Origin of the sequence: Deinococcus piscis, assembly GCF_014653275.1 — a bacterium.
Classification (GTDB): Bacteria; Deinococcota; Deinococci; order Deinococcales; family Deinococcaceae; genus Deinococcus; species Deinococcus piscis.
In genome coordinates, this window is sequence record NZ_BNAL01000002.1 from 1 (window position 1) to 56,118 (window position 56,118).

The window sequence follows — 56,118 nt, forward strand, 5'->3', positions numbered from 1 at the left end:
ACACGGCAGGCGGTGACTCGGCCAGACCCTCTATTTAGATTTGTCCAGTTTTAGGGGAGCACTCCAGTGGCAGGGGCAGTCGGAACGGTGGGCGCAGTGGAAGTCATGGAGTCTCCTCAGAACCAAGAGCGGGAGTGGGTGAGTAGATGTGAAAGCATCAAACGGGAGTCAAGCGGGCCTGCAAGGTGCTGCTCAGTACCCCTGGGTTGATGACCCGGACTCTGAACTCCAGCCGGTAATCCCCGGTGTCTTGGGGCATAGAGATCATGTCGGCGGTGGTCAGTGGCTCTTCGGCGGTGAGGTTGCCCACCACTTCATCCATGGGGAACACCAGCAGCTCTTCGCCCATCTGAGCGACCAAGCCCAGCGGAGCGCTGTGGCGGGGCAGTCCAGCAAGGTGGTAAAGGTCCAGTAGCGGGCGGGCCTGACCACTGGCGACCACCAGGCCTGCCAGTCCTCCCCGGCCACCAGGCAAGGGGGCCACCTGGCCCAGTTCAATCACTTCGCGGCTGAGGTGGGCGGGCAAGCCCAGCACCTCGTCTTTGTAGCGAAACAGCAGCAGTCGCTCAGCCATATCTCACTCTCCCTGAAAGCTCAAAGGTGCCGGCTCAGTACACCCTGCACGTCGGCTGGGGTGTAAGGCTTGATGATGTAGTCGGCGGCACCCTGACGCAGGCCCCACTTGATGTCGGTTTCGCTGCCCTTGGACGACACGAAAATCACTTTGAAGCTGGGCGCAGGGAACTCGCGCTTGATGCCGCGCAGCACCTCGTAGCCGTTGCGCTCAGGCATGACCACGTCCAGCAGGACCAGCTCTGGGCTTTCGCTGGCAATCATCTGCTCAGTGTTGGCCGGGTCGCTGGTGCTGGCCACCGTATGGCCCATGCCACGCAGCACTTCGGTCATGAAGCGGATATCGGCGGGTGAGTCGTCAACGATTAGGATCTTTGCCATGGAACGTTCCTCCAGAGGAATGTGGGTGAAGAGATAGGACGGTGTGGGACTTGTCTCATCGGGCATGGAACATGCCTAAATACCTCTTTAGAATCCGCTCCGCTCCTCACTGGCCTCTTACACACCGCTGCCTTTTTGACCCAAAGTGCGTCTTGGACACTTTCTGAGGCAGCGACCTTAATTCATGGCCCTTCAGGACATCTGCTCTGTTCCAGGACCGGTGGAGCTGGCTGGCGCGCTACCCTAAGGAATATGGGAGAAGCCAAACGCCGCAAACAACTTGGTCTGATGCCTCAGACCCATCCTTTTGAAGTGATTGCTCAGCCGCAGAGTGACGGCTGGCAGTTCGACTGGCTGCGTGTGCCGCAGGGCGACCTGGCCCGTGTGCTCGAAAGCAGCCTGAAAGAAAGCTTGCCTGGCCCTGCCGGGTGGGCAGCTGATTACCGCACCCGCTGGGTGGCAGCAGGCCGGCCCACCGACTACCTGAACAGCGTGGACGATGTGGAAGCCATCCGCGTGCCCGAACGTCTGCGCCTGAGTGGTGAGCTGCTGACCGGCTTTGACCCCCGCTCGCTGAAGGACCGCGACGATGACGCCGCCAGCCGCTTTTTTCTGCTGGGCAGCGCCAGCACAGGCGAAGGCGAGGAAGGCGACCACATGGCGCTGCACCTGCGTGAGCAGCAAGTGGCGTTCGCACAGGGCCGCTGGGAACCGCTGCCCAGCGCGGCTATGGGCGAGCGTGCTCTGAAATTCCTCATGCAGCATCCGATTGCCCGTGAGCGTGGGGCGCTGCAAGCCACCTATCAGGTGACGCACCACCGTGAGGGTCTGGTGACGGTGGACCCCGAGCCGCCCGCCGAGCTGCTGGGCGCGCTGGAGGTGCTGGCGCAGACCCTGCACGGTCAGGGCGAAGACGCCTGGGCCGCCGCGCACCAGCAAATGATCGAGCGTACCGAGTGGGCCGACGAAGCGGGCCGTGAACTGCCGCAGGGAGCGCCCGCAGCGCGCCGCCTGACCTTTGAACTGCGGGAACGCGCTCCCCTCAACACGCCGCTGACGACGCCGGTAGGCGAGTGGGGCGAGCTGGTGATTCTGGTGGGGCAGGGCAGCACCGAGTTCAGTCCTGACGGCACCGTCTGGTATTCCTACGTGGACCCCAGCGCCGAGCCCACCGAGTCGGAGCTGAGCGAATTCTTCAACCAGATTCTGGACCTAGGTACGGTAGAGGTCACCGTGATGGCCGACGGACGTGTGACTTGGGACGAGAGCGAAGTGGCCGCCGAGCACGCAGACCGCCTGCGCCGCGACCTGCTGGACCAAACCGGCGCAGGCGAGCCTGCACGCTGGGCCGAATTTGCCCGCGCCGCCCTGGTCGAAGCCTACGAGGACACCGCACCTTTCCTGGCCGAGGTGCCCGCTGCCGACTTCCCCGTCCCGCAGGGCCTGAAGCTGGACGTGCCGCTGGACGCCATTGAGGACGCTGAGCACCCCAATGAATTGCTGTTCGAGTCGCAGGTGACGTTTGACGGCAAAACCTGGGCGGACATCTACCTGGACGAGCTGCCCGCCGAGCTGCTGGCACTGCGGCCCCAGAACTAGGGAGCTGTGGGTGCCGCGTGCCACGCTGGCCGACTGTGACGCCATCGCGCCGGGCTATGGCTCGCTGAGCTTCCTGGCGCTCAGTGCCCGCGAGGTGGTGCGCTGGGCAGGGCCGCGCTCCGGCGAACACTGGGTGGATGTGGCCACCGGCACCGGCGAAGCAGCCCGCGCCCTGGCCGGAGCAGTGGGGCCGGGCGGTGCCGTGCTGGCGACGGACCTGAGTGCAGCGATGCTGGCCGCCGCCCAACAGCAGCCCACGCCGCCGGGGCTGCGCTACGTTCAGGCCGACGGCGCGCAGCTGCCGGTGCCGGACGCCAGCCAGGACGGGGTGTTGTGCGCGGCGGGGCTGTTTTTCCTGCCGGATATGGGGGCGGCCCTACGCGAGTGGCGGCGGGTGCTGCGGCCTGGGGGGCAGGTGGCTTTCAGTTCGTTTGCCGGGCCGCTGATGGCTCCGCTGCCGGGCCTGTGGGCGGCCCGCTTGGCTGAGCTGGGTCTGAGGCCGCCAGTGCCTCCCGCTGCCCGCCTCGGCACCCTGGCGGCGGCGGAAGAAGTGCTGACGCAAGCGGGCTTTGCCCAGCTGCGCCTGGAGGCTCAAGGCCTGCCCCTGTCCCTCGCCTCGGCCCAGGAGCGCTGGCACCATATCGAACAGGGGCTGGAAGGCTTGCCTCTGCGGGAGTTGCCGCCGCAGGAGGTGGCCCGCTTGCGGGACGAGCATCTGGCTGAGCTGGCTCCCTTTTTTGCCCAGGGACCGGCCACGTTCAGCGTGCCGCTGCTGCTGGCCGCGGGGCGGGTGCCCGTGCGCTGACGCTGGAGCCAGCACCGTACGCTCAGTGTCGCAGGTCCAGCCGGGGCAGCCAGCGCTCCAGCCAGGGCGGCAGCCACCAGTTCCAGCGCCCGGCCAGCCGCAGCACGGCGGGCACCAGCGCCAGCCGGACCAGCGTGGCGTCCAGCAGCACGGCAGTCGCCAGGCCCAGGCCGATGCTCTTGGTCAGTACCACCCGGCCTGCGATAAACGCCGCAAACACAATCAGCATGATGAGTGCCGCCGAGGTGATGATGCGGGCCGTGCGGCTCAGCGCCTGAGCTACCGCTTCGTCGTTGTCCAGGCCAGCTTGCACGCCCTCGTAAACCCGCGAAATCAGAAAAATCTCGTAGTCCATGCTGAGGCCGAACATCACCGTGAACAGCAGCAGCGGGAGCATGGCGTCCATCACGCCGCTGCCGGGGGGAAAGCCCAGGACGGGACCGAGCGGGCCGCTTTGCACGGCGGCCACCACGCACGTCGCGGCGGCCACCGTCAGGCCATTGAGCACGATGCTTTTGACCGGCACCACCAGACTGCGGAAGGCCAGCAGCAGCAGCACGAACGTGGCCGCGAACACGCTGAGCATCACGCTCGGCAGCGTGCCGGTCACGGCGTGGCTGAATTCGCGCTCGCCTACTGGGGCACCGCCCAGCAGTGGTGGACTGCCGAGGCTGGGTGTGGGGCCTGAGGTCAGTGCCGCGCGCAGCTGCGGCTCCAGCAGGTCAATTTCGCTGGCATTGAGGTAGCGGTCCGGAATCACGGTAAAACGCAGGAACTCTCCGCTCTGCGAGAAGCTGCGCCGGTTCAGCTCGATGGCCGTGCCCAGTCCGTCCAGCCCGCCGCCCTGCGCCCCATTTGCCTGCGCAGCGGCTTGCAGATCCGCAGCACTCAGAAAAGGGCTGATGGTGGCCTGCACGCCCGGCACGCCCGCGACGCGCTCCACCGTCTGCCGAAAGGATTCGGCGTCCTGGGCAGGGTCATAGGGGCGGGCCAGCGGCAGAATCACCTCAAACTGCGAGAGTAGCCCGCCCGCTCCCAGCTCGCGGACATCTTCCAGGGCGTCGCGGCTTTCGATGCCGGGCGACAGGCCCCAGGCCCCGCCGTAGCCGGTCTGAATCTGCGTAGCGGGCCAGGCCAGCAGCAGCAGAAACCCTCCCCCGAGCAGGGTCCAGCGCCAGGGCCTGTGCATCACCGCCCAGGCCCAGCGCTGCCAGCCGGGTGAGGGTTCGGCCAGGCGGCCAGGGCGCAGTGCCCAGCGGCGCGGGCTGTTGACCCGCTCTCCCAGCAGCGTGAGCAGCGCAGGAAGCACTGTGACCGAGGCCAGGACCGTCATCAGCACGGTGAGCACGCCGCCCACGCCGATGCTCTGCACAAAAGTAATGGGCGGCACCAGCAGGCCTGCCATCGCAATCATGACCGTGGTGCCGCTCCACACCACCGAGCGTCCCGCCGTCAGCAGGGCCGTGTGCGCCGCGCCCGCGCTGCTTTGCCCGCGCCCCAGCTCCTCTCGGAAACGGCTGACCATCAGCAGGGCGTAGTCAATTCCTGCGCCCAGGCCCAGCATGGTCACCACGCTCTGCGCAAAGGTTGCCACCTCCATCACGCCGGTCAGCAGGTACAGCAGCGCCATGCTGGCCGTGATGCTTACCAGGCCGACCAGGATCGGCAGGCCACTGGCGACCAGGGCCCCGAACACCAGCAGCAGCACTCCGGCAATCAGGGGCAGGGCAGTCATTTCGCTGCGCTTCGTGTCGGTTTCGGCGTAGCGGGTAAAGTCGTCGGCAATGGCCTGACTGCCGGTCACCCCGACCTGTGCGCCCCGCTCCCGCTCGAAGCGGGCGCTGTACTCGCGGATGGTGGCCAGTGCCGTGTCCGCGCCTTCGTACAGCGGAATCTGGGCCACCAGCAGCTCGGCCCCCGGCGCTGTGGCTCCGCTGCTGACGCTTACCTCACGGCTGGACCGCACCGCCGACACGCCCGGCAGGTCCAGCAGGCCAGCGCGGTAATCGGCGGCGGCCTGCTCAGCGGCCTGTGTGCTGACCTGCGGCCCCGGTTTGAAGACCAGCAGCACCGGATTGAGCGCCTGTTCGCCGAATTCACCGCGCAGGAGGGCGGTGACCTGGGTGCTTTCGGCATTGGGCAGCTCCCCGATGCTGGCGCTCAGGCGGCCCGGAGCCTGCCAGGCCAGCGGCGCGGCCAGGGCCAGCAGCACGGCCCAGAGGATCAGAACCTGTTTCGGAGCTTGGGTGACCCAGTCGGCCAATCGGTGCATGGCCGCAGTCTAGGGCGCACGTGGCGGGCAGAAGTGGGGGCCCGAGTTCAGGGTGCGCCGAAGCCGACTGGCCGCAGAAAATCGGGCTGGCCGGGTATCTCTGTCCAGACTTCCACGACTTGCCCGCCCTGCTTGTCCTGTGGGCCACCACGCAGCCGCCCTATCCGGCAGAGTGATTTTTGGTCAGGTAGTGGACAGACCACGTCATGCCACTGCCCATCCAGCGCCTGGACGCGCCCAGTGTGTAGCTGCGGAACCGCAAACAGGTTGGCGCGGAACCACGGCTTCGGCCTCGGCGGGGGTGGGGGCGTGGCCGTACAGGGCCGTCATGGCGGCGAGCGAAGCGTGGTCGCCGCTATAGGGCAGCAGCAGCACTGCCGGGCCGTCCACTTCAGTCAGCACCCGGTCTGCCGCGCGGCAATACTCGGCCTCCTGGCCCCGCGCACAGACCCGTACCCAGCGGCGCAATTCGGCTGGATTTTGCAGGTCAAGGCCGGCGCTGTAGCTGTAGAGCAGCAGCCAGCCCAGATACAGTCCCAGGAGAACCAGCGCCGCCGTCATAGCCCGCGCCGCGCCCCGACCAAGTGTCCTCGTGCTGCTCATGCCACCAGCTTATATGGGCCGCGTAGGCAGCCCAAACGCAAGAAGGCAAGGTCTCCAGCAGGGGGTGGTGGCTGCCGGAGACCTCGGTTGCGGATGGTTATTCGCCCAGGAACACGTAGCGCAGGGCCAGCAGCGCGGCAATGAAGTACAGAATCGGGCTGACCTCGCGGCCCCGCCCACTCAGCAGCTTCAGGCCGCAGTAGCTGATGACGCCAAAGCTGACCCCGTTGGCGATAGAAAAGGTCAGCGGCATAAACAGCAGGGTCAGGAATGCGGGCAGTGCCTCGGTGATGTCGTCCCAGTCGATGTGCTTTAGGCCCTCCAGCATCATGGCGCCCACCAGAATCAGGGCCGGGGCGGTGGCGGCACCGGGAATCGCGGCGGCCAGCGGCCACAGGAAGGTGGCCAGCAAAAACAGCACGGCCACGGTCACGGCGGTCAGGCCGGTGCGCCCGCCCTCTTCGATACCGCTGGCGCTCTCCACATAGGCGGTGGTGGTCGAAGTGCCCATAAAAGCACCGAACATGGCGGCCAGGCCGTCGCTGGCAAACAGGCGGCGGGCACGCGGCATTTCCTGGCCCTCCCGCATGTATCCAGCGCGGTGTGCCAGCCCGGTCAGGGTGCCGGTGGCGTCAAAGAAGTCCACGAAGAAAAAAGTAAAGATGACGCTGAGTGCCCCCAGGCTGAGCGCTCCAGCAATATCCAGCTGGCCGATCAGGTCGCCCGGCCAGACTGGTGCGCCGATGATGCCCGCCACGCTGCCGGTCAGCCCCGGAAAGGACTGGAGGGCCCCGTCTGCGCCGCCCGCGTACACCTGCGCTCCGGTCACGATGGCCAGCAGGGTCGTCGCCAGAATGCCCCACAGCACGGCGGCAGTGACCCGGCGGGCCATCAGTGCGCCCGATACCACCAGACCGAACAGGGCCAGCCACACCGGCGCGGCAGTCAGGTGGCCCAGACCGACCAGGGTGGCGTCATTGGCGACCACGATGCCTGCATTTTTCAGGCCGATAAAGGCCAGGAACGCCCCAATGCCGCCGGTAATCGCCAATTTGAGCGACAGCGGGATGGCCTGCACGATGGCTTGCCGTGCCCCCATCAGGCTGAGCAACACGAACAGCACACCCGAAATAAAGACAGCGCCCAGGGCCGTCTGCCAGGGCAGGCCCATGCCCAGCACCACGCTGTAGGTAAAAAAGGCGTTCAGGCCCATGCCGGGAGCCTGCGCGAAGGGGTAGCGGGCCACCAGACCCATCACTGCTGAGCCGAACGCCGCCGAGATGGCTGTGACCATCAGGAGCTGCACGAAGGCGTTGGGTACGTCAATTGCTGCCGAGAGAATCTGCGGGTTCACGAAGAGGATGTAGCTCATCGTGAGGAAGGTGGTCAGGCCGGCGCGCAGTTCGCGCTGCACGGTGGTGCCGTGCTCGGTCAGGCCGAAGAAGCGGTCCAGCCAGGGGCGCTGGGTAAAAGGAATATTGGTCATGGGTCTCCTTGGAGGGGGGAAGCCAGGCCTCCACTGGCGGGGAGCCGGCGCACAAGGTCACGGTGAGAAGAGCCCCGAAAAGCCCGCGACCTGCCGGTGTAACAAAGGACAACAGTGTCAAACGCTGCGCAGGCAGCGCCCTCAACACAAAAAAGGCCGGGAGTCACCCCACGCGGCCTTCAGCGAACCTCCATGTTTTAGCTCATCTGCCTGCCTGTCTCTAGTGCGTGCCCAGCTGAGGAACAGCCGCACGCCCGCAGTGCGGTTCTCATTTGTTGTTTGCACCAGCGCTGCGGATGGGGGCACATGAGCCTGGGCCTCCAGATCAAGCTTGTATTCATGCCCCGTGGCAGTATGTGGGTCCAGCCGCACCCTACACTGGCGCTATGACCCTTTCTCCTGCCCAGCAAGTGCTGGAGTTCCTGACCCGTGAAGCTCCCAAAGCCCACTCTGCCGACGAACTGACGGCCCTACTGGACATGGACACCGCCACTGTGCAGGCCGCGCTGCAAGAGTTGGAAGCTGCGGGTGCCGTCGCCTCCGAAAGCGTAAGCGGCTACGGCGGCAGCGATACCCTCTGGCGCGTTGCTGAAGGCAACTGACCTGCCCTGGAGCTGCCTGGCTCCATCGGTACGGCTGTAGTGACCAGAACGTTTGCCTTCTCCTTAATGCCGAGGAATGCCGAGGAATGGAGGTGGAGCTGAACCACTTCGCCTCTGGCTCAATCGCCCACTTTGCAGCTTTTGACGCCATGTCAGCGCCGCCAAGCGTTAGGCTGGAGCCATGAGTGCTCCTGACCCCCAGCGCGGGACGGCCCCACTGCCCGTGCAGGATGTGGACAGTCCGGACGACCCTTTTCTGTTTCCGCGTCCGGTGCGGCCTTTTGCCATCGGGGCTGGGCTGCTGCTTACTGTGTTGGGTGTGGCTGGGGCCATTTTGCCGCTGATGCCGGGCACCGGGTTTCTGGTGGCGGCGGCGTGGCTGTTTGCCCGCTCCAGCCCCAGCTTTGAGCGCTGGCTGCTGGGGTTGCCGCTGGTGGGGCAGATGGTCCGCGATTTCCGCGATGGTGTGGGCATGACCGCACAGGCCAAGTGGCTGACCTATCTGTCTATCGCCCTGGCAGTGGGCCTCAGCGTGGGGCGGATTCCGGTGCTGGTTGGACAGGTCGCCTGGGTGCTGATCGGCGTGACTGGCGTGTGGTACATCTCCCAGCGGGTGCCGACCAAGCCTGCGGACCAGCCGTCCAGCTAGCACCGGGTGCAGCATTTACGGCAGTCCTCCGCTGCTCGGACCTGTTTATTCTGTCTTGGCTCCGGCGTGTGACCCGCCGCCCACCGACACGGCCTTGATGTTCACGAATTCCAGAATGCCCTCGCGGCCCAGCTCGCGCCCGAAGCCGCTGGCCTTGACCCCGCCGAATGGCAGGCGTGGGTCCGACACCGACATGGAATTGAGAAAAGTGGCCCCAGCTTCCAGCTCCTCGATAAAGCGCTCCTGCTCGGCGGCGTCCCGCGTCCAGGCGCTGCTGCTCAGTCCGAAGCGGGTGGCGTTCGCCAGGGCGATGGCCTGCTCGATGTTGTCCACTACGTAAAGGCTGGCGACTGGCCCGAAGGTTTCTTCCCACCAGACGTCCATTTCGGCGTTCAGGCCGCCCAGCACGGTGGCGGGATAATGGTAGCCGCTGCCCTGCGGCATCTCGCCGCCCAGCAGCAGCTCAGCCCCTTTGCTGACCGCGTCCTGCACCTGCTCATGCAGCTCGTCACGAATCTGGGCAGTCGCCAGAGGACCGAGGTCGGTCAGAGGGTCCATCGGGTCGCCCAGTTTCAGCTCACGCATGGTCGCCACAAAGCGGTCACGGAACGCTTCATACACGTCCCGGTGCACAATAAAGCGCTTGGCTGCGATGCAGCTCTGGCCGTTGTTGATGGTGCGTGAGGTGACGGCGCTGCTGACCGCCGCGTCCAGGTCAGCGCTGGGCATCACGATAAAGGGGTCCGAGCCGCCCAGCTCCATCAGCGCGGGTTTGAGGGCGTCGCCCGCCACGCTCGACACCGCCCGCCCGGCTCCTTCAGAACCTGTAAGGCTGACGGCTTTGACCCGCTCGTCGCGCAGCACAGCTTCCACATCCCGGCTGCCGATCATCAGGGTCTGAAAAGTGCCCTGCGGCAAGCCCGCATCACGGAAAATCTCCTCAATCGCCAGGGCGCAGCCGGGCACGTTGCTGGCGTGCTTGAGCAGCGCCGTATTGCCGGCCATCAGCGTGGGCGCGGCGAAGCGGAACACCTGCCAAAAGGGGAAATTCCAGGGCATGACCGCCAGCACTGCGCCCAGTGGCAGATAGCGGACTTCGGCCCGCTCGGCGTCTGTCTCGGCAGGCTGCGGGGTCAGGAACTGTTCGGCGTGCTCGGCGTAGTAGCGGCAGACCTTGGCACATTTGAGCACCTCCTGGCGCGAGGCTTCCAGGGTCTTGCCCATCTCGTTGGTCGCCAGCTGCGCGAGGCTCTCGGCCCGCTCTTCAAGCAGCTCGGCGGCGCGGTTCATCCATGCAGCCCGCTCGGCAAACGTGGTGCGGCGGTAGTGGACAAACGTGCCGTGAGCATGGGCCACAGCGGCCTGGGTCTGCTCGGCGCTCAGGGTGGGGTAGTCACGGAGTTTCTCGCCAGTGTGAGGATTAACGGCGGTCATGGTCATGTCTTCATGATAGCCGGGCGGGTCTGGACTCCGGCCCCACCCCTCACCGGCCTGTAAGGTTTCTGTTATTTTTTTGCCATGACCGCTTCGGCCTATCCCCCCGTGAGAATGCAGACCCACATGGGTATTCGCTACTCGGGTGATTTGCTGGAGCGGACCGCTGAGCGCATCACCCTGCGGCTGACCCTGCGGGAATTCAGCTGCTTTCCCAAGCCTGGAGACAGCCTAGCGGTGCGGGTCGGTCAGGATCAGCTGGACGCCGTGATTGTGGAGATGAAGCAGGGCGCTCCTGAAGAAGATTGGGACCCTGCCGTGCAGCTGCGGCTGATCTGCCGCCTGAGCTAGGAGGCACCTTTATCACCTTCCGGCCCCGCTTCACCGGGCAGCCACAGCTCTATGCACAGGCCTCCTTCCGGTACATTCCGCGCCCGAATGTGGCCGCCGTGTGCCTGCACCACCCCCCGGCTGATGCTGAGGCCCAGGCCACTTCCGGCCCCCAGCCCTGCGGCGTGCCGTGAAGGGTCGGCGCGGTACAGCCGCTCGAACAGGTGTGGCAGGTCCTGCGGCGCGACGCCGGGTCCAGCGTCCTGCACCTGCAAGGTCACGCCGCCCGCCTCGGCCCTGGCCCGCAGCGTGACTGGGGTGCCGGGGGCATGGTTCAGCGCGTTGCCGATCAGGTTGTCCAGCACCTGCCTCAGCCGGTCCGGGTCCGCCGTGACCCTCAGGTCAGCGGGGGCGTCCAGCCTCAGTGCCGAGCCGCGCTGCGCGGCCACACCAGCAAAAGCCTGCGCCGCTTCTGTCAGCAGTTCGGCCACCGCGACTGGGCGGGGGTGCAGGGGCAACTCGCCGGAGTCGGTCTGGGCCAAGAGCCGTAGGTCGGCCACCAGCCGCGCCATGCGTCCGGCCTGGTCGTTCAGGCGGGAGAGGCGGGCCGGGGTGGGCTGAAAAGTGCCGTCGAGCATGGCTTCCAGCCCGCCGCGAATCACGGTCAGGGGGGTGTTCAGGTCGTGGGCGATGTCGGCGGTGAGCTGCCGCCCAGCCTGCTGGGTGCGCACCACCTCGGCGTGCATTGCCCGGAAGCTGCCCAGCAGGTCGCTCAGTTCGTCCTGCACGGGGCGCGGGGGTAGTGGCGTGGGTTCTTCGCCCCGGCTGAGCGCCGCAATCCCGCCGCGCAGCTGGGTCAGGGGGCGCAGCAACCGGCGTGCCAGCCAGCCACCGAGCAGGGCCGCCAGCAGGCCGCTGGCCGCCGTGGCCCAGGCGATGGCCTGGGTGGTCCGCCGCAAAAAAGCCGCATTTGCGCCTTCGATGTCGGGACGGCCACGCGGCACCAGGTAGCCGACCTTCTGCCCGCTGACCTCCACCGGCACGGCCTGGGCGCGCTCACTTCCCGTCAGTGGCCGGGTGTCGGGCCCCACGGGGCGAAACTGCGGGTCGGTCAACACGAAAAGGGTCCGCCGCCCTGGCCGGTCTGCGCGGCTTCCCTGCGGCCCGGTCCCGGCTGGCCCTGAGCCCAGGTGTTCTGGCTGCTCGGGTGAAAAAGTCGCCAGTGTGCCGCCCGCTTGCAGGTGAGTGTGCAGCTGCGTCTCGATGCGCTGGCGCTCCTGGTCAGACAGCAGGGTGCGGAACTGGTCACGGGTGAGCGCCGCACTGAGGACCCCCACCGACCCCAGCGCCAGCGTGCTGACCACAAAAAAGGCCAGCGCCAGTTGCCAGGCGAGCGGGATTCTCAGGGGCCGCATCTAGTCCCCCTGAAGGCGGTAGCCCACGCCGAACACGGTCAGAATCAGTTGGGGGCTGGCGGGCTCCTCTTCCAGCTTGGCGCGCAGGTTGCGGATATGCACGTCAATGGTGCGCTCGGACCCCAGGGCATCTTCCTGCACGGCTTCCAGCAGCTCCAGCCGCGTGAACACCCGCCCTGGGGCGCGGACCAGCACCTGCAAGAGGTCGAACTCGGTGCGGGTCAGCTCGGCCCGCTCACCGCGCACGCGCACCGTGCGGGCTTGGGCGTCCAGTTCGAGTGGACCGGCCCGCTGCACCTGGGAGGCGGGCTCTGCGCTGCCGCGCCGCAGCTGCGCCCGCACCCGCGCCAGCAGCTCAGCCATAGAAAAGGGCTTGGTCACGTAGTCGTCCGCCCCCAGCTCCAGGCCCAGCACCTTGTCCAGCTCGGCGTCGCGGGCGGTCAGCACAATCACTGGTGTCTGGAAGTCGGCCCGGAAGGCCCGCAGGAAGTCCAGGCCGTCCATCTCCGGCATCATCAGGTCCAGCAGCACCAGGTCCGGCGCGGCGTGGCGGGCTTCTTGCAGCCCCTGCCGCCCGTTGCTGGCGACCCGCACGGCGTACCCGTGTTCGCTCAGGTACTCGCGCAGCAGGTCGCGGATGTCCAGATTGTCTTCGATCAGCAGCAGCGTTTTCATGGCGGGGCGCTCCTTTGTTCGGCCCTTCAGCGCGGCAAAAGCAGCCTGGCGTTCTGGACCTCTGGGCTGCAGTCTAGAGGCTGTCCAGAAAATCGTGGAGCTGCGTCCGTCGCTGCGGTGTGAGGCGAGCAGGGCAAAGCGACATGCACACCACTCCGCCGCTCACCGTAGGTGCTGAGTGACCTCCAGGCGCTGGGTCTGGTGCGCAGCACGGCAAGGCCCGCCGGATGAGGGCGGGCGCTGCCGTGGGGGTAACGGCTGAGCTGACGGGCTTATTGGCCGGAAGCGGGGGTCACTTGGTTGACCTGGTTGGGAGCGGTCTGTGTGCCGCGTCCTGGTCCGCGCTGGGGTTCTACGCCCAGGGCGCTTTCGGCAGCGTGGACCAGGCTCATGGCGGTGCGGTGGGCGCTCTGCTGGGTGCTGGCGTCAGCGCTGCTGAGCAGGGTCTGGGCCTGCTTCAGCCACTGCGCCGCCTGAGCGTTGCTGCCGCTCTGGGCCAGCAACTCGGTGATGCGCGTTTGCAGTTGCGTCTTCATCTCGGCTTGCCGTTCAGCGCGCTGCGCTTCGGTCAGCTGGGGCCGCTCGCCGCGTTCGCCCATGCCGCGTGGCCCGTGGCCCTCACCGCGTCCTGCGCCGCGTTGGTGGTCATGTCCGCCTTGAGGCTGGGCCGCGTTGGTGGCGGTCTGGCCGGGCGTGGTCTGGCTCGTCGGGGCAGCCTGCGTCGCTGCGGCCTGCGGTGTGGTCAGCGTGGTGGCCTGAGAAGCGGTCTGGGTGCCAGCGGCCAGCGCCGAGCCGAAGAGGATGGCAGCGGTCAGGGGAAGCAGGGTCAGGTTCTTGTTCTTGTTCATGATGATCTCCTTTTGGCAGATGGGGCAGTGGGGCTGGGTGCGGCTTTCCACTGCCTCATCTGCGGTCCAGTGTGGGCCAGCGCTGTTCAGGGCATTTGCAGGAGATGTTCAGAAGTTGCGTAGAGGGAATGCGTAGAGCTGGCCGGGCAGCCTTAGTCGGCTTCCTCGGCCCACAGGGCGCGCATTTCGGCGCTGCGCTCCAGCAGCTCAGGCAATGGCCCCTGGTCCAGCACCCGGCCTCCGCCGAGCACGACCACCCAGTCGGCACGGCTCAGCGCGGCGCGGCGGTGCGACACCACCAAGCAGGTGGCGTCCAGCTCGCGGCTCAGCGCGTCCCACAGGGCACTTTCGGTGCGGGCGTCCAGGGCGCTTGACACATCGTCAAACACCAGCAGGTCGGCGTCGCGGGCCAGCATCCGGGCCACGGCGGTGCGCTGCACCTGTCCGCCGCTCAGCTTCACGCCGCGTGCGCCCACCGGCGTATTCAGCCCCTGGCCGAGCTGCGCCAGGTCGGTGTCCAACTGGGCCAGCCGCACGGCGCGGTCCAGCCGCTCCTCGCCGCTGCCGCTCAGCACGTTCTCGCGCAGGGTGTCGGAGAAAAGGCCCGGCAGCTGCGCCGTGTAGCTGGAACGCGGCGGCACAAAAAAGCTGGCCGGGTCCACCACCCGCTCGCCGTTCCAGAGAATCTCGCCGCGTTGGTGCGGCAGCAGGCCCAGCAGGGCGCGGACCAGCGTGCTCTTGCCGGAGCCGATGCGCCCGGTGACCACCACGAATTGGCCCCGGCGCACGGTCAGGTTCACGTCCTGAACGCCGCCGCTGGCTCCCACCTCATGGCCATATTGGGCGCTCAGGCCGCGCACTTCCAGTTCCCGTAGTGGCTCGGCCAGCGCTGCCTGGGGCAGCAGGGCGGGCAGCTCACCGCGCAGGCCCAGCGGGGCGTGCCGGGCAGGTTCATCAGTGGGGGCGTCGGTCAGCAGTCGGCCCATGCGCTCAAAGGCCACGCCGGTGCGCCGGTGCGTGGCGATCCAGTCTCCAAAGAAGCCCAGCGTGCCGGTCAGCCGGGGCAGCAGCCCGATAAACAGCACGAAGTCCGCCACCACCATCTGCCCGCCCACCACCAGCCGTGCGCCCAGCAGCAGCACCAGCCCGGTCGCCAGGAAGACCATATTGGTGTTCACACCCCGGATCAGCTCGGTCAGCAGGACGTCGCCCAGGGCGGCTTTCTGGCGGGTTTCGCCCAAGCGCCGCAGGTGCGCCACCATCTGCTCCTCGCGGCCCGCCAGCTTGACGGCCCCCACCGCGCCGAACGTCTCCCCGATAAAGTCGGTCACGCGGGCAGTGGCTTCGCGCATGCGGCGGCGGTAGGTGCGGATGCGCGGTGAGAGGCGGCTGACCACCACGATCATCAGGAACAGGGGAGCCACCGTGAGCAGCGTCAGCAGCGGGTCTACCCGCAGCATCAGCCACACCGACACCAGCACGAACAGCGCCATGCCGAAGCCGTCGACCCAGGCTTCGATGTACTGGTTCACGTCCTCCACGTCGTCGCGGAAGCGGCTGACCGCCTCGGCGGGGGTGTCGGGCAGGGTGCGGGTGCCGCTGGCCGTGAGCAGGTAGTTCAGCAGATTGCGCCGCAGCAGCGCTCCGGTGGTGCCGATCAGCTCTATGAATTTCAGGAATGCAGCGTAAAACACGCCGAAGCGCAGCACGCGGATGGCCGCGAACACGCCCAGCATCAGCCACACAGGCGTCAGTTCGGCGCCGGGGCCGGGCGTGACCAGCTCCAGCCGCCGGAACAGTTCGCTGACGGTCCAGGCCATCGCAGCGGGCAGCAGATAGACGCTGGCCCACAGCACCATATTCAGAACAAAGAGCGCCGGGTTGTAGGCAATGATGCGCCGCGCCAGCGCGAATGTCTGGCGGCCATCCACCCGGTAGCGGTGAAGGTCGGGATGTGTGGTCATGGGATGGGGCCTCCGGGGTTACAAGGTCTGAGGGTCTAAGCGTCTCAGGGTCTAAGCGTCTAAGGGGCTGATGGGCTAAGGGTCTGGGGCTTTGCTGGGGGTCAGACCAGCAGTTCTTCCATCAGGGCTTCGGCGCTTTCCTCGTCTGCGCCAGCCGAGGCCCGCAGCAGTGCGGCGTACTGCGACTTCGGGTCGGCGGCCAGCTGTTCACGTGCGCCGAATTCCAGCACCTCGCCTGCGCCCAGCACCAGAATCTGGTCGGCGCGGGCCACTGTTTCGAGCCGGTGGGCAATCACGATGGCGGTGCGCCCGCGCAGCAAGCGGGTCATGGCCGCCGTGAGCGTGGCCTCGGTGGCGGGGTCCAGGCGGCTGCTGGGTTCGTCCAGAATCACCACTGCTGGGTCACGCAGCAGCACGCGGGCAAAGGCGAGCAGCTGCTGTTGCCCCGCGCTCAGGCTGCCGGTGGGCAGCGGGGTCTGCACGCCCTCTGCCAGCCCGTCCAGCCAGTCGCCCAGGCCCACCTCGCGCAGCGCGGCGGCCACCTGCTCATCCGGCACCTGTGGGTCAAAAAAGGTCAGGTTGTCGCGTACGCTGGCCTGGAAGACCTGCACGTCCTGGCTGACCACCGCCACCCGCGCCCGCAGGCCGGTGAGGGACAGGTTGGTGGTGGGCACGCCACCCAGTCGCACGGCTCCTGCACTGGGGTCGTACAGCCGTGAGACCAGCCGGGTCAGCGTGGTTTTGCCGCTGCCGGTGCGGCCCAGGAGGCCCAGCATCTGCCCGGCAGGCAGGCTGAAGGACACGTCTTTGAGGACTGGCTCGCTGTCCGGCGAGTAGCGGAAGCTTACCCGGTCAAAGGCCAGTTCCGGTGCCCCGGCGCTCAGTTCCTGCGTGCCGCTGGGCAGCTCTGAGCGCAGCGCCAGTAGCTCTCCGATGCGGCTGAGGCTGGCTGCTGCTTTTTGCAGGTCTTGCAGCTGCTGGCTGAGCTGGTCAATCGGTTCTTCCACCATGCTCATGTACGAGTACAGCAAAAAAGCCGTGCCCAGCGTGATGGTGCCTGCCGCGTACAGCCCCACCGCCGCCGAGAGAATCGCCACGTAACCAGCGGCAAAGAGGCCCATGCTCAGCTGCCAGACGGTAGCCCGCGCCTTCCACGAGGCCAGGAAATTGCGGAAGAACTCGCGCTGCACTTGCAGGAAGCCGCGCAGGTGGTGCTCGCCAGCGCCCAGGGCGCGGACATCGTCCAGGCCCGCCAGCCGCTCTTCGACGTAGCCGTAGAGCTGCGCGCTGCTCTCGCGCTCGCGCCGGGTTGGCTCGACACCGATTTTGCGGACCCGGTTCATGGCCCACAGGGTCAGGGCCGCAAACAGCGTCACGCCCAGCCCGATCCAGACATTGACCCGCCAGAACATGACCAGGGCGCCCAGCAGCAGCAGCCCCGCCCCAAACACCCGCACCGCAAACTGCGAGAAAAAGTTGCTCAGGGCGGTCACGTCGCCGTCAATGCGCTCAATCAGCTCGCCGGGGGTGCGCTCCTTGTGCTCGGCCATGTCCAGGCTCAGCAGGTGCCCGGTGAGGTCGGCGCGCAGCTGGTTGGTGGCCTGCCAACCGACCCGCGCCCCCAAGTAGGTGGCGGCGGCGTTCATCAGCTGCACGGCCACTGCAAAGGCGATATAGGTCAGGGCCAGCCGGGTCAGGGCAGCCAGGTCGGCGTCCGCGCCCAGGCGGGCCCCGTCCACGAAGCGGGCCAGCAGCTGCGGCAGGTTCAGGTTCAGGGCAGTCGAGGCCAGCAGCAGCGCGGCCAGGGTCAGCATCCACCATTTTAGCGGAGCCAGGTAGCGGCCCAGCACGGCCAGGGTGCGCGCCGAGTCGCCCGGTGGGGGACGCTGGGCCGCAGCAGCGGGGGAGAGTTCGGCAGTCATACGCCTAGCCTACGGTCCAGCCCCTGGCAGGACATGGGCCAGATGGCGTAGTGGGGAAGGCACCTGTCCTTCAGATGGGTTCCAGTGCTGTCATCTCGGCCCGCCGGGTCTGAATGCGGCCTTCCAGTACCATGTACAGCCCCGCCGAAGCAAAGCCCAGGCCCGCCAGGACAAACCACATCGGTGCGGCTCCGGCCTGTTCCAGCAGCGCCGCGCCCAGCAGTGGGGCCAGCAACCCCGCCAGCCCCGCCATGCTGCCCACCAGCCCGATATACCGCCCGCGCTGCTCGGGTCGGCCCAGTTCGCTGATCACTGTCTTGGAAATCGAGTAGGCGACAATTTCGCCCACGGTCCAGACCACCACTGCCAGCATGTGCGCCCAGAGGGTAGCCGCAAAGGCATGTCCCAAAAAGCCCAGCCCCAGCAGCGCCGCTCCGATAGGTTGCCAGCGCGGGTGGTTGTCCCGGGCAATCAGGTGACCCAGCGGCAGGCCCAGCAGGACCACCAGGACACCGTTGACCGCCAGCACCTGCCCGTACTGCGCCGCTGTGTAGCCCGCTTCTGCGAACACCAGTGCCAGGAGCTTGTAGCCCTGATAGGTCAGCGAGTACAGCAGCGTGGCCAGGCAGAACTGCCACAGCAGCCGGTCACGGGGGAGCCCCAGGCCCCTTGCTGCGGCTCCCGCTGCGGGCGGGCGGCGCTCAGGCCGGGTGTTGGGAAAGCGCAGGGTGAGCAGCAACGCATAGATGAACATGGCCGCCGCGTCCAGCCAGAACACCAGCCGAAACGATACCCCCGCCAGCCAGCCGCCCAGCACCGGCGCGACAGAAGCGCCCACATTGATGGCCCAGTACAGCAGGTTGTAGGCGCGGGTCCGCTGGGGCCCCTGGGTGAGCCCGGCCACGGCGCTGCTCACCGCAGGCTTGTACATGGACTGAAACAGCGCAAAGGCCAGCACCCCGCCAAACAGCTCCGCGAACGTGCGCGCCTGGGCCAGCAGCAACAGCATTAGCCCGCCGCCTGCCAGCGAAAGCCGCATGGTCACGGCAGTGCCGAAGCGGTCACTCAGGGCACCACCCAGTGGCTCGGACACAAAGCGCCCGATGCCCATCGCGCTGAGGATCAAGCCCACTTGCCCCAGGCTCAGGCCACGCTCCGCACTCAGATAAAAGCCCAGCAGCGGCACCACGAACTCCCCCACGCGGTTGATCAGGGTGCCGACCCATACCACCCAGAAAGCGGGCGGATAGGCAGCGTACAGCCGCCGCCAGGGCGAGAGAGCAGATGTGGAAGTCACGCCGTCATCATGCGCCGGGCTGCCGACGGAGTGAAGTGTTGTCTCTGTGGACGTTACAAAAGAGATTCAGCTACCAGCAAAGCAACCTGGACAGCTTCCGCGTGGCTTACGGTGTGCGGTCCAGGTCTCGCTGTTGGTTCTGCCGGGCCAGGTGCAGCCCCGCGCTACTCCGCGATCACAATCACATGCAGCGCACGTGGGCCGTGAACGCCTTCGACCCGGACCAGTTCGATGTCGCTGGTGGCGCTGCCGCCGCTCAGCCAGGTGAGGGGCCGCCCGGCCCGCACCGCAAGGCCGAGCCGCTCCACCGCTCCACGCACCGTCTGCACAATCTGGTTTTCGCGGACCACGCACACATGCAGGTCGGGAATCAGGCTCAGCGCCCGGCGGCCCTGCTCTGCACCGTGGTCCAGGCAGATGGTGCCGGTTTCGCTGACAGCCACGGCGCAGCCGGTCACCACCGCCTCGGCGCGGTCCAGCTGGGCGTGGCTCAGGGGTGGCTCGTCGCGCAGCTGCTCCAGTCCAGCGGGCAGCCAGTCCGCCGGAATGCCAGCGGGCACCAGCACCCGCTGAGCGCGGCCCAGTGACGCCGCAATGGCCTGGGGCAGCTCGGCCAGCGGAACGCGGGTGTAGTGGGCCCGGTAGTCCAGAATGCGGTCACGGAACTGCTCTTCACGTTCGGCGGCGCTCAGGGGCTGCGGGCGCGGGTAGGCGGGTTTTTCTACCGGCGCGGCTCCAGCAATAGCGCGGTTGATGACCGTGAGCATCTCTAGCCTGGCTTCGGCGTTGTGGGGATGAACGGACTTTGGGTGGCTCATGCGTGGTCCTCGCCTTCTTGGCCGTGTTGCCCGGCTGGGGGGTGGCCGCCTTCCTGTACATTTGCAGGCGGGCTTTCGCGGTTCTGGGCGTCCTGAACGATGTCGGGCGGGCCAGCCTGTGTGTTAGCGTCTACGGTGCGAGACCCTTCACGCGCCTTCCACCATTCGCGGAAGCCTTCACGGGGCAGCGCGGGGAGGTCGCGTACCTCGGTCCACCCGGCCAGCATGCCGGGCAGCCAGCTGATTTCGCCCTGCCGGACCAGCGGGCCCTGGCCCAGGCGGGCCAGCCGCAGCGCGCCTTCCCAGCGCCAGCCTTCGCTCATCGCTACGCGGGCCGCGCCCATCGCCAGGCTTTCGGCATTCGGGCCCTTGTGCGCGTTGCCCTCATTACGCAGATAAATCAGCACCTGCGGAATATTGATTTCGACTGGGCACACTTCATAGCAAGCGCCGCACAGGCTGGACGCAAACGGCAGGCTGTTGGCGTTCTTGTCGTGCATGCCCAGCAGCTGCGGCGTCAGGATAGACCCGATGGGGCCGGGGTAGACACTGCCGTACGCATGCCCGCCCGCCCGCTCGTATACCGGACAGACATTCAGGCACGCCGAGCAGCGAATGCAGCGCAGGGTCTGGCGACCAAACTCGTCGGCCAGCACGTGGGTGCGGCCATTGTCCAGCAGAATCAGGTGGAATTCCTGCGGGCCGTCGCCCTCGGTCACGCCACTCCAAAACGAGTTGTAGGGATTCATCCGCTCAGCTGTTGAGGAGCGCGGCAGCGTCTCCATGAATACGGCGATGTCTTCCCAGGTGTCCAGCACCTTTTCTATCCCCATGATGCTGACCAGCACTTCGGGCAGCGTCAGGCACATGCGGCCATTGCCTTCCGATTCCACCACGCACACGGTGCCGGTTTCAGCCACGGCGAAGTTGGCCCCCGACACGGCCATGCGAGTGGTCAGGAATTTGTGGCGCAGATAGCGGCGGGCGGCGGCGGCCAGGTCCTGGGGGTTATCGCTCAGCCCACCCTCGCCGGGCAGCTCCGCATTGAACAGCGCCTGAATCTCGGCGCGGTTGCGGTGAATGGCCGGCACCAGGATGTGGCTGGGCGTATCGTGTGACAGCTGCACAATCAGCTCGGCCAGGTCGGTTTCGATGGCATGGATACCGTGCTCCTCCAGCGCCTGATTCAGCTCGATTTCGTCGCTGGTGATGCTCTTGACCTTGATCAGCTCGCGCTCGCCGTGTGCCAGGGCGATGCGTGCCACGATTTCACGGGCCTCGGCGGCGTCGCGTGCCCAGTGGACCTGGCCACCGCGTGCCTGCACATTGCGTTCCAGTTCCAGCAGCCGGTCCGACAGGTTGACCAGGCTGTCATCTTTGGTGGCTGCGCCGAGCTGCCGCAGCTGCTCCCAGTAGGGCAACTCGGCCACCACGGCGGCCCGCTTGGCGCGGATGGTGTGGGTCACCTTGCGCAGATTGGCCCGCAGCTGCGGCTGATTTACCGAAGCTTCGGCGGCTTTGGGAAAGGGCGCTTTGGGGTGCAGTCCACTCATGCAAAAACCTCCTCTTCGGTGCTCGCTAGAATCTCGGCCAGGTGAACGGTGCGGACACCTGAGCGCAGGCGGTGCAGCCCACCGCCGATATGCAGCAAGCAGGAGTTGTCGCCCGCCGTGCAGGCTTCGGCTCCGGTGTCCTGAATATGGCGGGTCTTGTCGGCCAGCATGGCCGCGCTCACATCGGCGTTCTTGACGGCAAAGGTTCCGCCAAAGCCGCAGCATTCCTCGGCTCCTTCCAGCTCCAGCAGGGTCATGCCGCGCACGTTGCGCAGCAGTTGCAGGGGCCGGTCCCCCACATGCAGCATCCGGGCTGCGTGGCAGGTGGGGTGGTAAGTCACGCGGTGCGGGTAGTATGCGCCCACATCGGTCACGCCGAGCCGGTCTACCAGAAACTCGCTCAGCTCAAAGATCCGGCTTTCGAGGGCCTGCACGCCGCGCAGCAGCTCGTCGTCGCCTGCCCACTGGGCAGCTTGCGGGTACAGTTCGCGCACCATCGCCGCGCATGACCCGCTGGGCATCACCACAGCTTCGGCGTGTTCGTATTCGCGCACGAACTTGCGGGCCAGCACCAGCGCGTCCTCGCGGTAGCCGGTGTTCATGTGCATCTGCCCGCAGCAGGTCTGACAGGGGTTGAAGCGCACTTCACAGCCCAGGCGCTCCAGCAGCCGCACGGTGGCCTGTCCGGTGCGGGGAAACATGGCGTCGTTCACGCAGGTCAGGTAAAGGTCTACTTTCATGGCGTGGCTCCTTGTGGGTTCTTTGGGTTCTCGTCTGGGTGGGGTGCGGGAGGAGAATGGCGCAGGGGGCCTGGAGTGGCCCCGGTTTTCCCGCGCTGCACGCATTCGGCACGCGCTCAGATATGGCCTTGTGCGGCCACTCTAGGCGTTTAGGGGAGTGGAATCATGCCCGGCACCACATAGGCCTGGAGATAAGTGATCAGCATAATGACGGCCAGAAAGCCCAGGCTCTTGCGCACCGTGAAGCGGAACAGGTCGCTTTCCTTGCCGACCAGGCCCACGGCAGCCGTCGCCACGGCGATGCTCTGGGGGCTGATCATCTTGCCGGTCACGCCGCCGGTGGTATTGGCCGCCACCATCAGGGCCGGGTTGACCCCAATCTGCTGCGCGGTCACGTACTGAAGATTGGAAAACAGCGCGTTGGAGCTGGTATCTGAGCCGGTCAGGAACACGCCCAGCCAGCCCAGCACTGGACTGAACAGGGGGAACAGCTGCCCGGTCTGTGCCAGGGCCAGGGCCAGCGTGGCGCTCTGCCCCGAGTAGTTGGCGATATAGGCAAACCCCAGCACCAGCATGATGCTCAGGATAGGCAAGAACAGTTCGCGCACGGTTTCGGTAAAAGTCTGCACACCCTGCTTCACGCCCATGCCCAGCACCGCCATGCTCGCCAGCGCTGCCAGGAAAATGGAAGTGCCGGTGGCCGAAATCAGGTCCAGCTTGTAGGTGGCGGCGTAGGGGGTCGGTTCGGCCACGATAGGCGCTACCTTCAGAATCTCGTTGTGTACGCCGGGCACGTCCCAGTGCAGCACGGTTCCTGCCAGTGCGCCGCCAGTCTTGGCATCAAACAGCGCCTTGAAGGCGGGCAGGGTCCACACAATCACGAACAGGGTCAGCAGCAAGAAGGGCGACCAGGCTTTGATCACGCGGCCCGTGGTCAGCGGTTCGCTCGCTGCTGGGGCCTGGGGTGCGCCCACTTCTTCGCCTACGCCAGCAGTCGCGGCGGCCACGTCACCGGGCACCGGCTGCACCTCGCTCGGCTGCCAGAACTTCAGGAATCCGGCGGTGGCGACCAGACTGACCAGCGCCGAGGTGATGTCGGGCAGCTGCGGCCCCAGGTAGTTGGAAGTCAGGAACTGCGTCAGCGCGAAGCTGAAGCCAGCCACCAGCAGCGCGGGCCAGGTCTGGCGTACGCCTTTGAGGCCGTCCATCACGAACACCATAAAAAACGGCACAAACAGCGCCAGCAGGGGCAGTTGCCGCCCGGCGATCTGCCCGATGATGTGCGGGTCTATTCCAGTCAGGTTGCCCGCCACCGTGATGGGAATCCCCAGTGCTCCAAAAGCCACCGGGGCTGTATTGGCAATCAGGCACAGGCCAGCGGCGTACAGCGGATTCAGTCCCAGGCCCACCAGTAGCGCCGCCGTGATGGCCACTGGCGCGCCGAAGCCTGCCGCCCCTTCCAAAAAAGCCCCGAAGCAAAAGCCGATCAAGACCACCAGCAGCCGCTGGTCATGGGTGATGCTCAGCACCGACTCGCGGATGACAGCAAACTGCCCGGTCTTGACGGCAATCTTGTACAGAAAAACGGCAGTCAGGATGATCCAGCTGATGGGCCATAGGCCGTAGCCGAAGCCGTACAGGGTCGCCATCACAGCTTTGGCGATGGGCATGCCGTAGCCGAACACGGCGACCAAAAAGGCCAGCAGCACGGTGATGGCTCCAGCCACGTACCCCTTGAGCCGCAGGCCCACCAGGGCCACAAAGAAGAAGACAACCGGAATCAGTGCGGCGGCAGTGGACAGCCACAGGTTCCCTCCGATTGGCGCATAGTTCTGGGTCCAGAGCTGAGCGGTTTCCATAAGTCCCTCCATACAGCGTTGGCTGGCCCGCACAGGCCAGACGCGGCTGCCCTTTTCTGTTGTCAGATGCCAGAAAGTTTAGAGATAAGGTGTTCTAAATGTCAACTGTTCTGAACAATAGAACTCCGGGCTTCCGGTGCGTAGGCGGTTATGCTGTCAGGCAGCCGTTTCAAATCCTTCCCGCATTCGTGTAGAACCTGGAGAATCATGCCCCGCACCCGAGCCCAGCACGCCGCCCCAAGTCAGAAGTCACCCAGTCAGAAGGTATCCAGTCAGCAGCTGCCCAGTCAGAAAGTGTCCGGTCAGAAGATGAAGGCCCAAATTCAGCCGCTCAAGCGCCAGCCTTCAGTGGGGGCCAGCATCGCCGCACAGTTGCAGACTCTGATTCAAAGTGGCGCGTACAAGCCCGGTGAGCGGCTGCCAGGGCAACGTCAGCTGGCCGAGCAGTTCGGGGCCAGTCTGGCTGGGGTCCGCGAGGCCCTCAGTGTGCTGTCGGCGGCTGGGCTGGTGGAAGCCCGGCCAGGACGCGGAACGCTGGTGCGCTCGGTGGGGGGCGGCGAGCCCACCTTTGACGGCTGGCTGGGTGCGGTAGGCGACGCTAGCGAGTTGGCCGAGCTGATCGAGGCCCGCCGGTTGCTGGAAGCTTTTACGCTGCGGGAAGCGGCGCGGCGAATCACGCCCGAGGGGGCTGCTGAGCTGTCCGCCGCGCTCGAAGACCTCCGGGCGGCGCTCGGCGATCCCGAAGCCTACGTGCAGGCCGATATGCAGTTTCACCTGTGCCTGGCGCGGCTGGCTGGGAACCGGGTCATCATCCGGCTGATGCAGGCCATCCAGGCCCCGCTGACCGAGCAGCTGCGCAGTTCCATCGCTCACCTCAGCGAGCGCGGCGCACTGGCCGAGAACTTTGCCACCCATGAGCGGCTCTCTCTGGGCGTGGCAGCTGGCGACCCGCAGCAGGCGCAAGCGGCCTTTGATGATATGCTGCGCGGCGCACTGGCGGCCTTTGAAGAACTGGCAGCCCGCTGAGCGCGCACCCTGCCTATACTCCTTGCCATGACGCCTGTGCCGGCCTTTCTCAGCGACGACTTTTTGGAGCAGCTGCTCCAGCACCACCGCGAAGGCGGGCGCTACCCGCCCAGTGAGTGGGTGGTGGGCTGGGCCGAAGAGCTGTTGTATACGCTGTTTCCGGAGCAGACTGGGCGCTGCATCGGAAGTGCAGCTTGCCTGCGTGCCGAGCTGATTCGGCTGGAAGCCACCCTGGCCCGCACCCTGACCCCGCTGGAGGCTGAGTTGCCCACGGGAGCCCCTGCCCTGGCGACCCAGTTCATGGCCGCTGTGCCGCAGCTGTACAGCCTGCTGGTCGCTGACGCCCATGCCATGTGGGAAGGTGACCCCGCCGCCCGCAGCCACTACGAGGTGATCCGTGCATATCCAGGCTTTTATGCGGTGGCCCTGTACCGGATTGCCCACCAGCTGCACCGCCTGGGCGTGCCGCTATTGCCCCGCCTGATTACCGAGCGGGCCCACAGCCGCACCGGGATAGATATCCATCCTGGGGCTGAAATCGGCGAGAGATTCTGTATAGATCACGGCACCGGTATCGTGGTGGGCGAGACGGCGCACCTTGGCAGTGGCGTCAAGCTATATCAGGGGGTCACCCTGGGCGCACTCAGCGTAGAAAAGGAACTGGCGGGTACCAAGCGCCACCCCACCATTGAAGATGACGTGGTGATCTACGCCGGGGCCACCATCCTGGGCGGACAAACGGTGATTGGAGCGGGCAGCGTGATTGGCGGCAATGTCTGGATTACCCGCAGCATTCCTGCTGGGGCCAAGGTGTACTACCGGGGTGAGCTGGATATTCGTACCGTCTGAGTGAGGGCCAAGTGGGGGCCTCACTCCCACTTCACCTGCGCCCGCTTCAGGGGCTCCCACTTCATCTGCTCTTAGCTTGCCTAGCCTGGTTTCACCTTGCAGTGTTCCCTGCGGGCCCTGCTCTACACTGCCGCACATGACTGCACAAGCGCCCGCCCTCTTTTCCTCCGCACTGGACCTGATCGGCAACACGCCACTCGTGCAGCTGCACAGTCTCAGCACTGAGCTGGTTCAGGTCTACGGCAAGCTCGAAGGCCAGAACCCTGGCGGCAGCGTCAAGGACCGCGCTGCCCGGGCCATGATTGAGGGCCTGCTGGAGCGCGGCGAACTGCGGCCCGGCATGCACCTGATTGAGGCCACCAGCGGTAACACGGGCATTGCCCTGGCGATGCTGGCGCGGCTGCACGGCCTGGACATCGAGCTGGTCATGCCGGAAAATGCCACGGCGGAGCGCGTCCAGACCATGCGGGCTTACGGGGCCACGGTCACGCTGACGCCAGCGGCGGGGGGCATGGAGGCGGCCATTGACCACATGCACGCCGAGGTGACAGCTGGCCGCGCCCAGATGCTCAACCAGTTTGGCAACCCCGATAACCCCCGTGCCCACTACGAAACCACCGGCCCCGAAATCTGGCGCGATACCGCCGGGCAAGTCACCCACTTCGTGTCCAGCATGGGCACCACCGGCACCATCATGGGGGTGTCGCGCTATCTCAAGGAACAGCTTGAGTCGGTGCAGATTGTGGGAGTGCAGCCCACCGAGGGGGCCAGTATTCCCGGCATTCGCCGCTGGCCCGAAGCGTACCTGCCTGCTAACTACGAGCCGGAGCGGGTGGACCGGGTTATAGATGTGAGCGAGGCCGACGCCCGCGCCATGACCCGCGCCCTGGCCCGTGACGAAGCCATTTTTGCGGGCATGAGCAGCGGGGGTGCCGCGCACGCCGCCGCGCAGTTGGCCCGCGAGCTGACAGCTGCCGGTGAACGCGGCCTGATCGTGACCATCGTGTGTGACCGGGGTGACCGCTACCTGTCGTCTGACCTGTTCGCCTGACCTTTTCCCTCCGCGCACAGCCGGTACGCAGCGGCAATCTCGCTATCATGGTCCGCGTGATTGTCGCTGTCGGTCATGACCTGATTGAGCTGGAACGTATTCGCGGCCTGTTGCAGCGTGAGCCGCAGCGTTACCGCCGCCTGTTTACGTCAGCAGAGCTGGACTACGCGCACGCCCAGCGCGACCCGGTGCCTTCGCTGGCGGCGCGGTTCGCAGCCAAGGAAGCTTTTCAGAAGGTCTGGCCGCGCCCTTTTGGCTGGCAGGAAGTCTGGGTCGAGCGGGCACTGACTCCTGAGGGACCATTTACACGGGCCGCGCCCCGGCTACACTTTGCGCCGCATCTTGCCGCTGAGATGCAGACAAGCGGCTGGCAAGCTCATCTGAGCCTGACGCACAGCCGTGATTACGCCTCAGCGGTGGTGGTGCTCGAAGGGCGATTTTCTAACGTCTGACAAGAATTTTTCTGTTATTTGTTGGGATCATTCCATTTGAGCGGATATTAATGGCTGTATGCGAGCCGAGCAGGGGTTCTTGTTTGGGGAGCAGGCCTTTGCCTTACTTCCTTGCCACAGTGACAGCAGTTGCCCGGACACACAAAAAGGTCTAAGTTGACAGTAGACCTACCGGGTCATATGTCACAGACACTGGTCAGCCGAGTGCTCAAGCTCGCTGGCCTCCCCCCTTAGAGGAGAGAAATCCGATGGATCAAGCAAAATCAATGGCTTGGAAGGCCGTGGCGGCCCTGGCGGTGCTGTTTCTGATTGGAACAGCCCTGCTGCTGAGCTTCGCCCGCACCACCTCCGCCCAGGAAAATGTCCGCGCAGCTCAGGCCGCTGGAGTTCAGAAGACTGAGGGCGCGGCCCAGGGAGCACACGGCACAGACGCCCAGGGCACGGGCAAGGCCAGCAGCTCGGCAGCTGGAACTTCGGCCCCAGCGAATGACGGCAATTCCAGCCAGCCTGCGACTGCTCAGGGACAGGTTCAAGCTGGAAGCGAAAACGGCGCTTTGGCCGGTGGCACCAGCGTAACCGAGGAAGACAAGAATGCTGCGCCAACCGTTCACCCCGCATTTGACCTGACCGACGGGGCCGAGCTGTACACTGCGGCCTGCCAGAGCTGTCACATGCCGGGCGGTGTGGGCGCTGACGCTGGCGCAGGCACCAAGAACTACCCGGCGCTGGCGGGCAACCAGAACCTGCAAGCTGCGGTTTATCCTGCCACCTTCATTCTGAATGGTGCAGGCGCGATGCCGTCTTTTGCCGATCAGCTGACCGACGAACAAGTGGCAGCGATTATCAATTATTTGCGCCAAGACCTGAACAACTTTGAGGGTGAGACGACGGCAGCTGAGATTGAGCCGCTGCGCAAGAGTGCGCGCTCAACCACGCTAGGAGATGATGCCGGATGACCAAGAGTTCTGTACCTAAAGGAAAAGTAGGCGGGATGAGCCGCCGCCGCTTTATTGAGATGATGGGGGCTATCGGTGGCAGCACCGCTGCCTATCACGCCATGACCTCGTTGGGCTTTGCCCAGGCCAGCACCAATGCCGTGCCGACCTTGCAGGGCAGCGGCCAGGGCAAGAGCGTGCTGATTCTAGGCGCTGGCTTGGCCGGTATGTCGTCTGCCTTTGAGCTGAGCAAGATCGGCTACGACGTGAAGATTCTGGAGTACAACGAGCGCGCTGGGGGCCGCTGCTGGACCCTGCGTGGCGGCGACACCTACACCGAGCTGGGCGGCGAAACCCAGCAGGTGAAGTTCCAGGAAGGCAACTACTTCAACCCCGGCCCCTGGCGCATTCCCTATCACCACCAAACCTACATGCACTACGCCCGGCAGTTTGGCGTGCGCCTGGAACCGTTTATTCAGGTCAACGAGAACGCCTATATCCACCGCTCTGGCCCTGGCAAGAAGTACCGCATCCGCGAAGTGCGCTCGGACTTCTACGGCAATGTCGCTGAACTGCTGAGCAAAGCGGTCAATGCTGGTGCGCTGGAAGGCGACCTGACCGGCGATGATCAGGACGCCATGATTGAGGCGCTGAGTCAGTGGGGAGCGCTCGATGACAGCGCCCGCTACGTCAAGGGCATGGTCTCCAGCTATCACCGTGGCTACGCCGTAGACCCCGGTGACCGCACTGACCCCGGCCCTGGACAGCCTTCCGATCTGATCCCACGCGAGGAACTGCTCAAGGATGGCTACTGGCAGAACATCATTGACGGTCTGGTCTATGAGCACCAACAGGCTATTTTCCAGCCAGTGGGCGGCATGGATCAGATGGCCCGCGCTTTCGAGGAGCGCACCCGCGACATGATCACCTATCAGGCCCGCGTAACTGGCCTGACTGTGACCGACAGCGGCGTGACTGCGACCTATCAGGATGCGGGCGGCGCTGAGAAGCAGGTGCAGGCCGACTACTGCATTTGCACCATTCCGCTGTCGGTGCTTTCGCAAATTGACCTCAAGGCTGACCCCGAGTTGGTCAAGGCCACCAAGGAAATCGCTTACGCTGCCAGCTTCAAGGCCGGCTTGGAATCGCGCCGTTTCTGGGAGACCGAGGAGCACATCTACGGCGGTGTGACCTACACCGACTTGCCGATTGCCGTGACCAGCTATCCTTCAACCGGACAGAACCTGGCCGAAACCGGCGTGCTGCTGGCCGCTTATCAGTTTGGTCCCAACGCACTGAAGTACAGCGGCATGACTCCAGACGAGCGCCTGAAGGATGTGCGCGGGCAGTACGCGCAGATTCACCCGCAGATTGAAAAGGACTTTATCAGTGGCGTGAGCGTGGGCTGGCACCGGGTGCCCTGGTCGCTGGGCTGCTACGCGCCCTACAGTGACGAGCAGCGTAAAGGTGCTTATGAGGTTCTCAGCCGCCGTCACGGTCCCCTGATGCTGGCCGGTGAACACATCAGCTACTGGAACGGCTGGCAGGAAGGCGCGCTCCTCTCGGCCATGAGTGCCGTCAAGGAGATTCACGGCGCAGCTCAAGCTGGCTAAGCCCTAAGCCGTCAGGCCAAATGAATAGAGGCAGGAGGGCAGTGTTCATGTCCTCCTGCCTCTGTGTCTGCCCATGCTTATGTCGCTCGCCCAAGTCGGCGCAAGGCAACAGCCAAACCAACAACACCAAGAACAGCGGCCTCTGTTAAGGAAGCCGCTGCTCACTTGGTTCGCTTGGTGATGTGGTGTAGGAAAGGCTTACTGCACCGTCAGGGTAAAGGAGCCGCTGCCAGAGTAGGCGTAAACCTCATAGCGGTAGGTGCCGCTGGCCACGCTGGTGCTGATGCGTTCGCTGGAGCTGGTGCCCTGGCTGCTGGCCACATCAACCCACTGGCTGCCGTCATAACGCTGCAGGGTCAGGTCAAAGTCGGCGCCACTGGGGCCGGTCAGCTGCAAGGTGATGGCACCGCTGCGGGCTTCGCCGTTGGCGCTGGGGGCGTAGGCCGCCTGGCCCTGGCTCAGGGTGCCGCTAAAAGTACGCTCGCCGGGGGTCGGGGTGGGTGTGGGGGTGGGGGTGCTGCTGCCTGCCAGAGTATAGAGGAGGCGGTTGGGGCTGCCGTTGAGCCCGGTCAGTTGTCCAGTGGTGGCACTGGCGTTCAGGGCACTGTTCACCTGGGCTGGGGTGTAGCTGGGATTGGTGGCCAGGACCAGAGCAGCGCCGCCAGCCACATGCGGAGAGGCCATAGAAGTACCGCTGATGGTGTTGGTGGCGGTGTTGCCGGTGTGCCAGGCGCTGGTGATATCGCTGCCAGGCGCATTGATGTCTACGCAGGACCCGTAGTTCGAGAACGAGCTGCGGGCATCGCTGCGGGTGGTCGAACCCACGGTGATGGCGAGCGGAGCGCGGGCTGGGCTTACGTTACAGGCGTTCTGGTTTTCGTTGCCCGCAGCGACGACCATGGTTAGGCCACGGTTGACTGCGCCACTGACGGCGTCGTCGGTGGCCTGGCTGGCACCGCCGCCCAGGCTCATGTTGGCCACCGCAGGACCGGAGCGGTTGCTGGCGGCCCAGTTGATACCGGCAATCACGCCAGAGTTGCTACCAGAGCCGTCACAGCTCAGGACCTTGACAGCCACCAGACGAGTACCTTTGGCAACACCATAAGTGTTGCCACCGACGGTGCCAGCGACGTGGGTGCCGTGTCCATTACAGTCGGTGTTGCGGCCATCGCCGGTCTGGTTGGTGCCCCACACGGCGCGGCCACCGAAGTCGCTGTGGGTGGTCAGGATGCCCGTGTCAATGATGTAGGAGGTCACGTTGCTGGCCGTAGTGTTGTAGACGTAGCTGCTGTTGAGGGGCAGGGCACGCTGATCAACGCGGTCGAGGCCCCAGGTGGCTCCGTTCTGGGTGGCGTTGGCGCGCATCACCTGGTCTTGCTCGATGTACTTGACGCGGGGGTCGGCGCGCAGAATCTGGAGGTTTTCAGCACTCAGCTGCGCGGCAAAACCTTCGAGGGCCTGACCATAGATGTACTGCATGGTTACGCCCTGGGGCTGGAGGCCCAGCGCCTGAATCAGGCTGCTTTCGCTCTGGGCACTGAGGTCGCTGCCCAGCGCACCTTGGCTCAGGACCACGATGTACTGACCATCAATGACGTTCTTCTGGTCCACTTTAATCAGCGGGGCCAGCTCTCCGGCGCTGCGGGCACGCTCAGGACGGTCCACCGAAGTCAGGCCACCAGCTTCAGGAGTAGTGGCAGGAGCCGTAGGCGCAGTCCCACAGGAGGCCAGCAGCAGGCCCAGTCCAAGGGCGACAACAGTAGTCTTTTTCATAGTCTTACCTCTTTTAGAAACGACAAGAGAACACAGACCTTCCCAAATCTGTCGCGGTCCCGGTGACCGCAGCTAAACTGTTCGTTTCCGCCCACACCCTAAGGGTTAATGAAAGTGCCAATAGTGACTCATGCTTCAAAAATTCTTCTAACGTTTGGAAACCTAGGTCCGAATTTTGAGCAGTTTTCTAGACTAGAACGGAGAATTTATTCAGCAACTGTTAGAGGATGATTGGATAAGGTGAGGTGCAATATACGGATTGATGAAGCCTGATTTTGCCCATAGGCCTGCGTTTAGGAAACCTTGGCCCAGTACCGCAGCATAAGATTTCGCACGCGGCCACATGGCACCGTAGGCCATAGTGCCCCTATGAACACCAAAGCTGTTCCTCCTAAGAAGTTGCCCGGTACACAGCTGCCGGGCGGCGAACGTACAGCCCTGGGGGTCCTGGGCGGCACCCTGATGGTTTCGGGACTTGGACAGTCGGGCGTGAGCCGCCTGATTCTGCTGGGTTTGGGCGGCGGCCTGGGCTACATGGCCGCGCGTGGCCGCAATCCGCTGGCGACGGCCCTCAAGGTAGACCAGAATGCCCAGGGCGACGTGCAGGTGCGCGAGGCCACCACCATCGGCAAGCCGGTGGACGTGATTTATGCCCAGTGGCGCGATCTTTCAGGGCTGCCGCGCATCATGTCGCACCTGGAGCGGGTAGAAGTGCTGGATGGCCGACGCTCGCGCTGGACGGCCAAAGCCCCTGCACCCATGAATGAAGTGAGCTGGGAAGCCGAAATCACGGCGGATGAGCCGGGCCGGCGCCTGGCCTGGCGTTCACTGCCTGGGTCCAGCATAGAAAACAGCGGTGAGGCGCTGTTCCGCGCCGCTCCCGGCGACCGGGGCACCGAAGTGATCGTGCGCCTGACCTACCGCCCGCCTGGTGGCAGCTTTGGTGCTATTGCCGCCCGCATCCTCGGCGAAGAACCCGCCCAGCAGCTGCGTGACGACCTGATGCGCTTTAAGCGCGAGCAGGAGCTGGGCTACAACCCCACCGTCAACGGGCAGACCAGTGGCCGCGCCGACGCTGGGCAGCGCAAGCCCGCCCCCGCCGCGCAGCCCGAAGTCAGGCGCGACCTGGGCTCCGAAACCCATAGAAAGGGTGAACAATGAAAGCAATTGTCTGGCAAGGAGTCAACCAAGTTGGTGTAGAGCGCATTCCGGACCCCGAACTGCTGCTGCCCACCGACGCCATTATCAAAATCACTTCGACCGCCATTTGCGGCTCGGACCTGCACCTGCTGGATGGCGTAATCCCCAGCATGGAAAAGGGTGACGTGATGGGTCACGAGTTTATGGGCGAAGTGGTCGAAGTTGGCCGTGACGTCAAGCGGCTGAAGGTGGGCGACCGTGTGGTGGTGCCCTTTAACATCGCCTGTGGGGTCTGCGACTTCTGCCAGCGTGGGCTGTACGCTGCCTGCGACAATTCCAATCCCAACCACCGCATGGCCCAAGCCCTTTATGGGGCGACCAGTGGCAGCGCCCTGTTTGGCTACTCGCATATGTTCGGCGGGTACGCGGGCGGTCAGGCGCAGTACGTGCGCGTTCCTTTCGCAGACGTAGGGCCCTACAAGATCGAGACGGACCTGAAGGACGAGCAGGTGCTGTTCCTGACCGATATCTTTCCCACCGGCTACCAGGCCGCTGAGCAGTGCGGCATCCTGCCGGGCCGCGACGTGGTGGCGGTATTCGGGGCCGGGCCGGTGGGCCAGTTTGCGGCCCGCAGCGCCCAGATGCTGGGGGCCGCCCACGTGATTGTGATTGACCGGGTGCCTGAGCGTCTGGCGATGGCCGAGGCGGCTGGCTGCCAGACCATCAACTACGAACAGGAAGACGTGCTGGTTGCACTGCTGGAATCCACGGGCGGACGTGGCCCTGACCACGTGATTGACGCTGTAGGTATGGAGGCCCACGGCCACGGCCCCGGCCACGCGCTGGACATGGCCGAGCGGGTCACCGGCATGACCTTTGACCGCATCACGGCGCTGCGCTGGGCCATCATGAGTTGTGCCAAGGGCGGCACCGTGTCTGTGCCTGGCGTGTATGGCGGCCTGGTGGACAAGCTGCCGATGGGCGCGGCGTTCGGCAAAGGCCTGCAGTTCCGCATGGGTCAGACCCACACCCACCGCTACATCGGCCCGCTGCTGAGCCGCATTGAAGCCGGCGAGATTGATCCCACCTTCGTGATCACCCACCGCGCCACTCTGGACGAAGCGCCTGAGCTGTACAAGACGTTCCGCCAGAAGCATGATGGCTGCGTCAAAGTGGTGCTGAATCCCTGGGCCTAAGCCCCCTGGCATGCATGCCTTTTCGGGCGCCGGTTCCATGTAAGACCGGCGCTTTTGCCTGCATCTGTCACCGTGTCTTCCTGAGTAGGCTGGGAGTGATTGCTGGGTGTGATTGCTGGGTGTGGGTGCGCCCGGCGGGCTGTGCCAGACTAAGAGGCATGACCCCGACACCTGAGCTGAAGTCCACCCGGCCTGGTGCGCCCGATAGCGCGGACCAGGCCTATACCGATTTTACCCGGAGCCTCAGCTACGGTGACTATTTGCAGCTGGACGTGCTGCGCAGTGCCCACCAGCCGGTCACGCAGGCCCATGACGAACACCTGTTTATTGCCATTCACCACGTCTCGGAAGTGTGGCTGGATCTGATTGTGCGTGAGCTTTCTGCGGCCATGTCGCTGCTGGAGCGCGGCATCACCGACGCGCCGCTCAAGATGCTGAGCCGGGTGGTCCGCGCCGAGGAACAGATGACCAATGCCTGGGACGTGCTCAAAACCATGACTCCGACGGACTATCTAGAGTTTCGCAGCGCATTTGGGCAGGCGTCGGGGTTTCAGAGTGAGCGCTACCGGATGATGGAGTTCATGCTGGGCAACCGCAATGAAGTGATGCTGCGCCCCCACGCCCACCGGGAAGACCTGCACGGTCCTCTCAAAGCGGCGATGGAAGCCCCCAGCATCTATGACCTCACGCTGTGCCTGCTGGCGGGAGCCGGGTTCGACCTGCCAGCCGAGGTGCTGGAGCGCGATTATTCGCAGCCCTACACGTCTCATCCGGCAGTCAAGGCGGCCTGGATGGAGGTGTACCGTGATACCGGACGCCACTGGGAGCTGTACGAGCTGGCCGAGAAGCTGCTGGATGTAGAAGACCAGTTCCGCCGCTGGCGCTTTAACCATCTGACCACGGTGGAGCGGGTGATCGGATTCAAGCGCGGCAGCGGCGGAACCAGCGGTGCTGGCTACCTCAAAAAAGCCCTAGATATTGTCCTGTTTCCCGAACTGTGGGAGGTACGGACCGAGCTTTGATGCCTAGCACTGTGGAGGGCTGATCTGGTAGCTGGTGACTGGCCGTGATTAGAAGCAGGGCGTAGATTCCTTGGCAGGAACGGTACGTACGTAGCGCTTGCCCAGCCATGATTTGTGAAGCGGTTCCCACGCGCCCGGGAAGCCCAGATCGGCGCGGCCACTTTCCACCACACCGAACAGGGCTGCGTGGTTGAGCAGCTCGTCGGTGGTCATGTTGATGGGCAGGCTGGACGTGTTGTAAGTCTGGTACAGCCGCTGCTCGGCGCAGGGAATCTTGGGAGCCAGCTCGGTGATCAGTTCCGAGGTCAGCCGGTGTTCGATATGGTCGCCGTGGTTGATTTGGGAATCCGGGTCGGCGAGATGAAAGCGCAGTTCGGCGGTGTTGCGGCCTTCTCGGTAGACCAGCTGTTCAACCGTTTTGGACAGGTCGCCCCAGCCTTGATACATCGCAGAGTTGTCTACCGCAGTCAGCACAGACAGCTCGCGGCTGCGCAGTTTGGCCAGTGAGGGGCCACCCATACCGCCGTCGGGGAGCCGCAGGTAGTAGCTGACCGTGTTGCCATAGACCACGCGGCGAATCAGGTGACCGTTCACCATCACCCGGCTTCTGACCGCCGACTTGTGGGACACGGTACTGACGTCCGACAAGAAGCGGATGCTGCGCTCGGCCCCTTCTTCACGCGCCAGGATGTAGGACTCGCCCGGAACCAGTGAGCGCCGCCCGGCGTCCCCAGCCGTCGTGTAGATAAAGACCATTTTGGTGTTCTCTTCCTGCGACTCGGTGTAGGCATCGGGGTTCATGAACAGCTGCCAGTCGTCTTGGTGGGCCACCACGTAAAGGGAAACCTTATCCCACCACCAGATTGCCTGTGCGTCCAGCGCGCCTTCTTGTATGCCCAAATCCTGATCCTGGGCGGCTTTGGGATCGGGGATGGGCGGCATTTCGTGGGCTTTGCCTGCACGCTGCGGCGTGACAGGCATCCTGGGCGAAGCGGGCGGCAGAGAAGTGGCTTGTTGCCCGGCTGATTTTTCGGGAGTGGCAGTGGCGGGGACATCATCTTTGCCGCAGCCGACCAATGCGAGCGCCAGGGCGAAGGGCACAAGTCCAGATTTATAGTTCTTCATATTTTCCTCTCTGAGACTGAGCTTCCCCCGAATACGGCCTCAACTTTCTGAGTATAGAGGCTGATTTATGTCGCCAGCAACCACATCTGAGGATGAGCGATATATAAAAAAAATGAAAAATAGCCAAAGAAAATTAATTTTGGGAGAGGGAGGCAAGAGATGAGGGATGGTGTCACAAGAGGTATCCAACGGCCCTTTCCCTAAGCCGTGCTCCGCGGTGCAGCTGTGCAAGACCATGTGCCATTTGGCTCACGGTGTTGCCCCCGCTTTGCTCGCGGCAAAGATAGGTATTTTTTGTCAGGCACTCTACAAACGCTGCCCCTCATGCCGGGATCAGCGCCGTCCGCCCCGCATGGCCTGATATCCCAGCACTTGCCGCACCAACTGCACACGGTCTTGCTGCGGCAGGCCGTACACGACCAGCGCCACGCCCCGGCCCCCTTCGGCCAGGGTGGCGGGGGAATCGCCTGGATGCACCGAGCGCACCACAACCCCTTCGCCTTCGCCGGAGAGGACCAGCGTAACCGCTTCTTCGCGCTGTGCCCACTGCCCGATGGCCTGCACCTGCCGCACGGCGGGCCACGCCAGGTAAGCCAGCGCCAGCGCCAGACCCAGCCCCATCTGCGCCCACCACGGCAGCCCCAACAGGCTTGATGCCACACCGAACACAGCCCCCAGCCCTACCAGAATCAGCAGGCGCTGCGGTGTGAGGCCCCCGGGGTTCTGCCCAGGCCGCAGCTCTGGCGGCTGTGGGTCGCCCGGCTTGCCTGGCAGGGCAGTGACCACCTGCCGCCCCTCAGCGCGCAGGCCATGCAGCTGGAGATGATCAGGAAACACTGCCCCAGCCTCGCCTTGCCACAGCGGGCGCCCCAGGGCCGCCGCCTGCATGTTTCCCCGCACTCCGCCTGGCTTTGCCTTGTTGGTCATAGTGGCTCAGTGTAAGCCAGGGCCGTGTAGGCCAGGGGAAGGGACAGCCAGCGCAGGGCGTCCTGAAGTCACTCCCCACCCGCCGTGTGCCGTAGCCTGGGCCTATGCACATCACCGACATCTCACGTACCCTGACCCCCGGCCATCCCAACTGGCCCGGAGACGCGCCCTTCGTGGTGGCTCCCGGTGCCCGGATCAGCGGCGGCGACTCGGTCAATACCGGTGTGATTTCTACGTCGACCCATACCGGGACCCATGTGGACGCCCCCTGGCACTACGATGATGCGGCCCCACGTCTGCACGACATCCCGCTGGAAGTGTATGTGGGCCAGGCCCTGGTGGTGCGCGTGCCGCCAGGAGGGCGGGTGGAGGCTTCACTGCTGGACACTCTGCCTGCCGAGCTGCCGCCCCGGCTGCTGCTGTGTACAGGTCAGCCTGCCCACTGGGATGAGTTTCCGCGCACCTTTATCCATCCGTCACCCGAGTTCGTGCGTGCGGCGGGCGAGCGTGGCGTGAGGTTGCTGGGGCTGGACGTGCCCAGCATGGACCCGCTGGACAGCAAGACCCTGGACAGCCACCACGCTGCCTACGCAGCAGGCATTCACATCCTAGAAAGCCTGAGCCTGAGCCACGTTGCGCCGGGAGAATACACGCTGGTCTGCTTGCCGCTGCCGCTCCACGGCGCAGATGGCGCTCCGGCCAGGGCTATCCTGCTGTCATGAGCGAGTTGGCAGGCAGAGTTGGCGGAGTGTATCAGGGCTACGACCTGCGGGCGAGCTGGGACGGTGAGCGGCTGCGCGGGCGCATCGGCGGCGTGTACCTGGGCAAAGACCTGGACCTGCGCTACGCAGGCGGCAAAGTCTCGGGCCGGGTGGGGGGACAGGTGGACGGCTTCGATGTGAACGGTGCCCTCAGTGCTGAAGTGGCGTCCCTGCGGCTGGGTGGTCAGATAGACGGCGACGACCTCAGCTTTGCCCTGAATGGGAGTGAGGCGCGGGGCCGATTTTCGGGCCGCTGGGACGGGAAGGACATCATCCTGCACGCAGGCCCAGCAGAAGTTACGGGGCGCGTCGGCGGTGTCTATGACGGCAAGGATGTGGCGCTGCGGCTTCAGGCGGTGCCGCCGGAGCTGGCGGTGGTGGCGGCGCTCTGCGCTTATCGCCAGCTGGAAGATGACCAAGCAGCGGCAGCCAGCTCCTCCGCTTCCTCTGGTGCTTCTGGGTGATACAGCTCTGCTGCCAGGGCCGCGTTATGCTGACCTATGCCCAAGCCTGATTTGTACCGGCCAGAAGCCTTTGCCATGCCGCCCGGCATCTACATGGACGGCAACAGCCTGGGCCTGATGCCGCACGCGGCCAAGAGGGCCGTAGAGAGCCGCCTGGCCGACTGGGCCGAGCTAGCGGTAGTGGGCTGGGACCGCTGGTTCGGCCTGAGCGAAGCGCTATCGCCTGCGCTGTCGCGGCTGGTGGGCGCACGGCCCGAAGAGGTGATTGCTACCGGCTCTATCACCACCAATTTACATCTGCTGCTGCCGACGTTCTACCGTCCGCAGGGCCAGCGACGGCACCTGCTGGCGACCGAACTGGACTTTCCTACCGACCTCTACGCCATGCGCTCCTGGGCGGACCTGAACGGCGCTGAACTGCGGCTGATTCCCTCGCGCGACGGCCACACCCTGCACCCAGACGACATTGCCGCGGCCATCACGGGTGAAATTGCGCTGGTGCTGCTGCCCACCGTGCTGTACCGCTCTGGTCAGCTGCTGGACGTGGCCCGCTGGACGGCCCATGCCCACGCCCAGGGCTGCGTGGTGGGCTGGGACGCGGCGCACTCTATCGGGGCGGTGCCGCACCAGTTTCATGACTGGGACGCTGATTTTGCAGTGTGGTGCAGCTACAAATACCTGAATGCCGGTCCCGGTGCGCCCGGCGGCCTGTTTGTGCATGAGCGCCACCTCGGCACAGTGCCTGCGCTGCGTGGCTGGTGGGGCAACGACAAGGCAAGCCAGTTCAAGATGGCGAACGACTACGAGCGCGGCGAGGGGGCCGGGGCCTATCAGCTGGGTACGCCGCCTATCCTGTCACTGGCGGCCCTGGAAGGAGCGCTGGAGGTCTATGACGGCGTAGACCTGGCGCAGCTGCGGGCGCGTTCGCTGGAGCTGACCGGCTTGCTGCTGACCCTGGCGGATGAGCAGTTGCCCGAAATGCAGGTCATCACGCCCCGCGCTGAGGCAGAGCGCGGCGGGCACATCTCCTTGCAGTGGGAGCACAATCGGCAGGTGTCGCTGGCACTGCGGGCGCGCGGCATCGTTCCCGACTACCGCGAACCGGGCATCCTGCGTCTGGCCCCGATTCCTTTTTACAACAGCGAAGCCGATGTGCGCGGCACCGTGCAGGCCATCCGCGAGATCATTGACTCAGGCGAATACCGCACGGTGGGCGGGGGCAGCGCGGTGTCCTGACGTCAGCCTGTGCCCCCGGCCTCAGTCCTGATGCATCCGGGCTTCGTCGGGAGTGGGGGCGCGGCCCATACAGGGCAGTTCGGCTTCGCCTCTTTGCTCAGCGCCAGCCGCCTGCCCTTCGCGCACCTGGTAATACCGCCGCAGCCACTGGCTCAGGCCGCCCAGGTCGGGAAACAGCGTGCGTTCGGTGATGTTGGCCTGGTCCAGTTTGTCGCGGATTTCTCTTTTGAGTTTGGCAGGCAGAACAATTTGCTGTACAGCACCGTCGTGGGTCTCCAGCCAGTCTTCAAGCTCAGCGTCTGGGCTGGACAACATAGAAAACAGTGCCGACTGCTGCACAATGCGTTGATCCAGCGAGGGAGGCTCTAGAAACAGCAAAAAAGGTTGCCCGGCCACCGTTTCGTACTGTTCCAGCCAGTTGGTGTCACTACCGAAGCCCAGCTGTCCCTGCGCCAGATTGCCGGCAGACTTGCCCAGTGCATCCAGCATATCTACCGTGAAGACGGCGCTGCCCTCGTGCTCTAGCAGCTGGCGCAGCGGCGCAGGCAACCCGGCATTGGTCTGGGCGAAGTTCAGCATCCACACCACGCCGTCTTCACCGTGCAGGGCTTCGGAGGCGGTGGCAAAATGCAGCGCGACCAGTGGCGAGTATGACCAGTCCAGCAGCCGGGTAGGCAGGCCGTGGTGCTGCCCCACCGCCAGCCAGTACCACAGCAGGTCGCGGTCGGGCACGCTGCCATAGGCATACTTGCGGAACGCCCGCACGAGGTGCCGTTCGAGTTCGCGCGGGTCACCTCCCAGCCGCTGCAACGAAGTGGTCAGTGGCAACTGGCCTCCCTGCCCCCGGAACACGTAGGGCGAGCGAAAGCGCTGCAACGCTTCGTTCCAGGAGTCTTGGTGCAGCAGGTCCATCAGTTCGGTCCAACTGGAGGCTCGGCAGGTCTGCATGAGGCATGTCCTTTCGGAAAGGAAACAGGTCTAGGAGCCAGCGCAAAGAACGCGGCAAGGTCCTGGCCTGCCGCGCCGCTTGTCAGGAGGCAGGAAAAATGCTCAGCCCTGGCTCTGGCTCATCAATTTCTTGAAGGTGTTCAGCGCCTGGGCCACCACCTGGTCCATGTTGTAGTAACGGTAGGTGGCCAGCCGGCCCACAAAGGTCACGTCGGTGCGTGCCTGGGCCAGGGCCTCGTAGCGCTTGTACAGCTCGGCATTTTCGGGGCGGGGTACCGGGTAGTACGGGTCGCCCTCGGCGCGGGGGAATTCATACACCACGCTGGTCTGGTGGTGGCGCTGCCCGGTGATGTGCTTGAACTCGCTCACGCGGGTGTAGGCATAGTCGTTGGGATAATTCACCGTACCGACGGGCAGCAGGAAGTCCGCGCCGTGCGTCTCGTGCCTAAATTCCAGGCTGCGGTAGGGCAGCGGCCCGTAGCAGTGGTCAAAGAAAGCGTCTACCGGCCCGGTGTAGATCATGTGCCGCCAGGGAATCAGGTCCACCACCTCGCGGTAATCGGTGTTCAGCATCACTTTGATGTTGGGGCTGCTGAGCATGTTCTGGAACATCCGGGTATAGCCGTGCAGCGGCATCGCCTGGTATACGTCCGCGAAGTAGCGGTCATCGCGGTTGGTGCGGGTAGGCACGCGGGCGGTCACGCTGGCGTCCAGTTCGCTGGGGTCCAGGCCCCACTGCTTGCGGGTATAGCCCCGGAAGAACTTCTGGTACAGGTCGCGGCCCACCCGGCTGACCACCACATCTTCGGAGGTGCGGACCTGCTCTACCGGCTCGGCCACCGACGCGAAGAAGTCTTCTAACTCAAATGAGGTGAGGTTCAGGCCGTACAGCTCGTTGACCGTATCCAGATTGATTGGCATCGGCACCAGCTGGCCGTCCACGCTGGCCTTGACCCGGTGCTGGTAGGGCCGCCACTCGGTGAACTGCGACAGGTAGTCGAACACATCCGCCGAGTTGGTATGGAAGATATGCGGCCCGTAGGGATGAATCAGCACGCCAGCGTCGTCGTAGCAGTCATATGCATTGCCGCCGATGTGCGGGCGGCGGTCCACGACCAAGACCCGCTGGCCGCTGGCTGCCAGACGCTCAGCCAGCACGCTCCCGGCAAAGCCTGCGCCCACGATCAGGTAATCGAAAGGCTGCGCCTGCACGGCGTGGGCTGGGCCCTGTGACGTGTTCTGTGACGTGCTCTGTGTCGAGTTCTGGGTCAAATGTTCTTGGGGATCAGTCATCGGCGGCTCCTTGGTCGGCTTTGGGGTCGTGGGCGGCCTGCTCGATCAGCCCTGCCATGTCCTGCCAGGTCTGGTCCCAGGAGAGCCCGGCCAGAAATGCATCGGCGCGGGCTTGCCGCCTGGCAGCGGCGGGGGTGCCCGCTTCGGCCAGGGCCTGCGCACAGGCTGCCTCGAAAGCGTCTACGCCATCGGCAATGCGGGCCAGCTCGCCCACGCCGTAGGGCTGCACCACGTCGCGGATGCCGGTGGAGACGACGGACACACCAGCAGCCAGATATTCCGGTGTCTTGGTCGGGCTGATGAATTCGGTGGCTTCGTTGCGGGCAAAGGGCAGCAGGGCCACGTCCCAGCCGCTGAGGTAGGCGGGCAATTCGGCGTAGCTCTTCATGCCCAGGTAGTGCAGGTTGGCGGCGTGGGGCAAGTCTTCAGGGGCAATCTTGACCACGGGGCCAATCAGCACGAACTGCCACTCGGGGCGGCGGCGGGCCAGCTCGGCCATCAGCGCGGTATCAAAGCGTTCATCAATCACCCCATAAAACCCCAGCCGGGGCCGGGCCAACCCCGTTTGGTCCGCCGGGTCAGGCTGCCCGGCGCGGGCCTGGGCAAAGTGCGCGACTTCCACGCTGGACGGAAACGGGTGGACATTGGGGTGCTGCTGGCGCTTGGCTTCAAACAGGCGGTGGCCTCCCGTAAAGACAACATCGGCCTGGGCAAACAGCTGCTGCTCGCGCTCACGCAGTTCGGGTGGTGCGCTCCGGAAGTTGGCGAGTTCGTCCATGCAGTCGTATACGGTCACGCGGGGACGCAGGCCAGCGGCCACCGGCAGCTCCATCGGGGTATAGACCCACAGATCGTACTCGCGCAGGCCTTCGTCACGGATCAGCTGTGCCAGCAGGGCAGCAGTGCGGCGCTGAGACTCGTCGGGACTATGGCCGATTTCAATGTAAGGAGTACAGACCGTCACGCCACTGGGCTGCTCGCTGCGGCGCAGCTGATCCGGATGCTCGCCAAAAATCGGCTCTTCGATGTAGTAGACCCGGCGCGTCCTTGCGGCGCGGGTCATCAGGTGCTGGGGCCGCTGGAAGACAAATGCCCAGCGCAAGTGGGACAGGACCAGCAGCGCCGGCAAGGTGGAAGACTGCGTCATGACGGACTCCTTTGTGGGGTATCAGGGCTGAAGCAACGGTCAGGGCCGAAGTCGTTCCACCCTACTCTGTTCACAGCAGACTGAACGTCAGATTTCCGCGTTGTTGGAGTTTGGTTAAACTTGCCTCAGGGCCAGGCTGGCTAGACTGAACAGTCCGTGTCTCCTGGTTTCCATGCCCCGTCTGAACATCACATTGTCATAGCCATCCCTGCACGCAATGAGGAGGGTGGTATTCGGCAGACGGTGCGGGCACTGGGCCTACAGGACCTACAGCGGGAAGGTCGGGGCACGCCGGTCATGGTACAGGCCGCTTTACTGGTGAATAACACCTCTGACCGGACCGCCGAACTCGCCTGCCAGGAAGCGGCGCGCTGGCCTCAGCTGCGGCTGGCCGTGCGTGAGGTGAGCTGGGACGTGCAGGAAAGCGGCGTGGTGCGGGCCCGCCGTGAGGCGCTGGACTGGGCCGCGCAGATGGCCGGCGAGGACGGCATCATCGTCAGCACTGACGCTGACACCCGCCCCAGCCCCGACTGGCTGTGGCAACTGACTGCACCGCTGCGGGCGGGGCAGGCCCAGGCGAGTGCCGGACGTATTTTGCTGGACCCGTCCGAGCGGGCCGCGCTGCCACCAGCCGTCCGCTGCACGCATCTGCTGGACAGCGGCTACCGCTGGTGGGCGGAGGCGCTCACTGCCGCCCTCAACCCTGACCCTGCTGACCCCTGGCCGCGTCACTGGCAGCACTTTGGGGCCAGCCTGGCGCTGACCGTCCGGGCTTACCGGGCTGTGGGCGGCATTCCAGCAGTAGATGTACTGGAGGATATGGCGCTGGTGCAGGCGCTTCGGCGGCAGGATATGGCGCTGCGGCATACCCCGGCGGCGCGGGTCTACACATCGGCGCGGCGCTCCGGGCGGGTGGCGCTGGGGCTGTCCACCCAGCTTCAGGAGTGGGCCGCTGGTCCTGCTCACTGGCGCGTGCCCGGCGGCGCTGAAGTGGCGGCCCTGGCACGCGCCGAAGCGGGGCTACGCCGGGCCTGGCAGGGCCACCCCCTTTGCCTCTCGGAGTTGTCGCGGCTGTGGCGGGTGCCGCCTGACGCCCTGACAGCGGCGCTTCAGAGCGCTTTTTTGGGGCAAGCGCTGGAACAGGCGCACGCAGCGCGGCTGGCCGGTGAGTGGAGCAGGCTGTTTGCGGCGGTGCCGGTAGCGCAGGCGCTGGGGGAGGTGCGGGCCGAATGGGCTTTGGCCCGTGCCTATGCTTCGCTGTCAGGGTCGGAAGCTCGCCGGAACACGTCCAGTCGGTAGCCCTGCTCCTCATTGCCCTGGCGCTCGGCGTGCAGGTGCTTCAGGCCCCGGCCCACGCGGGCCAGCGCGGCCTCATGCACCGCGTCGCCGGTCTGCGGATAGTCGTGGACCCACGGTGTCCAGTGAACCAGCAGCAGCGTGCCGCCGGGTTCCAGCCGGGCCAGCACGGCGTCCAGCGCCCGCTCCAGGTCGGCTGGCGAGAGGTAATACAGCACCTCGCTCAGCACGATGAGATCAAAAGGACCGTCCGGCAGCTCGTCCGGCAATCCCGCCCGGCGAAACTGGATGTTGTCCTTTCTGGCATTGCGCTCTTTGGCCCGCTCCAGCGCCTGCTCGCTGATGTCCAGCGCCAGCAGTGCGTCAGTGCGTCCGGCCAGCTGCCCCGTCAGCACCCCGATAGAGCAGCCCACTTCCAGCGCCCGGCGGTAGCGCTCACGCGGCAGCGCGGCCAGGGTGCGGGCGTATTTGGCCGCCTCGTAAGGACTGCTGGCAAAGTCCCAGGGGTCTTCGTTCGCAGCGTACACGTCCTCAAAGTATTTGGGGGACAGGGTCATAAGTTGACTTCTCCTTCCCCGCCCAGGTCGAAAGCGGGCGGCGTGTCCTGGCTGGGAGTGGGCTGCGGTCCCTGCCCGTCGGGGGCCAGTTGGAAGCTCACCTCATCGCCGTGTACCCGGCAGGTGTACGGCCAGCTGCGCATCTCGCCCGCCTGCTCCGCACTGAGCGCGCCTTCACTCAGGCCCAGCTTCAAGGTTTGGCCGCCGCTGCGCTCGGTGTGGGCCTCGGACTGAAGTTGCTGAAATTCACGCAACTGCGCTGGCGGGTTCAGGTCCGCCAATTGCCTGCGGGCCGCCGCTTCACACTGCGCCGCCACGTTGCCCGGCGAGAAGCAGCCCGCCAGCAGCGCAGGCAACACTAGCGTGGGCCGGTGGGAGAGAGGGGGGCGGGGCATCTCCATCTACTCTACTGCGCCGTCTTGCAGTGCGCCCTCCTGCTCGCTAACAAGCCAGCAGGTCCCCAGTCGGTTAGACGGGAACCTGCTTGTCTGCTTGCTGTTTACCTGTTGGCCGGGTTGGTCACGCTCTCTTCAGCGGCGATGGCACGTTCTGCCCGGTCCAGGGGCCGCTTGAGCACGCCCAGCAGCAGGGTGCTGACCAGAGTGCCTGCCAGAATCGCGGCCACGTACATGGGCAGGTTGGTCACGGCACCCGGAATCAGCAGCACGAACGCGCCGCCGTGGGGCGCACGCAGCAGGCAGCCCGCCGCCATGCTGATGGCTCCGGCCACCGCGCTGCCCGCCATCAGCGCCGGAATGACGCGCAGGGGGTCGCGGGCGGCGAAAGGAATCGCGCCCTCGGTGATAAAGGAGATGCCCAGCACGCCTGCCGCCTTGCCCGCTTCCTGCTCATCGGGGGTGAAGCGGTTCTTGAACAGCAAAGTGGCGAAAAAGAGCGCCAGCGGCGGTGTCATGCCAGCGGCCATCGCGGCGGCAATCGGGCCATAGACCTCAGAATCAATCAGGCCAGTGGAAAAGGTGTAGGCCGCTTTGTTGATGGGGCCGCCCATGTCGAAAGCCATCATGCCGCCCAGAACGGCCCCCAGCAGTCCTGCCGAAGTGTCGCCCAGGCTGCCCAGCCAGGTGGTCGCGGCGGCCAGGGCAGCGGCGACGGGTTTGCCCAGCACAAAAATCATCAGCAGGCCGGTGATCATGGTGCCCAGCAGCGGCAGCAGCAGCGTGGGCTTGAGGCCTTCCAATGTGCGCGGCAGCCGGATGCTGCGGTTGAGCCAGCGGGTCAGGTAACCTGCGAGGAAGCCCGCCACGATGCCGCCCAGAAACCCCGAACCCGTCTCCAGGGCCATCATCCCACCGACCAAACCGGGAGCCAGGCCAGGCCGGTCCGCGATGGAATAAGCGATATATCCCGCCAGCACCGGCACGAACAGGCCAAACGCGCCGCTGCCTCCGCCGATGGTCATCAGCGCCTCGGCAAAGGGGCCTTCGGCATTGATGCCGCCAAATGCGAACGCCAGCGCAATCAGCAGCCCGCCCGCCACCACCAGCGGCAGCATGTGGCTCACGCCGGTCATCAGGTGCTTGTAGAGTTCCCCGCCCAGGCCACTGCCCGCCGCTGCGTCGTTCTTGGCCTGCTTGGCCGCCGCCGCTTGCGCCACGAAGTCGCCACCCGCCGCTGCACTGCCTCCCGCTGCCCCGTACACCTGCGCTTCGGCCAGGGCACGCTCCACCAGGGCCTGACCGCCGCTGATGGCGGGCTTGGTGCCGGTCTGGTACACCCGCTTGCCCGCAAAACGGCTGAGGTCCACGTTGGTGTCGGCAGCGATAATGACCACCTCGGCCCCGGCGATGTCCTCGGCGGTCAGCTGATTGCCTGCGCCCACACTGCCCTGGGTTTCGATTTTGACCGTGCGGCCCAGGGCTTTGGCTCCGCCTTCGAGTCCCTCGGCGGCCATGAAGGTGTGGGCAATTCCGGTGGGGCAGGAGGTGACACCCACGATGCTGGGGCCCGTGCTGGCGCTGGCTGGGGATGGAGTAGGCACTCCCGCGCTCACTGTCTGCACGGCCACAGCGTTTGTTCCCCCCTGGAGCCCAGCGCGGCTTAGGACACTGGCCGCGTCACGAATCAGGTCTTCGGGCGCGGTCTGAACGAACTCGCCCGTGGGCAGGGTGGGCGTCTGGGCGTCCGCCCACAGCAGCAGGTCTGCGCCAGCAGGGCGGCTCTGCGGGGCTCGGTCCAGCAGGGTCAGCGTGTGCCCTGCGGTTTCAGCGGCCTGGCGCAGTGCGGCGGCAGCCAGGGTGTGGGTCATGCGTCCGGTGGGGTCAATCCATGCGGCAAGCTGGGCCATAAATTCAGCAACCTTTCTGGAGGCGCACCTGACGGTGCAGGGCCATAAGTTCGTCGTGTGGGGGCAGCTGGGCACCCAGGCGGGTGATGTTGCCCGCAGCAAAGGCGGTGGCGCGGCTCAGCGCCTCGGCAGGACCGAGGCCCGCCAGCCGGGCGCTGACCAGACCGGCTACCATCGCGTCGCCCGCGCCGACGGTGCTCACCACGTCTACCTGGGGAGGCACGGCCTTGACTGCGCCGCCCGCCCAGACCAGCCAGGCTCCCTCCTCGCCCAGCGAGAGGGCGACCCATTCTGCGCCGCGCTCCAGCAGCTCGCGGGCAGCGGCCAGGCGGTCGGCGTCGGTGGGCAGCTCCCGGCCCAGGGCCACTTCCAGCTCGTGGATGTTGGGCTTGAGCAGGTGCGGCAGCGTAGGCGCGGCCAGCAGGCGGCGCAGCGCCTCGCCGCTGGTGTCCGCCGCCACAAAGGGCACTCCGCTTTGGCGCAGCGCGGCCACCACGCGGGCATAAGTCTCTGCGGGCACGCCGGGCGGGAGGCTCCCGGCCAGTACGGCGGCGTCCTGAGTCCCGGCCAGGTCGCGCAGCTGGCCCAGCAATCCGTCCAGCTGCGCGGCGCTTACCTGCACCCCTGGCAGGTTGAAATCGGTGGTGCTGCCCGCTTCAGGGTCCACGATTTTCAGGCCCAGGCGAGTCTCGCCCGCCACCCGCACAAAAGCGTCCTGAATGCCCCGCTCGCGGAACAGCGCCTCGAAAGGGCCTGCGTTGCCAGTACCCAGGAATCCGCTGGCGCTGACTTGGAGGGGCTCACCGCTCTGGCGTGTCCAGTCGGCCAGCAGCGCCGCCACATTCACGCCCTTGCCCCCGGCGTCGGTCTGGGCAGCGGCGGCGACATTGACCTGACCGGGGTGCCAGCTGGGAGCCTGCACAGTCAGGTCCAGCGCTGGGTTGAAAGTCACCGTCAGCACGTTCATGCGCCTGCACCCTCTCCCGTGTTCTCCAGGGTCAGCGGCTCCAGCAGCGCCCGCACGGCAGCCGCGTCTGGTTGCGCCAGGGCTTCACGGGCCACGCTTTGCAGCTGGCTCAGGTCAAGGCGCCGCAGCGCTGCTTTGACCCCGGCGACAGCTGGCGTGCTGACCGAGAGTTCCTTGACGCCCAGCCCTGCCAGCACCAGCGCCCCGGCGGGTTCGGCGGCGGCCCCGCCACACACGCCCACCCATTTGCCGTGGGCCTGCGCGGCTTCGGTGGTCACGGCGATCAGGCGCAGCACGGCGGGATGCAGCGCGTCGGCCTGGCGGGCCAGCAGCGGGTGCAGCCGGTCCATTGCCAGGGTGTAGCCGGTCAGGTCGTTGGTGCCCACACTGAAAAAGTCCACTTCCGGGGCCAGTTCACGCGCCATCAGGGCAGCGGAAGGCACCTCGATCATCACGCCCACCGGAATGGCGGGAGCGCCCACTTCGCGCCGCACATCGTCCAGCATGGCGCGGGCGCGGCGCAGGTCGGCCAGCGTGGCAATCATCGGGAACATGACATGCACATTCGGGTGGTCTTTGGCGACCCGCGCAATGGCCCGCAGCTGCGGCAAGAACAGGTCTGGGCGCTCAAAGCACAGCCGAATGCCCCGGATGCCCAGGAAAGAGTTGTCCTCGTGCTCCAGGCCCAGATAGGGCACAGCCTTGTCCCCGCCGATGTCCAGCGTGCGGATAATCAGCGGACGCCCTTCCAGCGCCTGCGCCATCGCCCGGTATTCGCGCTCCTGTTCGTCCTCGGTGGGCGCATGGTCACTTTCCAGGTACAGGAATTCGGTCCGCATCAGGCCCACACCTTCGGCACCGCTCTCCAGCGCTGCTCCTGCGTCAGCGGCGCGGTTGATGTTGGCAGACACTTCCACGCGGGCACCGTCGCGGGTCTGTCCGGGCTGCATCCGCCCGGCAAAGGCAGCTTCCCTGGCGGCGTCCAGCCTGCGGCGCTGCTCTCCGGCGGCGGCCAGGTCCGCGTCCGAGGGGTTCAGGTACAGGCGGCCCGCGCTGCCGTCCAAAATGGCGGGCGTGCCGTCAGGAACGCTGCTCAGGCCCGCTCCAGCCGCCACCACAGCGGGCACGCCCAACCCCCGCGCCATGATGGCGGTGTGGCTGGTGGGCCCGCCCACCTCAGTCACGAAGCCCAGCAGGGTGTCCAGGCTCAGGCGGGCCGTGTCGCTGGGGCTGAGGTCGGGGGCCAGCAGGATAAACGGCTCGCCCCGGTCCAGCGGCTGCTCCTCGCCCAGGCCCAGCAGGGAGCGCAGCACGCGCCGCTGCACGTCGCCCAGGTCGGCAGCGCGGCCTGCCAACACCGGGTCGTCCAGTTTTTGCAGGCTAGCGATGCGCTCATTGGTCACCTGCTGATAAGCCCAGGCCGCGCCGTGTCCGGCCAGCAGCAAAGCGGCTACGTCTTCCAGCACGCCGGAATCGTCCAGCAACTCCTGATGCGCCCGGAAAATGGCGGCCTTGTCCGGTCCAAAGCGGCCCTGCACGTCGGCAATCGTCACGTCCAGCCCGGCGCGGGCGGCGCTGAGGGCACGGTCCAGCGCCGCAGCCTGAGCAGCGGGGTCGGCCCCGCTTTCATCGCGTATGTCCAGTGCCTGTGGGCGGTACTGGCGGGTCACGCCCGTGACCAGACCGTCGGCGGCGGGCACACCTTCCAAAGTGGTCTCGGCCTGCGCGGGCACCCAGGCGGGCTCGCGGCGGGCCTGCGTGGGCTGGGCAGCGGCGGCGCTCAGGTCGTCGCCCAGTCCGGCGCGGACAGCGTCGCTGGCCGCCTGAAGCAGTGCCGGGCTATCGCTACTCAGGGTCAGCCGCGTGCCCTGCTTGAGGCCCAGGCCCAGCACTTCCATCAGCCGGGTCGCGTCGGCGCTCTGGGCTTCGCCCTCACGGGCTAGCCGTAGTCGCGCGCCCTGCGCCTTGACCAGTCCAGCCAGGCGCGTGGCAGGCCGGGCATGCATGCCCTGTGGATTGGGCAGCGTGACCTGGGCGGTGTAGGGCAGCTCGCTGGCGGATGTGGGGGCAGGGGTGGCAGCTGGTGCCGCACCCCCGCCTAGGGCAGCCGGTGCTGCTCCCCCGCCTAAGGCCGCCACCACCTCTGCTGGGTCGCCGGTGGTGCTCAGGCGCTCCACCAGGGCCGGGTCGTTCAGCACGCGGGTCAGCTGCCGCAGAATATCCAGATGTTCGTCGCTGGCGGCAGCGATACCGACCACCAGCCGCGCCGCTTCGCCGCCCCAGTCCACGCCGCCGGGCACTTGCAGTACAGCCACTCCGGTGCTCTGGATCAGGTGCCGGGTGTCCGGCGTGCCGTGCGGAATGGCAATGCCGCTGCCCAGATATGTGTTCGCCTGCTCCTCACGGGCAAGCATGCCCTGCACATAGGCCGGGTCGGTGTAACCGGCGTCGCTCAGCAGCGCGGCCACCTGCCGGATGGCGTCTTCTTTGGTGCTGGCCTGGGCACCCAGGCGAACAAGTTGTGGGGAAAGCTGAATCATAGCGGGGCCTCCTGGGGGTGGTCCGGGAAAAAGGGTAAACCAGCCTTGCGAACTTCTGACAATATTTGAGCAAAAATGATTATTTAGTGTAATTGGTGCCTGGGCTGGCTGCAACTGGGGACAGTGGGCAGCGGCCTACACCGGCTTTTTTGCCAGCGGCGCAGTCTGTTAGACTTGCTCACAGATGAGCCATCTGCACGCCCAGGAGCGGCATCAGCGGATCATGCAGCTGCTGCGTGAGCGCGGTTTTATGAAGACTCAGGCCCTGATTGCTGCGCTGGGGGCCAGTGGCGCAACTGTGCGCCGCGACCTGGAAGCGTTGGCGGCAGCTGGCCAGATTGACCGGGTTCACGGTGGGGCCAGCCCCCGCAGTCAGGACATCCGCTATTTGCAACGCCAGCGCCAGGAAGCCCCCGCCAAAGCGCGGCTGGCTGCTGCGGCACTCGGCCTGCTGCGTCCCGGCCAGACGGTGTATCTGGACGCAGGTACCACCGCCCGCGCAGTGGCCCGCGCCCTCAAGCGCCGCTCTGACCTCACCCGGACGCTGCGCGTGGTCACCCACGGCATAGACATCGCCTACGACCTGAACGGCGAGTGCGACCTGTACGTGGTGGGCGGCGAGGTCTATGGCAGCACCTATAGCCTCACCGGTCCCGACGCCATCAGTGCGCTGGAGCGCTACCGCTACGACCTGTTTTTTGTGGGCTGTACGTCCATTGACCCGCAGCGTGGGCCGACCAACTCCAACCTGACCGAAGCGCACCAGAAGGCCGCCATCATGGCCCGCTCCGACCGCAGCGTGTTGATTGCGGACGGGCAAAAGTGGGGCGCAGGCGACTTTGCGCCGTTTGCCCGCTTTGAGGAGCTGAGCGGCTGGGTGACTGACCAGGCCCCCGCCGAAGCCCGCGCTGCCTTTGAGGCGGCGGGAGCCGAAGTGGTTGAGGCCGGACCGGCCTGACGCTCCTCCCTTCCTGGCCCTGACAGCGCAGGCCAGATCTGCACAGCAGCGCCGCTGAGAACGGCCCTGGGTGCGCCTCAGCGGCGCTTTGCCAATTTGCCTTGCATTTGGCGCGGGGCCTTCGCTAGAGTGGCCTAGAAGCAACAATTCAACAAGTTCCAGCACCTGTTTTCCCGGCGGGGCACAGCTCAGCTTGCAGTGAAGCTGCCGCGCCTTTGCGGATTTCGGTGAGGGGAGGATTCATTGCATACGCAGGTCAGAACATCGGACGTGATTGTGATTGGCGGTGGGATTATTGGTGCGGCCTGTGCCTTTCGCCTAAGCGAAGCCGGTCACCGGGTCACTGTGCTGGACCGGGGCGCGGCACCGGGCCGGGGGTCATCGGGCCGCAGCGGCGCGGGCGTGCGGGTGCAGTTCTCTGAAGAAGTGAACGTGCGCCTGTCGTGGGAGAGCATTCAGGAGTATCAGCGGTTTCCGCAGCTGTATGGCCGGGAGAGCGGCTATGTCCAGAACGGCTACCTGTTTCTGGTGCCGGAGAGCGGCTGGGAGGCCCATGCGCAGGGCGTGGCGGTGCAGCAGGCCGTCGGTGCGCCGGTAGAAGTCATCTCGCCGCAGGACGCGGCCCGCTACGTGCCGTTCGTGCAAGAAGGCATTTACCGCTGCACCTATGGCCCGCAGGACGGTTACATTGACCCGCTGCTGACGCTGAATGCCTATACCGAAATGGCCCTGGCCCTGGGGGCCGAGGTCCACCGCCCCGCCGAAGTCACCCATATCGAGAAGCGCGGGGACAGCTGGACCGTGTATTCCAGCCAGGGTGACTTCACGGCCCCTATGATTGTGAACGCGTCGGGGGCCTGGAGCGGCGCAGTGGCGGCCCTGGCCGGGCTGGACGTGCCGGTGCGCCCACGCCGCCGCAGCGTGTACCGCACCCGCACCGGCAACGGTACGCCGGGCTATCCGCTCACCATTGACGGCACCACCAACCTGTGGCTGCGCGGGCACGGCGATACGGTCATCTTTACCGTGTCCAACCCCTACCAGCCCGACGGCCTGGAAGAAGGCATTGACTGGCCCTGGCTGGAGCGGGTGCGCGAAGCCGCCGCCGTGCGTTTCCCCTGGCTCAACGAGCTGGAAGTGGACCGCTCCTACAGCTTCTGGGGCTACTACGAAATGACCCCCGACGGCAGCCCGGTGCTGGGCCGGGTGGAAGACGAGCCGGGCTGGATCAATGCCTGCGGCTTTTCGGGACACGGGGTACAGCAGGCCGCCGCTGTGGGCCGCATCGTGACCTCGTTCGTGCGCGATGAGGCTCCGTTTCTTGACGTGAGCAGCCTCAAGCTGGAGCGCTTCGGGCGCGGCGCGGCGACAGCCGAGCGACACATCGTTTGAGCATTCTCGCAAAGGAGCAAATGACATGACTGACCGCCGAGAAACCCTGAAGTACGTGCTGGATGGACTGATGCGCCGCTACCAGGAGCGGGTGCCCGACGTGCAGAGCATCGTGAACGACATGGTGAAAGATGGCCTGATTGCCAAGGCCAGCGACATCGAAAACGACCACATCGCTTTCCGCACGATGGGCGTGCCGCAACTGGGCATAGGGAGCTTCGAGAAGATTTTCCTGCACTACGGCTACCAGCGCCGCGAGCCTTATCAGTTCGAGGGCAAGAAACTGGACGCCTTCTGGTACTCGCCGCCCGCGCCGCTCCCCGGCCAGCCCGCTTTTCCACGCATCTTTGTCTCGGAGCTGCGGGTGGGCGACCTGAGCGAAGAAGCGCAGCGCATCATCACCAGCTATACCGACGAGGTCAAATCGGACCCGGTAGATGACCTGGACCTGGACGACGGCACGCAGGTGGACGAGTTCCTGCACCGGGCGCTGTGGCGGCTGCCCAGCTACGCCGACTATCAGCGCCTTCAGGACGAATCCGAGTACGCCGCGTGGGTTATTTACAACCGCTATTACCTCAACCACTTCACGGTCAGTGTCCACAACCTGCCTGAAGGCTACGACACCATCGAGGAATTCAACCGCTTTCTGGAAGGGCATGGCTACACCCTCAATTCCAGCGGCGGCAAGGCCAAGCAGAGCCCCGACGGCCTGCTGATTCAGAGCAGCACGGTGGCCGAGATGATTGACGCCGAGTTCGAGGGCGGGCAGACCGAACGCATCAGCGGCTCGTATGTGGAGTTCGCGGAGCGCCGCCCGCTGCCGGAGTTTCAGCACCTGCCCAAGAGCGAACTGACCCGCGAAAAGCGCCGCGAGGGCTTCGAGGCAGGCAACGCCGACAAGATTTTCGAGAGCACCTATTCCAGCCAGACCGCCCAGCGCGGCTGAGCGACTGAACTTTCTGCCATTTCCCCGCAAGGAGCGTCCATGACCCAAACCGAGTCCCAGACCAAAGCTGCCCCTGTCAAGACCTACGGCCACCTGATTGGCGGCCAGGAAACCGTGCCCCAGGGCGCGCCCACCTTTCAGAGCCACTCCAGCGGCAAGCTGAGCGATGTGCTGGCTGCTTTTCCCGAAGCGGACCGGGACACCGTGCGCCAGGCCTGCCAGGTGGCCCGCGCCGCTTTCCCACGCTGGAAAGCCACGCCCGCCCCGGTGCGCGGCGAGATTATTGGCAACATTGGCCGGGCGATTGCCCGCGAGAAGGAGACGCTCAGCCGCCTGCTCAGCCGCGAGATGGGCAAGACGCTGAAAGAAGCGCGCGGCGACGTGCAGGAAGCGGTGGACACCTGCGCCTTTTTCCAGTCGGAAGGTCGGCGGCTGTACGGCCAGACCGTGCCCAGCGAGATGCCCAACAAGGAGCTGAAAACCTACCGCCGCCCGCTGGGTGTGGTGGGCATGGTCACGGCAGGCAATTTCCCAGTGGCCGTGCCCAGCTGGAAGATCATCCCGGCGCTGCTGACCGGCAACACGGTGGTCTGGAAGCCCAGTGAGGACGCACCGCTGACCTCTTACGCTTTTGCTAAGTTGCTAGAAGAAGCGGGCGTGCCAGACGGCGTGCTGAACGTGGTCTTCGGCGGTGGCAAGGACGCAGCGGGGCAGTTTCTGGTGGAAATGCTGGACGAAAAGCTGGTCCAGAAGATTGCCTTTACCGGCTCCACCGAAGTGGGCCGCTGGATTGGTGAGGTGGCCGGGCGCAACCTGACCCACCCCACCCTGGAACTGGGCGGCAAAAACCCCTTGGTTGTGATGCGTGACGCCGACATTGATAATGCCGTGCAGGGGGCGCTGTGGGCCGCCTACGGCACCGGCGGGCAGCGCTGCACCAGCGCCGGAAACATCATTGTGGACGCGCCCGTCTACGATGAGTTTAAGGACAAGTTGCTGGCCGCCATGCAGAATATCCGCATCGGGAACCCGGTGGAGCATGATGACGTGCTGTACGGCCCTTTTATCAACGAGCGCTTTTTCCGGTCGTGGGACGCCCACTACGCCTGGGGCGAGGAAGACGGGGCCACGCTGCTGTACGGTGGGGGCCGCATTACCCCCGAAAACAAACCAGCAGGCTTTCAGGGCGACCCCGAAGCGGCCTTTTATGGCTGGCCGACCCTGTGGGAAGGCGTGAAACCGGGCATGAAGCTGTTCCAGAACGAGGTCTTTGGCCCCACGGTGAACCTGGTCAAGGTAGACGGCTTTGACGAAGCGATTGCCGCCGCCAACGCGGTGGATTATGGCCTGTCCAGCGCGATTTATACCAATGACCGCACCTGGGCCAACCGCTTTCAGGAAGAAATCGAAGCGGGCATGACCTCTATCAACAACTCCACCACCGGCGCAGAAGCCCACATGCCGTTTGGTGGCACCAAGGGCAGCGGCAACGGCACCCGCGAAAGTGGCGTGTGGGTGCTAGATTCCTACACCTACTGGCACGGCGTGAATGACGACGTTTCCGGCAAGCTGCAACTGGCGCAGATGGACACCGAGTATGCCCAGCCCCGCGAAGCCTTCAGCGTAGGTGGCCTGACCCCAGGCGCGCAGGAGGCAGAAGGGGTTTAGGCCCCGGCCCACCTCAGTGCAGCCTGATGGGCGGCTCTGCTTCGGCGGGGCCGCTTTTGCTATTTGGGAGAAGGGGAGTTGCATAGTTATTAAAAATTGGAGGTGAGAGCTTGAGAGGGACAGGCCCAGAGGAAGCTATTTTTTGATAAGTGAAAGAAAGAAATTTCCGGTCCCTCGAGCCATACGCCATACGTCCTCTATGCAACTTTGTGCCACTCTTCTGGTTAACTATGCACACAGGTGGAGCCATTTGATCTACACTGGCCCGCATGACCGAGCTGAGCCGTCAACTGCTGGACCGTTCGCAGCGCCTTGTCATCAAGATTGGGTCCGCCCTGCTGGTGGACGAGCGCGGCCTGCGACGAGACTGGCTGAGCGGCCTGGCCGATGACGTAGCGGCGCTGCGGGCGCAGGGCAAGCAAGTGGTGCTGGTATCGAGCGGGTCTATTGCCCTGGGCCGGCGGCAGATGGGGTTGCCGCGTGGTCCCCTGCCGCTTGATGAAGCTCAGGCAGCGGCGGCAGTGGGGCAGATTTCGCTGGCCCAGGCCTATGCGGACGAGCTGGCGCAGCGTGGCCTGAGTGCCGGTCAGGTGCTGGTCACGCTCGAAGACAGCCGGGTGCGCTCGCGTTACCTCAACTCGCGGGCCACGCTGAGTGCGCTGCTGGACCACGGCGTGGTGCCCATCGTGAATGAGAACGACAC

Annotated in this window: 50 protein-coding genes (1 of these 50 only partly in view); 23 read left to right on the forward strand and 27 right to left on the reverse strand. The window is 65.5% G+C overall.

Going from position 1 to position 56,118, the window contains the following annotated elements; genetic code table 11:
• Positions 1-157 precede the first annotated feature (157 nt).
• Positions 158-574, reverse strand: a complete 417-nt coding sequence (locus tag IE158_RS00940; protein WP_189641798.1) for a chemotaxis protein CheW — start codon at positions 572-574, stop codon at positions 158-160.
• Positions 575-594: 20 nt separating this feature from the next.
• A complete protein-coding gene (locus IE158_RS00945; RefSeq protein WP_189641799.1) occupies positions 595-954 on the reverse strand; it encodes a response regulator in 360 nt (119 codons plus the stop codon).
• A gap of 252 nt (positions 955-1,206) precedes the next feature.
• Between IE158_RS00945 and IE158_RS00950 the strand changes: the two genes are divergently transcribed.
• Together IE158_RS00950 and IE158_RS00955 are read left to right on the forward strand one after the other, a co-directional pair.
• On the forward strand, positions 1,207-2,553 hold the full coding sequence (locus tag IE158_RS00950; RefSeq protein WP_189641800.1) for a hypothetical protein: 1,347 nt from the start codon (positions 1,207-1,209) through the stop codon (positions 2,551-2,553).
• 10 nt (positions 2,554-2,563) lie between these two features.
• Positions 2,564-3,358: a class I SAM-dependent methyltransferase gene (locus IE158_RS00955; protein WP_189641801.1), complete on the forward strand. Its 795-nt coding sequence runs from the start codon at positions 2,564-2,566 to the stop codon at positions 3,356-3,358.
• 22 nt (positions 3,359-3,380) lie between these two features.
• Here the strand turns inward: IE158_RS00955 and IE158_RS00960 are convergent, their stop codons facing one another.
• The 3 genes from IE158_RS00960 to IE158_RS00970 form a co-directional block, all read right to left on the reverse strand.
• A complete protein-coding gene (locus IE158_RS00960; protein WP_189641802.1) occupies positions 3,381-5,630 on the reverse strand; it encodes an MMPL family transporter in 2,250 nt (749 codons plus the stop codon).
• A gap of 204 nt (positions 5,631-5,834) precedes the next feature.
• The gene (locus IE158_RS00965; RefSeq protein ID WP_189641803.1) at positions 5,835-6,233 is read right to left on the reverse strand and encodes a hypothetical protein; all 399 of its coding nucleotides are present in this window, start codon (positions 6,231-6,233) and stop codon (positions 5,835-5,837) included.
• A gap of 97 nt (positions 6,234-6,330) precedes the next feature.
• Positions 6,331-7,719 (reverse strand): NCS2 family permease, encoded by a 1,389-nt coding sequence (locus IE158_RS00970; protein ID WP_189641804.1) that lies wholly within the window; start codon positions 7,717-7,719, stop codon positions 6,331-6,333.
• 386 nt (positions 7,720-8,105) lie between these two features.
• On the opposite strand from IE158_RS00970, the gene IE158_RS00975 reads away from it, so the two are divergent.
• Complete coding sequence (locus IE158_RS00975) at positions 8,106-8,321, forward strand: DprA-like winged helix domain-containing protein (RefSeq protein ID WP_189641805.1); 216 nt, start codon at positions 8,106-8,108, stop codon at positions 8,319-8,321.
• 181 nt (positions 8,322-8,502) lie between these two features.
• A complete protein-coding gene (locus IE158_RS00980) occupies positions 8,503-8,970 on the forward strand; it encodes a YbaN family protein (protein WP_189641806.1) in 468 nt (155 codons plus the stop codon).
• 45 nt (positions 8,971-9,015) lie between these two features.
• On the opposite strand, the gene IE158_RS00985 is transcribed toward IE158_RS00980, so the two are convergent.
• Positions 9,016-10,410 (reverse strand): NAD-dependent succinate-semialdehyde dehydrogenase, encoded by a 1,395-nt coding sequence (locus IE158_RS00985; protein ID WP_189641807.1) that lies wholly within the window; start codon positions 10,408-10,410, stop codon positions 9,016-9,018.
• Positions 10,411-10,488: 78 nt separating this feature from the next.
• On the opposite strand from IE158_RS00985, the gene IE158_RS00990 reads away from it, so the two are divergent.
• Entirely contained in the window at positions 10,489-10,755 is a 267-nt protein-coding gene (locus IE158_RS00990) for a hypothetical protein (protein WP_229838814.1), read from the forward strand.
• Here IE158_RS00990 and IE158_RS00995 read toward each other — a convergent pair.
• The 10 genes from IE158_RS00995 to IE158_RS01040 form a co-directional block, all read right to left on the reverse strand.
• The gene (locus IE158_RS00995) at positions 10,752-12,149 is read right to left on the reverse strand and encodes a sensor histidine kinase (protein ID WP_189641808.1); all 1,398 of its coding nucleotides are present in this window, start codon (positions 12,147-12,149) and stop codon (positions 10,752-10,754) included. The two genes, IE158_RS00990 and IE158_RS00995, sit on opposite strands and share 4 nt — an antisense overlap.
• Positions 12,150-12,824: a response regulator transcription factor gene (locus tag IE158_RS01000; protein ID WP_189641809.1), complete on the reverse strand. Its 675-nt coding sequence runs from the start codon at positions 12,822-12,824 to the stop codon at positions 12,150-12,152. It abuts the gene before it with no gap.
• A 272-nt stretch (positions 12,825-13,096) separates the two neighbouring features.
• On the reverse strand, positions 13,097-13,672 hold the full coding sequence (locus tag IE158_RS01005) for a hypothetical protein (RefSeq protein ID WP_189641810.1): 576 nt from the start codon (positions 13,670-13,672) through the stop codon (positions 13,097-13,099).
• Positions 13,673-13,824: 152 nt separating this feature from the next.
• A complete protein-coding gene (locus IE158_RS01010) occupies positions 13,825-15,636 on the reverse strand; it encodes an ABC transporter ATP-binding protein (RefSeq protein ID WP_189641811.1) in 1,812 nt (603 codons plus the stop codon).
• A 101-nt stretch (positions 15,637-15,737) separates the two neighbouring features.
• Complete coding sequence (locus IE158_RS01015; protein WP_189641812.1) at positions 15,738-17,558, reverse strand: ABC transporter ATP-binding protein; 1,821 nt, start codon at positions 17,556-17,558, stop codon at positions 15,738-15,740.
• A 70-nt stretch (positions 17,559-17,628) separates the two neighbouring features.
• On the reverse strand, positions 17,629-18,855 hold the full coding sequence (locus IE158_RS01020) for an MFS transporter (protein ID WP_189641813.1): 1,227 nt from the start codon (positions 18,853-18,855) through the stop codon (positions 17,629-17,631).
• 164 nt (positions 18,856-19,019) lie between these two features.
• The gene (locus IE158_RS01025; protein WP_189641814.1) at positions 19,020-19,673 is read right to left on the reverse strand and encodes a LutC/YkgG family protein; all 654 of its coding nucleotides are present in this window, start codon (positions 19,671-19,673) and stop codon (positions 19,020-19,022) included.
• Positions 19,670-21,226 carry a lactate utilization protein B gene (locus IE158_RS01030; protein WP_189641815.1) on the reverse strand — a complete coding sequence of 519 codons (1,557 nt, stop codon included), beginning with the start codon at positions 21,224-21,226 and terminating at the stop codon, positions 19,670-19,672. The genes IE158_RS01025 and IE158_RS01030 overlap by 4 nt, the downstream gene beginning before the upstream one ends.
• Positions 21,223-21,966 carry a (Fe-S)-binding protein gene (locus IE158_RS01035; protein WP_189641816.1) on the reverse strand — a complete coding sequence of 248 codons (744 nt, stop codon included), beginning with the start codon at positions 21,964-21,966 and terminating at the stop codon, positions 21,223-21,225. Before IE158_RS01035 ends, IE158_RS01030 begins: the two co-directional genes overlap by 4 nt.
• Positions 21,967-22,115: 149 nt before the next feature.
• Positions 22,116-23,825, reverse strand: a complete 1,710-nt coding sequence (locus IE158_RS01040; protein ID WP_189641817.1) for a lactate permease LctP family transporter — start codon at positions 23,823-23,825, stop codon at positions 22,116-22,118.
• A 207-nt stretch (positions 23,826-24,032) separates the two neighbouring features.
• On the opposite strand from IE158_RS01040, the gene IE158_RS01045 reads away from it, so the two are divergent.
• The 6 genes from IE158_RS01045 (at position 24,033) to IE158_RS01070 (ending at position 29,751) form a co-directional block, all read left to right on the forward strand.
• Entirely contained in the window at positions 24,033-24,851 is an 819-nt protein-coding gene (locus IE158_RS01045) for a FadR/GntR family transcriptional regulator (protein WP_189641818.1), read from the forward strand.
• A gap of 27 nt (positions 24,852-24,878) precedes the next feature.
• A complete protein-coding gene (locus tag IE158_RS01050; RefSeq protein ID WP_189641819.1) occupies positions 24,879-25,700 on the forward strand; it encodes a serine O-acetyltransferase in 822 nt (273 codons plus the stop codon).
• A gap of 136 nt (positions 25,701-25,836) precedes the next feature.
• A complete protein-coding gene (gene cysM, locus IE158_RS01055) occupies positions 25,837-26,751 on the forward strand; it encodes a cysteine synthase CysM (RefSeq protein WP_189641820.1) in 915 nt (304 codons plus the stop codon).
• A 56-nt stretch (positions 26,752-26,807) separates the two neighbouring features.
• A complete protein-coding gene (locus tag IE158_RS01060) occupies positions 26,808-27,203 on the forward strand; it encodes a 4'-phosphopantetheinyl transferase superfamily protein (protein WP_189641821.1) in 396 nt (131 codons plus the stop codon).
• A gap of 266 nt (positions 27,204-27,469) precedes the next feature.
• Positions 27,470-28,159: a c-type cytochrome gene (locus tag IE158_RS01065; protein ID WP_229838815.1), complete on the forward strand. Its 690-nt coding sequence runs from the start codon at positions 27,470-27,472 to the stop codon at positions 28,157-28,159.
• A complete protein-coding gene (locus IE158_RS01070) occupies positions 28,156-29,751 on the forward strand; it encodes a flavin monoamine oxidase family protein (protein ID WP_229838816.1) in 1,596 nt (531 codons plus the stop codon). Before IE158_RS01065 ends, IE158_RS01070 begins: the two co-directional genes overlap by 4 nt.
• Positions 29,752-29,949: 198 nt before the next feature.
• On the opposite strand, the gene IE158_RS01075 is transcribed toward IE158_RS01070, so the two are convergent.
• Positions 29,950-31,524: a S8 family peptidase gene (locus IE158_RS01075; RefSeq protein WP_189641823.1), complete on the reverse strand. Its 1,575-nt coding sequence runs from the start codon at positions 31,522-31,524 to the stop codon at positions 29,950-29,952.
• 369 nt (positions 31,525-31,893) lie between these two features.
• Here IE158_RS01075 and IE158_RS01080 point away from each other — a divergent pair, with 369 nt between their 5' ends.
• The 3 genes from IE158_RS01080 (at position 31,894) to kynA (ending at position 34,882) form a co-directional block, all read left to right on the forward strand.
• Positions 31,894-32,685, forward strand: coding sequence for an SRPBCC family protein (locus IE158_RS01080; protein ID WP_189641824.1), 792 nt, complete (start codon positions 31,894-31,896; stop codon positions 32,683-32,685).
• Positions 32,682-33,860 carry a zinc-dependent alcohol dehydrogenase gene (locus tag IE158_RS01085; protein WP_189641825.1) on the forward strand — a complete coding sequence of 393 codons (1,179 nt, stop codon included), beginning with the start codon at positions 32,682-32,684 and terminating at the stop codon, positions 33,858-33,860. The genes IE158_RS01080 and IE158_RS01085 overlap by 4 nt, the downstream gene beginning before the upstream one ends.
• A gap of 158 nt (positions 33,861-34,018) precedes the next feature.
• Complete coding sequence (gene kynA / locus IE158_RS01090; RefSeq protein WP_189641826.1) at positions 34,019-34,882, forward strand: tryptophan 2,3-dioxygenase; 864 nt, start codon at positions 34,019-34,021, stop codon at positions 34,880-34,882.
• A gap of 48 nt (positions 34,883-34,930) precedes the next feature.
• Here the strand turns inward: kynA and IE158_RS01095 are convergent, their stop codons facing one another.
• Both IE158_RS01095 and IE158_RS01100 read right to left on the reverse strand, forming a co-directional pair.
• Positions 34,931-36,007 carry a PIG-L family deacetylase gene (locus IE158_RS01095; protein ID WP_189641827.1) on the reverse strand — a complete coding sequence of 359 codons (1,077 nt, stop codon included), beginning with the start codon at positions 36,005-36,007 and terminating at the stop codon, positions 34,931-34,933.
• A 333-nt stretch (positions 36,008-36,340) separates the two neighbouring features.
• Positions 36,341-36,934, reverse strand: coding sequence for a hypothetical protein (locus IE158_RS01100; protein WP_189641828.1), 594 nt, complete (start codon positions 36,932-36,934; stop codon positions 36,341-36,343).
• Between the two features lie 104 nt (positions 36,935-37,038).
• Between IE158_RS01100 and IE158_RS01105 the strand changes: the two genes are divergently transcribed.
• Genes IE158_RS01105 through kynU form a run of 3 tightly spaced genes read left to right on the forward strand, consistent with a single transcriptional unit; the run spans position 37,039 to position 39,395 of the window.
• Positions 37,039-37,656, forward strand: coding sequence for a cyclase family protein (locus IE158_RS01105; protein WP_189641829.1), 618 nt, complete (start codon positions 37,039-37,041; stop codon positions 37,654-37,656).
• On the forward strand, positions 37,653-38,159 hold the full coding sequence (locus tag IE158_RS01110) for a hypothetical protein (protein ID WP_189641830.1): 507 nt from the start codon (positions 37,653-37,655) through the stop codon (positions 38,157-38,159). The genes IE158_RS01105 and IE158_RS01110 overlap by 4 nt, the downstream gene beginning before the upstream one ends.
• Before the next feature lie 36 nt (positions 38,160-38,195).
• On the forward strand, positions 38,196-39,395 hold the full coding sequence (gene kynU / locus IE158_RS01115) for a kynureninase (protein ID WP_189641831.1): 1,200 nt from the start codon (positions 38,196-38,198) through the stop codon (positions 39,393-39,395).
• 21 nt (positions 39,396-39,416) lie between these two features.
• On the opposite strand, the gene IE158_RS01120 is transcribed toward kynU, so the two are convergent.
• The 3 genes from IE158_RS01120 to IE158_RS01130 all read right to left on the reverse strand — a co-directional run bounded on the left by IE158_RS01120 (position 39,417) and on the right by IE158_RS01130 (position 42,783).
• Positions 39,417-40,343, reverse strand: coding sequence for an FRG domain-containing protein (locus IE158_RS01120; RefSeq protein ID WP_189641832.1), 927 nt, complete (start codon positions 40,341-40,343; stop codon positions 39,417-39,419).
• 102 nt (positions 40,344-40,445) lie between these two features.
• Positions 40,446-41,636, reverse strand: coding sequence for a UDP-galactopyranose mutase (glf, locus tag IE158_RS01125; RefSeq protein ID WP_189641833.1), 1,191 nt, complete (start codon positions 41,634-41,636; stop codon positions 40,446-40,448).
• A complete protein-coding gene (locus tag IE158_RS01130) occupies positions 41,629-42,783 on the reverse strand; it encodes a glycosyltransferase family 1 protein (protein ID WP_189641834.1) in 1,155 nt (384 codons plus the stop codon). Before IE158_RS01130 ends, glf begins: the two co-directional genes overlap by 8 nt.
• Before the next feature lie 156 nt (positions 42,784-42,939).
• Between IE158_RS01130 and IE158_RS01135 the strand changes: the two genes are divergently transcribed.
• A complete protein-coding gene (locus tag IE158_RS01135; RefSeq protein ID WP_189641835.1) occupies positions 42,940-44,082 on the forward strand; it encodes a glycosyltransferase family 2 protein in 1,143 nt (380 codons plus the stop codon).
• Here IE158_RS01135 and IE158_RS01140 read toward each other — a convergent pair.
• From IE158_RS01140 to ptsP, 5 genes are all read right to left on the reverse strand, one after another.
• Positions 44,031-44,636, reverse strand: coding sequence for a class I SAM-dependent DNA methyltransferase (locus IE158_RS01140; protein WP_189641836.1), 606 nt, complete (start codon positions 44,634-44,636; stop codon positions 44,031-44,033). The two genes, IE158_RS01135 and IE158_RS01140, sit on opposite strands and share 52 nt — an antisense overlap.
• Positions 44,633-45,031: a hypothetical protein gene (locus IE158_RS01145; RefSeq protein WP_189641837.1), complete on the reverse strand. Its 399-nt coding sequence runs from the start codon at positions 45,029-45,031 to the stop codon at positions 44,633-44,635. Before IE158_RS01145 ends, IE158_RS01140 begins: the two co-directional genes overlap by 4 nt.
• 104 nt (positions 45,032-45,135) lie before the next feature.
• Entirely contained in the window at positions 45,136-46,941 is a 1,806-nt protein-coding gene (locus tag IE158_RS01150; protein WP_189641838.1) for a PTS fructose transporter subunit IIC, read from the reverse strand.
• A 4-nt stretch (positions 46,942-46,945) separates the two neighbouring features.
• A complete protein-coding gene (gene pfkB, locus IE158_RS01155) occupies positions 46,946-47,908 on the reverse strand; it encodes a 1-phosphofructokinase (protein WP_189641839.1) in 963 nt (320 codons plus the stop codon).
• Positions 47,905-50,448: a phosphoenolpyruvate--protein phosphotransferase gene (gene ptsP / locus IE158_RS01160; protein ID WP_189641840.1), complete on the reverse strand. Its 2,544-nt coding sequence runs from the start codon at positions 50,446-50,448 to the stop codon at positions 47,905-47,907. The genes pfkB and ptsP overlap by 4 nt, the downstream gene beginning before the upstream one ends.
• Before the next feature lie 184 nt (positions 50,449-50,632).
• On the opposite strand from ptsP, the gene IE158_RS01165 reads away from it, so the two are divergent.
• The 5 genes from IE158_RS01165 to proB form a co-directional block, all read left to right on the forward strand.
• Positions 50,633-51,406 (forward strand): DeoR/GlpR family DNA-binding transcription regulator, encoded by a 774-nt coding sequence (locus IE158_RS01165; protein ID WP_189641841.1) that lies wholly within the window; start codon positions 50,633-50,635, stop codon positions 51,404-51,406.
• A gap of 243 nt (positions 51,407-51,649) precedes the next feature.
• Entirely contained in the window at positions 51,650-52,798 is a 1,149-nt protein-coding gene (locus IE158_RS01170; protein ID WP_189641842.1) for an NAD(P)/FAD-dependent oxidoreductase, read from the forward strand.
• A gap of 25 nt (positions 52,799-52,823) precedes the next feature.
• Positions 52,824-53,747: a DUF1338 domain-containing protein gene (locus tag IE158_RS01175; RefSeq protein WP_189641843.1), complete on the forward strand. Its 924-nt coding sequence runs from the start codon at positions 52,824-52,826 to the stop codon at positions 53,745-53,747.
• Positions 53,748-53,786: 39 nt separating this feature from the next.
• Entirely contained in the window at positions 53,787-55,415 is a 1,629-nt protein-coding gene (locus IE158_RS01180; protein ID WP_189641844.1) for an aldehyde dehydrogenase family protein, read from the forward strand.
• Positions 55,416-55,684: 269 nt separating this feature from the next.
• A protein-coding gene (gene proB, locus IE158_RS01185; RefSeq protein WP_189641845.1) for a glutamate 5-kinase crosses the window boundary here: on the forward strand, positions 55,685-56,118 show its start. The gene runs 676 nt beyond the window's last position; only the first 434 of its 1,110 coding nucleotides appear in the window; it begins with the start codon at positions 55,685-55,687; its stop codon lies beyond the right edge, outside the window.

Excerpts from the sequence above, each read along its gene's own strand:
- IE158_RS01120 (WP_189641832.1), bottom strand. The coding sequence starts at position 40,343 with ATGCAGACCTGCCGAGCCTCCAGTTGGACCGAACTGATGGACCTGCTG.
- IE158_RS01015 (WP_189641812.1), bottom strand. The coding sequence starts at position 17,558 with ATGACTGCCGAACTCTCCCCCGCTGCTGCGGCCCAGCGTCCCCCACCG.
- IE158_RS01130 (WP_189641834.1), bottom strand. The coding sequence starts at position 42,783 with ATGACGCAGTCTTCCACCTTGCCGGCGCTGCTGGTCCTGTCCCACTTG.
- IE158_RS00950 (WP_189641800.1), top strand. The coding sequence starts at position 1,207 with ATGGGAGAAGCCAAACGCCGCAAACAACTTGGTCTGATGCCTCAGACC.
- IE158_RS01005 (WP_189641810.1), bottom strand. The coding sequence starts at position 13,672 with ATGAACAAGAACAAGAACCTGACCCTGCTTCCCCTGACCGCTGCCATC.
- ptsP (WP_189641840.1), bottom strand. The coding sequence starts at position 50,448 with ATGATTCAGCTTTCCCCACAACTTGTTCGCCTGGGTGCCCAGGCCAGC.
- glf (WP_189641833.1), bottom strand. The coding sequence starts at position 41,636 with ATGACTGATCCCCAAGAACATTTGACCCAGAACTCGACACAGAGCACG.
- kynU (WP_189641831.1), top strand. The coding sequence starts at position 38,196 with ATGCCCAAGCCTGATTTGTACCGGCCAGAAGCCTTTGCCATGCCGCCC.
- IE158_RS00940 (WP_189641798.1), bottom strand. The coding sequence starts at position 574 with ATGGCTGAGCGACTGCTGCTGTTTCGCTACAAAGACGAGGTGCTGGGC.
- IE158_RS01175 (WP_189641843.1), top strand. The coding sequence starts at position 52,824 with ATGACTGACCGCCGAGAAACCCTGAAGTACGTGCTGGATGGACTGATG.
- IE158_RS01080 (WP_189641824.1), top strand. The coding sequence starts at position 31,894 with ATGAACACCAAAGCTGTTCCTCCTAAGAAGTTGCCCGGTACACAGCTG.
- IE158_RS01025 (WP_189641814.1), bottom strand. The coding sequence starts at position 19,673 with ATGAGCCACCCAAAGTCCGTTCATCCCCACAACGCCGAAGCCAGGCTA.
- IE158_RS01105 (WP_189641829.1), top strand. The coding sequence starts at position 37,039 with ATGCACATCACCGACATCTCACGTACCCTGACCCCCGGCCATCCCAAC.
- IE158_RS01140 (WP_189641836.1), bottom strand. The coding sequence starts at position 44,636 with ATGACCCTGTCCCCCAAATACTTTGAGGACGTGTACGCTGCGAACGAA.
- IE158_RS00960 (WP_189641802.1), bottom strand. The coding sequence starts at position 5,630 with ATGCACCGATTGGCCGACTGGGTCACCCAAGCTCCGAAACAGGTTCTG.
- IE158_RS01010 (WP_189641811.1), bottom strand. The coding sequence starts at position 15,636 with ATGACCACACATCCCGACCTTCACCGCTACCGGGTGGATGGCCGCCAG.
- IE158_RS00945 (WP_189641799.1), bottom strand. The coding sequence starts at position 954 with ATGGCAAAGATCCTAATCGTTGACGACTCACCCGCCGATATCCGCTTC.
- IE158_RS01145 (WP_189641837.1), bottom strand. The coding sequence starts at position 45,031 with ATGCCCCGCCCCCCTCTCTCCCACCGGCCCACGCTAGTGTTGCCTGCG.
- IE158_RS01065 (WP_229838815.1), top strand. The coding sequence starts at position 27,470 with ATGGCTTGGAAGGCCGTGGCGGCCCTGGCGGTGCTGTTTCTGATTGGA.
- pfkB (WP_189641839.1), bottom strand. The coding sequence starts at position 47,908 with ATGAACGTGCTGACGGTGACTTTCAACCCAGCGCTGGACCTGACTGTG.
- IE158_RS00970 (WP_189641804.1), bottom strand. The coding sequence starts at position 7,719 with ATGACCAATATTCCTTTTACCCAGCGCCCCTGGCTGGACCGCTTCTTC.
- IE158_RS00975 (WP_189641805.1), top strand. The coding sequence starts at position 8,106 with ATGACCCTTTCTCCTGCCCAGCAAGTGCTGGAGTTCCTGACCCGTGAA.
- IE158_RS01150 (WP_189641838.1), bottom strand. The coding sequence starts at position 46,941 with ATGGCCCAGCTTGCCGCATGGATTGACCCCACCGGACGCATGACCCAC.
- IE158_RS01000 (WP_189641809.1), bottom strand. The coding sequence starts at position 12,824 with ATGAAAACGCTGCTGCTGATCGAAGACAATCTGGACATCCGCGACCTG.
- kynA (WP_189641826.1), top strand. The coding sequence starts at position 34,019 with ATGACCCCGACACCTGAGCTGAAGTCCACCCGGCCTGGTGCGCCCGAT.
- IE158_RS01035 (WP_189641816.1), bottom strand. The coding sequence starts at position 21,966 with ATGAAAGTAGACCTTTACCTGACCTGCGTGAACGACGCCATGTTTCCC.
- IE158_RS01045 (WP_189641818.1), top strand. The coding sequence starts at position 24,033 with ATGCCCCGCACCCGAGCCCAGCACGCCGCCCCAAGTCAGAAGTCACCC.
- IE158_RS01040 (WP_189641817.1), bottom strand. The coding sequence starts at position 23,825 with ATGGAAACCGCTCAGCTCTGGACCCAGAACTATGCGCCAATCGGAGGG.
- IE158_RS01085 (WP_189641825.1), top strand. The coding sequence starts at position 32,682 with ATGAAAGCAATTGTCTGGCAAGGAGTCAACCAAGTTGGTGTAGAGCGC.
- cysM (WP_189641820.1), top strand. The coding sequence starts at position 25,837 with ATGACTGCACAAGCGCCCGCCCTCTTTTCCTCCGCACTGGACCTGATC.
- IE158_RS00990 (WP_229838814.1), top strand. The coding sequence starts at position 10,489 with ATGACCGCTTCGGCCTATCCCCCCGTGAGAATGCAGACCCACATGGGT.
- IE158_RS01070 (WP_229838816.1), top strand. The coding sequence starts at position 28,156 with ATGACCAAGAGTTCTGTACCTAAAGGAAAAGTAGGCGGGATGAGCCGC.
- IE158_RS01050 (WP_189641819.1), top strand. The coding sequence starts at position 24,879 with ATGACGCCTGTGCCGGCCTTTCTCAGCGACGACTTTTTGGAGCAGCTG.
- IE158_RS01110 (WP_189641830.1), top strand. The coding sequence starts at position 37,653 with ATGAGCGAGTTGGCAGGCAGAGTTGGCGGAGTGTATCAGGGCTACGAC.
- IE158_RS01075 (WP_189641823.1), bottom strand. The coding sequence starts at position 31,524 with ATGAAAAAGACTACTGTTGTCGCCCTTGGACTGGGCCTGCTGCTGGCC.
- IE158_RS01100 (WP_189641828.1), bottom strand. The coding sequence starts at position 36,934 with ATGACCAACAAGGCAAAGCCAGGCGGAGTGCGGGGAAACATGCAGGCG.
- IE158_RS01095 (WP_189641827.1), bottom strand. The coding sequence starts at position 36,007 with ATGAAGAACTATAAATCTGGACTTGTGCCCTTCGCCCTGGCGCTCGCA.
- IE158_RS01030 (WP_189641815.1), bottom strand. The coding sequence starts at position 21,226 with ATGAGTGGACTGCACCCCAAAGCGCCCTTTCCCAAAGCCGCCGAAGCT.
- IE158_RS00980 (WP_189641806.1), top strand. The coding sequence starts at position 8,503 with ATGAGTGCTCCTGACCCCCAGCGCGGGACGGCCCCACTGCCCGTGCAG.
- IE158_RS00995 (WP_189641808.1), bottom strand. The coding sequence starts at position 12,149 with ATGCGGCCCCTGAGAATCCCGCTCGCCTGGCAACTGGCGCTGGCCTTT.
- IE158_RS01165 (WP_189641841.1), top strand. The coding sequence starts at position 50,633 with ATGAGCCATCTGCACGCCCAGGAGCGGCATCAGCGGATCATGCAGCTG.
- IE158_RS00965 (WP_189641803.1), bottom strand. The coding sequence starts at position 6,233 with ATGAGCAGCACGAGGACACTTGGTCGGGGCGCGGCGCGGGCTATGACG.
- IE158_RS00985 (WP_189641807.1), bottom strand. The coding sequence starts at position 10,410 with ATGACCATGACCGCCGTTAATCCTCACACTGGCGAGAAACTCCGTGAC.
- IE158_RS01180 (WP_189641844.1), top strand. The coding sequence starts at position 53,787 with ATGACCCAAACCGAGTCCCAGACCAAAGCTGCCCCTGTCAAGACCTAC.